This is a genomic window from Sphingobacterium sp. T2, from assembly GCF_000814685.1.
GTDB classification, from domain to species: domain Bacteria; phylum Bacteroidota; class Bacteroidia; order Sphingobacteriales; family Sphingobacteriaceae; genus Sphingobacterium; species Sphingobacterium thermophilum.
Map to the genome: position 1 here is coordinate 1 of NZ_JXAC01000033.1, position 43,109 is coordinate 43,109.

37 protein-coding genes, 2 tRNA genes, 4 pseudogenes and 1 riboswitch are annotated in these 43,109 nt (G+C 40.7%); of the genes and pseudogenes, 22 read left to right on the top strand and 21 right to left on the bottom strand.

The features are described from left to right. The first annotated feature begins 132 nt into the window (after window positions 1-132). Window positions 133-726, top strand: a complete 594-nt coding sequence (locus SD31_RS03050) for an RNA polymerase sigma factor (RefSeq protein ID WP_039053061.1) — start codon at window positions 133-135, stop codon at window positions 724-726. 212 nt (window positions 727-938) lie between these two features. On the opposite strand, the gene SD31_RS03055 is transcribed toward SD31_RS03050, so the two are convergent. Further along, window positions 939-1,023 (bottom strand) — tRNA-Ser (locus SD31_RS03055). Window positions 1,024-1,182: 159 nt separating this feature from the next. On the opposite strand from SD31_RS03055, the gene ispE reads away from it, so the two are divergent. Continuing rightward, a complete protein-coding gene (ispE, locus tag SD31_RS03060) occupies window positions 1,183-1,992 on the top strand; it encodes a 4-(cytidine 5'-diphospho)-2-C-methyl-D-erythritol kinase (RefSeq protein ID WP_039053062.1) in 810 nt (269 codons plus the stop codon). 33 nt (window positions 1,993-2,025) lie between these two features. On the opposite strand, the gene SD31_RS20570 is transcribed toward ispE, so the two are convergent. The 6 genes from SD31_RS20570 to SD31_RS03085 form a co-directional block, all read right to left on the bottom strand. Next, a complete protein-coding gene (locus SD31_RS20570) occupies window positions 2,026-2,235 on the bottom strand; it encodes a riboflavin kinase (RefSeq protein ID WP_316929736.1) in 210 nt (69 codons plus the stop codon). A gap of 14 nt (window positions 2,236-2,249) precedes the next feature. Then, on the bottom strand, window positions 2,250-2,999 hold the full coding sequence (gene ribF / locus SD31_RS03065; RefSeq protein ID WP_316929737.1) for a bifunctional riboflavin kinase/FMN adenylyltransferase: 750 nt from the start codon (window positions 2,997-2,999) through the stop codon (window positions 2,250-2,252). A 9-nt stretch (window positions 3,000-3,008) separates the two neighbouring features. After that, window positions 3,009-3,710: a tRNA pseudouridine(55) synthase TruB gene (truB, locus tag SD31_RS03070; protein ID WP_039053063.1), complete on the bottom strand. Its 702-nt coding sequence runs from the start codon at window positions 3,708-3,710 to the stop codon at window positions 3,009-3,011. Window positions 3,711-3,848: 138 nt separating this feature from the next. Next, window positions 3,849-4,664 (bottom strand): undecaprenyl-diphosphate phosphatase, encoded by an 816-nt coding sequence (locus tag SD31_RS03075; RefSeq protein ID WP_039053064.1) that lies wholly within the window; start codon window positions 4,662-4,664, stop codon window positions 3,849-3,851. A gap of 8 nt (window positions 4,665-4,672) precedes the next feature. After that, window positions 4,673-4,909, bottom strand: coding sequence for a DUF3098 domain-containing protein (locus SD31_RS03080; RefSeq protein ID WP_039053065.1), 237 nt, complete (start codon window positions 4,907-4,909; stop codon window positions 4,673-4,675). Window positions 4,910-4,942: 33 nt separating this feature from the next. Continuing rightward, window positions 4,943-5,812: a permease-like cell division protein FtsX gene (locus SD31_RS03085; RefSeq protein WP_039053066.1), complete on the bottom strand. Its 870-nt coding sequence runs from the start codon at window positions 5,810-5,812 to the stop codon at window positions 4,943-4,945. Between the two features lie 231 nt (window positions 5,813-6,043). Between SD31_RS03085 and leuS the strand changes: the two genes are divergently transcribed. The 4 genes from leuS (at window position 6,044) to SD31_RS03105 (ending at window position 11,276) form a co-directional block, all read left to right on the top strand. After that, window positions 6,044-8,827, top strand: a complete 2,784-nt coding sequence (gene leuS / locus SD31_RS03090; protein ID WP_039053067.1) for a leucine--tRNA ligase — start codon at window positions 6,044-6,046, stop codon at window positions 8,825-8,827. Window positions 8,828-9,343: 516 nt separating this feature from the next. After that, window positions 9,344-9,808 (top strand): hypothetical protein, encoded by a 465-nt coding sequence (locus SD31_RS03095; protein WP_039053068.1) that lies wholly within the window; start codon window positions 9,344-9,346, stop codon window positions 9,806-9,808. 96 nt (window positions 9,809-9,904) lie between these two features. After that, window positions 9,905-11,092 carry an NAD(P)/FAD-dependent oxidoreductase gene (locus SD31_RS03100; protein WP_039053069.1) on the top strand — a complete coding sequence of 396 codons (1,188 nt, stop codon included), beginning with the start codon at window positions 9,905-9,907 and terminating at the stop codon, window positions 11,090-11,092. Beyond that, entirely contained in the window at window positions 11,076-11,276 is a 201-nt protein-coding gene (locus tag SD31_RS03105) for a hypothetical protein (protein WP_039053070.1), read from the top strand. The genes SD31_RS03100 and SD31_RS03105 overlap by 17 nt, the downstream gene beginning before the upstream one ends. A 28-nt stretch (window positions 11,277-11,304) precedes the next feature. On the opposite strand, the gene SD31_RS03110 is transcribed toward SD31_RS03105, so the two are convergent. Beyond that, window positions 11,305-11,880: a DUF937 domain-containing protein gene (locus SD31_RS03110; RefSeq protein WP_039053071.1), complete on the bottom strand. Its 576-nt coding sequence runs from the start codon at window positions 11,878-11,880 to the stop codon at window positions 11,305-11,307. Between the two features lie 132 nt (window positions 11,881-12,012). Between SD31_RS03110 and SD31_RS03115 the strand changes: the two genes are divergently transcribed. Beyond that, window positions 12,013-13,119 (top strand): DUF2891 domain-containing protein, encoded by a 1,107-nt coding sequence (locus tag SD31_RS03115; protein WP_039053072.1) that lies wholly within the window; start codon window positions 12,013-12,015, stop codon window positions 13,117-13,119. 69 nt (window positions 13,120-13,188) lie between these two features. Here SD31_RS03115 and SD31_RS03120 read toward each other — a convergent pair whose 3' ends face one another. After that, window positions 13,189-13,455, bottom strand: coding sequence for a hypothetical protein (locus SD31_RS03120; protein ID WP_039053073.1), 267 nt, complete (start codon window positions 13,453-13,455; stop codon window positions 13,189-13,191). Window positions 13,456-13,519: 64 nt separating this feature from the next. After that, a riboswitch (SAM-I-IV-variant riboswitch) is annotated at window positions 13,520-13,614 on the bottom strand. 131 nt (window positions 13,615-13,745) lie between these two features. Between SD31_RS03120 and htpG the strand changes: the two are divergent. After that, window positions 13,746-15,634: pseudogene (gene htpG, locus SD31_RS03125) on the top strand (molecular chaperone HtpG). Between the two features lie 55 nt (window positions 15,635-15,689). On the opposite strand, the gene SD31_RS14810 reads toward htpG, so the two are convergent. Then, on the bottom strand, window positions 15,690-16,220 hold the full coding sequence (locus SD31_RS14810) for a DNA-binding response regulator (protein ID WP_156138164.1): 531 nt from the start codon (window positions 16,218-16,220) through the stop codon (window positions 15,690-15,692). Between the two features lie 39 nt (window positions 16,221-16,259). Beyond that, entirely contained in the window at window positions 16,260-18,524 is a 2,265-nt protein-coding gene (locus tag SD31_RS03130; RefSeq protein WP_082021790.1) for a substrate-binding domain-containing protein, read from the bottom strand. Window positions 18,525-18,773: 249 nt separating this feature from the next. Between SD31_RS03130 and SD31_RS03135 the strand changes: the two genes are divergently transcribed. The 9 genes from SD31_RS03135 to SD31_RS03165 all read left to right on the top strand — a co-directional run bounded on the left by SD31_RS03135 (window position 18,774) and on the right by SD31_RS03165 (window position 30,348). After that, complete coding sequence (locus SD31_RS03135; protein ID WP_039053074.1) at window positions 18,774-20,102, top strand: sugar porter family MFS transporter; 1,329 nt, start codon at window positions 18,774-18,776, stop codon at window positions 20,100-20,102. 60 nt (window positions 20,103-20,162) lie between these two features. Continuing rightward, entirely contained in the window at window positions 20,163-21,104 is a 942-nt protein-coding gene (locus tag SD31_RS03140) for a carbohydrate kinase family protein (protein ID WP_039053075.1), read from the top strand. A gap of 38 nt (window positions 21,105-21,142) precedes the next feature. Then, entirely contained in the window at window positions 21,143-24,271 is a 3,129-nt protein-coding gene (locus SD31_RS03145; protein WP_197053503.1) for a SusC/RagA family TonB-linked outer membrane protein, read from the top strand. A gap of 35 nt (window positions 24,272-24,306) precedes the next feature. Beyond that, a complete protein-coding gene (locus SD31_RS03150) occupies window positions 24,307-25,989 on the top strand; it encodes a RagB/SusD family nutrient uptake outer membrane protein (RefSeq protein WP_039053076.1) in 1,683 nt (560 codons plus the stop codon). 122 nt (window positions 25,990-26,111) lie between these two features. Continuing rightward, complete coding sequence (locus SD31_RS03155) at window positions 26,112-26,831, top strand: hypothetical protein (protein WP_156138165.1); 720 nt, start codon at window positions 26,112-26,114, stop codon at window positions 26,829-26,831. Window positions 26,832-26,866: 35 nt separating this feature from the next. Next, window positions 26,867-26,995, top strand: a complete 129-nt coding sequence (locus SD31_RS19810) for a hypothetical protein (protein ID WP_262506515.1) — start codon at window positions 26,867-26,869, stop codon at window positions 26,993-26,995. Beyond that, window positions 26,952-27,128: a hypothetical protein gene (locus SD31_RS16390; RefSeq protein ID WP_156138166.1), complete on the top strand. Its 177-nt coding sequence runs from the start codon at window positions 26,952-26,954 to the stop codon at window positions 27,126-27,128. The genes SD31_RS19810 and SD31_RS16390 overlap by 44 nt, the downstream gene beginning before the upstream one ends. Before the next feature lie 65 nt (window positions 27,129-27,193). Beyond that, window positions 27,194-28,786 (top strand): glycoside hydrolase family 32 protein, encoded by a 1,593-nt coding sequence (locus tag SD31_RS03160; protein WP_082021791.1) that lies wholly within the window; start codon window positions 27,194-27,196, stop codon window positions 28,784-28,786. 47 nt (window positions 28,787-28,833) lie between these two features. Next, window positions 28,834-30,348 carry a glycoside hydrolase family 32 protein gene (locus SD31_RS03165; protein ID WP_231561109.1) on the top strand — a complete coding sequence of 505 codons (1,515 nt, stop codon included), beginning with the start codon at window positions 28,834-28,836 and terminating at the stop codon, window positions 30,346-30,348. Window positions 30,349-30,455: 107 nt separating this feature from the next. Here the strand turns inward: SD31_RS03165 and SD31_RS03170 are convergent. Further along, a pseudogene (locus SD31_RS03170) lies at window positions 30,456-30,752 on the bottom strand (IS66 family transposase); the annotation flags it as partial. A 437-nt stretch (window positions 30,753-31,189) separates the two neighbouring features. Here SD31_RS03170 and SD31_RS03175 point away from each other — a divergent pair. Further along, window positions 31,190-31,263: transfer RNA gene (locus SD31_RS03175), tRNA-His, on the top strand. 34 nt (window positions 31,264-31,297) lie between these two features. Here SD31_RS03175 and mazG read toward each other — a convergent pair. Further along, window positions 31,298-32,107, bottom strand: a complete 810-nt coding sequence (gene mazG / locus SD31_RS03180) for a nucleoside triphosphate pyrophosphohydrolase (RefSeq protein WP_039053079.1) — start codon at window positions 32,105-32,107, stop codon at window positions 31,298-31,300. A gap of 95 nt (window positions 32,108-32,202) precedes the next feature. Here mazG and SD31_RS03185 point away from each other — a divergent pair, with 95 nt between their 5' ends. After that, window positions 32,203-32,508, top strand: coding sequence for a hypothetical protein (locus tag SD31_RS03185; RefSeq protein ID WP_039053080.1), 306 nt, complete (start codon window positions 32,203-32,205; stop codon window positions 32,506-32,508). A 316-nt stretch (window positions 32,509-32,824) separates the two neighbouring features. Next, a complete protein-coding gene (locus SD31_RS03190; RefSeq protein WP_231561110.1) occupies window positions 32,825-33,337 on the top strand; it encodes an MgtC/SapB family protein in 513 nt (170 codons plus the stop codon). A gap of 46 nt (window positions 33,338-33,383) precedes the next feature. Here SD31_RS03190 and SD31_RS03195 read toward each other — a convergent pair. From SD31_RS03195 to SD31_RS03210, 5 genes and pseudogenes are all read right to left on the bottom strand, one after another. Continuing rightward, window positions 33,384-35,061 (bottom strand): annotated as a pseudogene (locus SD31_RS03195) (sodium:solute symporter family transporter). After that, window positions 35,058-35,498, bottom strand: coding sequence for a hypothetical protein (locus SD31_RS18190; protein ID WP_231561111.1), 441 nt, complete (start codon window positions 35,496-35,498; stop codon window positions 35,058-35,060). The pseudogene SD31_RS03195 and the gene SD31_RS18190 overlap by 4 nt, the downstream one beginning before the upstream one ends. A 59-nt stretch (window positions 35,499-35,557) precedes the next feature. Further along, on the bottom strand, window positions 35,558-36,250 hold the full coding sequence (locus tag SD31_RS18195) for a galactokinase (RefSeq protein WP_231561112.1): 693 nt from the start codon (window positions 36,248-36,250) through the stop codon (window positions 35,558-35,560). 1 nt (window position 36,251) lies between these two features. Then, window positions 36,252-37,288, bottom strand: a pseudogene (locus SD31_RS03205) (UDP-glucose--hexose-1-phosphate uridylyltransferase). 248 nt (window positions 37,289-37,536) lie between these two features. Beyond that, window positions 37,537-37,884 carry a Rieske (2Fe-2S) protein gene (locus tag SD31_RS03210; protein WP_052258598.1) on the bottom strand — a complete coding sequence of 116 codons (348 nt, stop codon included), beginning with the start codon at window positions 37,882-37,884 and terminating at the stop codon, window positions 37,537-37,539. A gap of 265 nt (window positions 37,885-38,149) precedes the next feature. Here SD31_RS03210 and SD31_RS03215 point away from each other — a divergent pair, with 265 nt between their 5' ends. Continuing rightward, window positions 38,150-38,317, top strand: a complete 168-nt coding sequence (locus SD31_RS03215; RefSeq protein WP_156138167.1) for a hypothetical protein — start codon at window positions 38,150-38,152, stop codon at window positions 38,315-38,317. Window positions 38,318-38,543: 226 nt separating this feature from the next. On the opposite strand, the gene SD31_RS03220 is transcribed toward SD31_RS03215, so the two are convergent. The 3 genes from SD31_RS03220 to SD31_RS16395 form a co-directional block, all read right to left on the bottom strand. Further along, complete coding sequence (locus tag SD31_RS03220) at window positions 38,544-39,059, bottom strand: hypothetical protein (RefSeq protein ID WP_039053082.1); 516 nt, start codon at window positions 39,057-39,059, stop codon at window positions 38,544-38,546. Between the two features lie 147 nt (window positions 39,060-39,206). Next, entirely contained in the window at window positions 39,207-40,136 is a 930-nt protein-coding gene (locus tag SD31_RS03225) for a serine hydrolase domain-containing protein (protein ID WP_231561114.1), read from the bottom strand. Then, a complete protein-coding gene (locus SD31_RS16395; RefSeq protein WP_156138168.1) occupies window positions 40,114-40,293 on the bottom strand; it encodes a hypothetical protein in 180 nt (59 codons plus the stop codon). Before SD31_RS16395 ends, SD31_RS03225 begins: the two co-directional genes overlap by 23 nt. Before the next feature lie 750 nt (window positions 40,294-41,043). On the opposite strand from SD31_RS16395, the gene SD31_RS03230 reads away from it, so the two are divergent. Further along, window positions 41,044-43,107 carry a DEAD/DEAH box helicase gene (locus tag SD31_RS03230; RefSeq protein ID WP_052258600.1) on the top strand — a complete coding sequence of 688 codons (2,064 nt, stop codon included), beginning with the start codon at window positions 41,044-41,046 and terminating at the stop codon, window positions 43,105-43,107. Window positions 43,108-43,109 lie beyond the last annotated feature (2 nt).

Sequence of the window (43,109 nt, forward strand, 5' to 3'; positions counted from 1 at the left end):
GTGTTTAGATAGATAGAGCGTGTTGAGGTGTCATAATCCTAGTAKCCTTGGCAGTCTCAGAAACTATGGAATACGGTTTTAGTTATTTAAATATTCTTAGTATCTTGAATAATAAAGCCTTACGGCTTTGCAATGCATAAGGATCAAGACATAGAGTATTTAATAAGGCTTAAATCTGGTGATCAAGAAGGACTTCGGTTTTTTATGAGATTATGGGGAGAGCAGCTACGCTTTTATTCCTTTAAGATTACACGAAACAAAGAAGTCTCTGAAGAAATAGTTTCTGAGGCTTTTTGCATTGCCTGGCAGAATAAGGAGAAAACCGTATCTGTTGCGGCACTCAAATCTTATTTATTTCTTGTTGTGCGAAACGCTAGTTACGATCATACTAGTGGATATTACCGTAAAAATGTGGACTTGGGGGACGAATTTTTATTGGAGACCCCGGAAGGAAGACCAGATATTCTCTCACAGATTATTTATGTAGAAATATTGGAACAAATTATAAAAGAACTGGAACGTTTACCGAAACAGCAAGCCGAAATTTTTCGGATGACCTATCTGGAAGGAAAAAGTAATAAAGAGATCTGTCAAACCCTAGGAACTACACTGAATACTATTTATTTTGCTCGCTCCAAAGCCTTATCTACACTCAGACAAATTTTTAAAGAAAAGGACATCAGTTTATATTCAGCATTTATGATGTTTATAGAAATGATGGACTGAAGAAGGTAAAGATTTTCTTTACTAAGCAAGATCTTTGCTTATTTAATTAAAAGTCCTTTTTCCTCCCAATGATCATCCTAAGTTTCTGTGAATCGAACTCTCCGGCTAACCCTTCGGTTCGAATCCAATGCGGATGAAATGTATATATCTGTTGATTGTGGGGAAATCCGTTTAAAATAAAAAAGCTTCATCTGATGATGAAGCTTCCTTTGCGGAGAGTGAGGGATTCGAACCCCCGAACCTGTTACAGTTAACGGTTTTCAAGACCGCCGCATTCGACCACTCTGCCAACTCTCCGCCACAAAAGTAGAAATTCTATGTATATCTACAAAACTAAATTTTGCTCTTTTTCTTTATCACTTGAAAATGAGGTCGATGATTTTTTCATAAGCCTTGTTTTGTGCATTTATGCTATCTTTAAACTGCTTTTCAGACGGATTTTTGTTAATTTGTAGTATGATTTCATTCGCAAATGCTAAGATTAATATAGGGTTGTTTGTTTCCCGAAGGAGAGAGGATGGCTATCACGATATTGAAACCATATTCTATCCGGTGAAAATGTATGATGTGGTGGAAATGCATGCGGCAGATAGTTATTCTTTTGAGACCTATGGCATCCATATTCCGGAAAGAGGAGACAACCTATGCACCAAAGCCTACCATCTATTGAAGAGTGATTTTCCCCAGATTGAGCCTGTAGCTATCAAGTTGCTGAAAAACATTCCCGTAGGGGCAGGATTGGGAGGAGGATCTTCTGATGCAGCCTTTGTGCTAAAGGCGTTGAGCGAATGGAATAAGCTAAACCTTAAAGCCGAGGAACTGCAGAAATATGCCGCCAAGTTGGGAGCTGACTGTGCTTTCTTTGTGGAAAATAAACCTGTCTTTGCGACTGGAATAGGAGATGAGTTTTCCGAGATATCACTAGACCTGTCGACTTATTGGATTGTTATTGTAAAGCCGGATATACATATTTCAACGGCAGAGGCATATAGTCAGGTGATTCCTGCTGCACCTGAGGTGGACTTGTGTAGAGCGATTAAGTTGCCTATACAGGAATGGAAATATTACATTAAAAATGACTTTGAGTTTGGAATTTTTGATAAATATCCTGTCATACAAGAGATAAAGCACAAGCTATACGAAAAGGGAGCACTTTATGCATCTATGTCCGGATCTGGTTCTGCCGTCTATGGCATCTTTGAAGAAGAGGTTAACTTAGATGAGCTAGAGGCTTTGGGTAAGGTTTTTCATCCGGTAGAACTATAGAAGATTTGTAGGAACAAAAAGTAGGAGCCTATTTTACTTAAAATAGGCTCTTATAGTTTTTTCATCTTCCTTGATTTGCTGTTGCAGTGCCTCCAAGTTGTCGAAACGTTTGTCTTCACGGATAAACTTGTGGAACTTAATACGTACCGTACGGTCGTAAATATCTTCGTTGAAGTCAAGGACATTCACTTCTATTTTTCTGGTGAAGCCGTCGATCGTAGGACGATTACCTATATAACACATGCCTTGTGCGGTTTTTAACACTTTAGCTCCTCGTATTCGCCTGATATAATACTTGACACTTCGGTATAGATATCTACCTCTACGGCATAGATACCATAGGCAGGGATAAGCTTGTGCGCTTCATGCACATGTAGGTTGGCAGTAGGAAATCCTATTTGTCTTCCTATTTGGTCGCCTTTTTCTACAGTGCCTGTAAGCTCAAAAGGATAGCCTAGATATTTGTTGGCTGTATCAATATCCCCTTTGATAAGGGCTTCTCGCACTCTTGTTGACGATACGGCTACATCCTCGATATCTTGTTTGGCAATTTCTTCAACTTTAAAATCGAAAATCTGAGCAAAATGCTCCAAGTCTTTTATTGTACCCTTGCGGTTTTTACCGAAATGGTGATCATAGCCGATGATAATAGTTTTTGTTCCTAGCTTATCTACTAAGACATTGCGTATGTAGTCTTCTGGGCTGAGGTTGGCAAACTCCTGAGTAAAAGGAGTGATGATAAGATGGTCTAAGCCCGATAGACTTAGCTGATGGGTTTTCTCCTCAATATCGTTGATAAGGCGTAAGCTGTCGTCATTTGGGTTGATGACAAGGCGAGGGTGGGGAAAAAATGTAAGTAATACAGTTTCTCCTCCCGTTTCTTTGGCACAATCCACCAATTTCTTAAGAATTTTCTGATGCCCGATATGCACACCATCGAAAGTTCCTATAGTCACAATGGCATTATCTAATGGTACGAACTCCTCCAGATTTCTGTATATCTTCATTGGATAATACTATAAAGTTTGTTGTAGTGTAGATTCTTTTTGTTCACGTATAGCCTTAATCAGCTCATCCAGCTTCCAGGCGTCATCGACATGGAAGTCGCCACTCATGGTACGGCGCAAACTAGACAGATGGGCGCCGTTGTTCAATGCTTTTCCAAAATCATGTGCTATGGAACGTATATAAGTACCCTTCGAACATTTTATCCTAAAATGTACGTTAGGCATTTCTATCTTTTCGATGACAAAAGAAGAGATGATAATCTTTCTAGGTTTGAGCTCTACGTCTTCACCGCGTCTAGCCTTCTCGTAGACCCTTTCTCCCTTGATTTTTACGGCGGAATGGGCAGGAGGCAGCTGTTCCTGTTCTCCTTCAAAACTTTTGGCAACAGCTAATATCTCTTCTTCCGTGATTGCACTTATGTCGAACGTTTGATCTATCTCTGTTTCCAAGTCGTAAGAAGGAGTGGTAGCCCCTAAAGTGATGACGCCTGTGTATTCCTTATCTTCGGCTTGGAAGGTGTCGATTTTTTTTGTGAGCTTGCCGGTACAGATGATGAGCAATCCTGTTGCCAGAGGGTCCAAGGTTCCTGCGTGGCCCACTTTAAGCTTCAATGGCTTCATCGTATTGCGAAGTTTACCTACCACATCGAAGCTCGTCCACGTCAAAGGTTTGTCTACTAATAGTATTTCTCCTTCGGCAAAGGAGAATATTTTATGTTTTCTTTTCTGTTGTTTCCTTCATTTCTGAAAATCAAATGATATAGATAGATACTCTATATCATTTGAGTGCTGCAAAAATACGAATTATTGTCGAATGAATTATTATGCGAACCTGATGAAGGTGATGACCTATTGCTGCCAAAAGAATATTAACAATCCTATTCCGATGATGATGCGGTACCATCCCCAGAATCTAAATCCGTATTTTGTCAATACGGAGATGAATGTTTTCACGGCGATCATGGCTACGATGAAAGCTATTACATTTCCCAAGATAAAGGCTATAATGCTCTGTTCGCTAGCCATGATCATTTCATATCCTTTCTGAGCATGATTCGTCCCTTCTCCCCATGTTTTGACGAAGATGGAGTATACTGTCACCGCCAACATGGTAGGAACAGCCAAGAAAAAGGAAAATTCGGCAGCTGCTTTGCGGTTAAGACCTTGGGTCAATCCTCCAATGATGGAAGCCGCTGAACGCGATGTTCCTGGCATCATGGCCAGACATTGCCAAAAGCCTATGGTCAAGGCTTTCTTTATGGAAATGTCTTTTTCGTCCGTGATTTTAGGGTTTTTAAACCACTTATCGACAAATAGTAATACCACACCTCCCAAAACCAAAACGGTAGAGATGGCTATCTGGTTGCCTAATACGGCTTCTATCTTTTCGTCGAATAACTTGCCAAGAATCAGCGCAGGAATGACAGCAATGGCAAGCTTGTAATAAAGCTGTATGTTGTTGATGTCAAAAAACTTTTTCCAGTACAAAACCACTACAGCCAGTATAGCACCGAATTGGATGGACACCTGAAACATTTTAAGGTATTCTGTTTCTTCCATTCCCATCAATGCAGCTGTAAAACCCATATGGGCTGTTGACGATATAGGTAAATATTCGGTGAGTCCTTCAACAATAGCTATGATAATAGCTTGAATGTAATCCATTATAAAATTTATTTGTTTTTCGGCTTATATAAAATCGCAATAAATCCCAAGGCAAATCCCGCTACTACCACGATAGGAGCTAGGGTTATTTTAGTGAAGCTGTAAATGTCTTCCGTTCCCATCATCAGGAAAAATCCTACGGCCACAACAAGTATGCTTGCTATGAACAACTGGTAGTTTGCTTTCTGGAACACAAAAACACTCGCTTTCTTGTCTTTGTCCAATACGGTTCTTTTTTCAGTCATACTTTTTTATAATGTGTTAGTATAAACAATGTGTTATCGATACAGGCTGTGTGATTTAGCTTTTAAATATTTTGTTACGGCAAAATAGGTGCTAATACCGGAAATAAGGATTCCCAAGATTACCACTACTAAGAATATTAACACAAACTCACTCCAGCTTTGCAAAAATACAATCTCCGGAATCTGCTTTTGCGCGAAGTTTAACGTGAAAATCAAAAGCAGGATAGCTACCAAAGCACCAATCAAACCGTGAATGATACCATAAATGATGTACGGCCGGCGGATAAAGTTTTTTGTGGCACCGATAAGCTGCATACTCTTGATTAAGAAACGTTGGGAATAAATAGCTAGACGGATAGTATTATTGATGAGGGCTACAGCGATAATCAGTAATATGGCCGCAAAGGCTAATACCACAATAGAAATAACGCGTATGTTTTTGTTTACCATGTCGATAAGCGATTCTTGGTAAACGACTTCTTTCACTTTACTGCTTTTGGTGATTTTATCTATAAATGGCTGAATGCTATCCGCGTTGGCATACTGTTCTTTCAGATATACATCTATAGAAGGAAGAAGAGGGTTAGTTCCCAGATACTCGATAAAGTCTTCCCCGAGGTCTTCTTTTAGGTTTTTGGCTGCCAGCTCTTTGGAAACATATTCCGTACGTAATACGTAAGGATCTTTTTCTAAGTCTTTCTGTAGGGATAAGACGTCACCCTCGTTCACATTGTCATTCACAATGATATTAAGTACTATATTTTCCTTCACATATTTGGAAAGGTTTTTGGCATGTACCAATATCAATCCCAAAAGACCGGTCATCAACAGTACCAAAGCAATACTGATAACCGTAGAAATATATACGGATTTCGTTTTTTTTTCTTGGTGATCCCTGATCAATTATAGACATAAAGCTTCTTAATTTTATAATGCGAAAGTAAGGATTTATGATGATTTTAGGGAATAAATATCAATATATCTGTCGGGGAAATCAAGATTTTAACATTTCTTTACGAATGAAATAGTAAGCCGTGAGTGCTGCTATCCAAAAAATTACTTGATTTAAAAACAATTATTCCCATATATGCCTTAAAATCGCTATTTTCGCATCTCTTTAGAACGTATTAAGAAATGGATTATTCGCACAAATCAATTGAGAAAAAGTGGCAAAAATTTTGGGCTGAGCGAGGAACTTTCAAGACCTCAGAGTCTACGGACAAGCCTAAATATTATGTGTTGGACATGTTCCCTTATCCATCGGGAGCAGGATTGCATGTGGGACATCCGCTAGGATATATCGCTTCTGATATTTTTTCAAGATATAAAAGGTTGAAAGGATTTAACGTATTGCATCCGATGGGATACGATTCTTTTGGTTTGCCTGCGGAGCAATATGCCATCCAAACTGGACAACATCCTGCGATCACGACAGAAACAAACATCAACCGCTATCGTGAACAGCTGGACAATATCGGATTTTCGTACGACTGGTCTAGGGAGGTGCGCACGTCGGATCCTTCGTTCTATAAATGGACGCAATGGATTTTTATGCAGCTTTTCAATTCTTGGTATAACAAGGATGCTGACAAAGCTGAGTCTATAGATACTTTAATTCAAAGGTTTGAAATATCAGGTACACAGGGAGTTAATGCTTCTTGTGATGAAGATATTCTGTCCTTCACCGCGGAGGAATGGAAAGCTTTTACCGAAGAGGAACAACAACGTGAACTGTTGAAATATCGTTTGGCTTACCTGCGTGAAAGTACGGTAAACTGGTGTCCTGCTCTAGGGACCGTGTTGGCCAATGACGAAGTCATTAACGGCGTCTCGGAGCGTGGCGGTTACCCGGTAGAACAGAAAAAGATGATGCAATGGTCTTTGCGTATCACCGCTTACGCGGACCGACTGCTTAGAGGGTTAGAGACCGTGGACTGGCCGGAACCTGTCATTGAGATGCAACGCAACTGGATAGGCAAGTCGGAAGGTGCTTCGGTTAAGTTTCCTGTGCCGCAACTGAATACTGAAATTGAAGTATTTACGACTCGTGTAGATACTATTTTCGGTGTGACGTTCATCGTACTGGCACCTGAACATGAGTTGGTTTCTGCTTTAACTACGGAAGGTCAACGGACTGAAGTTGAAGCTTATATAGAAAAGACTGCGAAGAAGTCCGAGCTTGACCGTATGGCAGATACAAAGACTGTTTCGGGAGCATTTACCGGTTCTTATGCAAAACATCCATTGACGGGTGAAGATGTACAGATATGGATTGCAGACTACGTGTTGGTAGGTTATGGTACGGGAGCGGTGATGGCTGTGCCGTCAGGTGACCAACGTGATTACCTGTTTGCAAAACACTTTAATTTGCCTATCATTCCTATTTCGGATACACAGAATATTGAAGAGGCTGCCGACCCGAACAAAGATGGACGCTATATCAATTCGGGATTTATCAACGGCATGACTTATGCTGAAGCCGTTCCAGCCTTGATTGCTAAGCTAGAAGAACTAAAACTCGGAAAAGCTAAGGTAAACTATCGCATGCGCGACGCCATCTTCGGACGTCAGCGTTATTGGGGAGAGCCTGTGCCGGTATATTTCAAAAATGGATTGCCTTATCTGATTAAAGAAGAAGAACTTCCTCTCTTGTTGCCGGAAGTAGATAAATATCTTCCTACAGAGACAGGAGAGCCTCCTCTTGGTCGTGCCGAAAACTGGAAATACCAAGGCCAATACGAGTATGAGTTGAGCACCATGCCGGGATGGGCCGGTTCTTCATGGTACTGGTTCCGCTATATGGATCCTAAAAACGATAAGAGCTTTGCTTCAAAAGAAGCAATCGACTATTGGAAAGCCGTAGACTTGTATATCGGAGGCTCGGAACACGCCACAGGTCACTTGCTTTATTCCCGCTTCTGGAATAAGTTCCTTAAAGATTTGGGATACCACAACGAGGAAGAACCGTTTAAGAAACTAATCAACCAAGGTATGATCCAAGGTCGTTCTAACTTTGTGTACCGTATCTTGGATGAGGAAGGTAAAGGAACGAATAAGTTTGTTTCGTATGGATTGAAAGATCAATACAATACGATTCCATTGCATGTGGATGTAAACATCGTTAGCAATGATATTTTGGATACGGAGAAGTTCAAAGCCTTCAGACCGGATTTTGCCAATGCGGAATTTATCCTTGAAAATGGCAAATATATCTGCGGCACTGAGGTGGAGAAAATGTCCAAGTCCAAATTCAATGTAGTAAATCCGGACGACATTATAGAGCAGTTTGGTGCAGATACATTGCGTCTCTATGAAATGTTCTTAGGACCTTTGGAGCAATCCAAACCTTGGAATACCAACGGTATCGAAGGGGTATATAAATTCTTGCGTAAAGTATGGCGCTTGTTCCATGATGCGGAAGGCAACTTCAATGTGTCGGACGATGAACCAACAAAAGCAGAATACAAATCGCTGCACAAAATCATCAAGAAAGTAGAAGACGATATCGAGCGTTTTTCGTTCAATACATCGGTATCTGCTTTCATGATTTGTGTGAACGAGCTTACTGACTTGAAATGCAACAAACGTAAGATCCTTCAGGATTTGATCGTTGTACTTTCTCCTTATGCTCCACATATTACCGAAGAGCTATGGGCTTTGTTAGGTAATGAGCCAGGAACAATTTCTTATGCCCCATATCCAAAGTTTAATCCGGATTATTTGGTGGAGTCAGAATTTGCTTACCCAATTTCCGTAAATGGTAAAATGAAAATGAACCTCTCTCTGGCCTTGGATCTGGATGCTAAGGCAGTAGAAGAAATCGTTCTTGCAAATGCGGATGTACAACGCTATCTGGATGGAAAGCAGGTGAAGAAGGTTGTTTATGTGAAAGGTAAGATTATTAATATCGTAGTGTAAGATATTCTTTACAACCTACAGAAAAGCCTCGAGTTTGCTTCGGGGCTTTTTCTTTTCAAGATGAGCTGACAGGATGTCAAAAATTGATGTTTTAATTAATTCAAATGTAAAAAATTTCTTATTAATACTTAATTAAAAAATTTGGCAAGCTTCTTGTAGTGTAATTAGGAAATTAAAAGAAAGGAGAATGTATGATTAAGAAGCAGAAGGAAAAACAAACAACTTTACAAAGAAACCCTTACATGTTTTATGTTACCAATTGGGGATTTGTAGAACCAACCAAACCAGAAACCAAACAAAATCAGAAACGTTAACAGTCGTGTTAACTTTCTGATGAAAGTTAAAAATTGTTGATGTGCTTTTCATAGAAAAAGCATTTTTTGTTTCTAACCATCTCTCTTTTACTCCTTACATCTTAACAAAATTTAACAAAGGTAAATTAAACATTTCGAGGTTTTTATACTCTATTGTTTTAGAAAAGGTTATTAAATATTAAAACAAAGAAAGGAGTAAAAAATGAAAAAAATCTTATCTATAGCCATATTACTTTCAGGCATAGGCTTCGGCGCTTTTGCTCAGGAAAAGGTGAACAAGGAAAAACGTCAGCATAGACCTGTGCGTGAAAAGAAAGAGTGGGTGAAACGTACGCCAGAGGAAATAGCGACCAAGCGCACAGAAATGCTGGATAAAGAACTTAACTTTACCGACCAACAACGTCAGGAGGTCTATAAGTTAAACCTTGAGCGAGCCCAAAAGGCTAAAGCCATGCAAGAAAAGCGCAGACAAGATCATCAGGTGGCGCGCAAGGAGTTTATGGCCCACAGAGAGAAATTTGAGAAAATCTTGACCGAAGAACAAAAACAGAAATTAAAAAATAAATATTCTAAAGAGTCAGGTGCAAAGTTCAGAAAAGGAAGAGACATGGAGCACCGTCGAATGCGGATAGATTCATTGAAGAAAAAGGAAAATAGTGTAGGATAGGTTTCGTGGGAGTTTAAGGTAGCCGCAAACGTAAGTTTGCGGCTATTTTTATGAATGGATAGCGAGAATCGTCGAAAGAGAAGTATCTTTGCATCCATGAGTGCATTACCCGTCGTCGTTGTAGGGGCAGGTCCAGCAGGATTGATGGCTGCGTATAAGCTGGCACAATCCGGTGTACAGGTACTTGTGTATGACCATAACAAAGCTCCCGCCAGAAAATTTTTAGTAGCTGGCCACGGCGGCTTTAACCTTACTCATAGCGAGCCTGTAGAAGAGTTTGTACACAAATATACTCATCCTCATATTCAACAAGTTGTTAAAGAGTTTGATAATGTGTCTGTTATTAAGTGGCTGGATTCCATTGGAATAAAGACTTTTGTGGGTAGTTCGGGTAAGGTGTTTCCCGAAAGAGGGATAAAACCTATTGAGGTACTGAACGCTTGGATGGAGGCATTGAAAGGGTTGCAGGTCTGCTTCTTTTCGGGATATAAGTTGGTGGACTTTGATGAGGAGTTTGCGTACTTCAGCCGTGGGGATTCCATTGAGAGCGTAAGATACGGCAGGATGATATTGGCAGTAGGGGGAGGATCCTGGTCCAAGACGGGCTCGGATGGACGTTGGACGGAAATCTTAAGCCGTAAAAATGTAAATATCTTGCCGTTTCAGGCTGCCAATTCGGGGTACAACACGAAAAAGGACTTCTCCATCTTAGAAGGACAAATACTCAAAAATGTACAAATACGTTTCGGGGACATAATAAAAAAAGGAGAGGTATTGTTTACACGCTATGGTATTGAGGGAAGTCCGGTATATTATATGAACCGATATACACGAAAAGAAAACTTTCCCCTCACCTTGACTTTAGATTTAAAGCCTTCCCTTACCGTGGAAGATATAGCACATATACTCCGGCATTCCCGCAAGATTTCTGAGACATTGAAAAGTAAACTTAACCTTAAGGGGGCAGCCTTGACATTGCTCAAGCTGCTGGATAAGGAAACGTTTACCACTGCAGGCTTATTGGCAAAGAGTATCAAGAATTATCCTATTGAGGTTACAGGTCTGCGTCCTATAGAGGAAGTCATATCTACCTGTGGAGGAGTGGATATGGATGAGGTTCGGCAAGATTTTTCGTTGGTAAAATATCCAAAAGTGCACTGTATAGGTGAGATGCTGGATTGGGATGCCCCTACGGGAGGTTATCTCTTGCAGGCATGCTTCAGTATGGGGCACTTTTGTGCACAACAGATAATTTCACAACAAGATAATGTATCCGTATCATAATAAAATCAAGCAGCGTATCCATAACGGAGAACTGATAAAGTATGAATTTGTGTCTGTCTATAAGCAGATTGCTCCGGCTTTGGTGTTGTATTTCAACACCTATCCTTATGTACGACCTGTACGTCAGCATCGCTTTGAAGAGTACAGAAAGCTATTTGAGGAGCTGGGACTTAGGGAAGGATAAAATACAGACTTTGCAGTCCGTATTTTATCTATTTACCGAATATGGCGGCTAAGGTCTCTAATACTGACCCCTTTTTATCGGCATTATTGTTTTGGTTAAAAAACTCACCGGCCAAATTGGAGAGTGTTCCCTGATTTGTCGGGGAGGATACGCCAAAGCTGTCCATGATATTACTTACCAGAGATCCTAAGATACCACCGCCGGAAGACGACTGTCCTCCTAAGATATTTCCAATAAGGTCACCTACTCCGCCGTTGTTTAATTTCTTCTGCTTGCCGAAGAATCCCATCACAAGAGGGGTGAGTAGAGCTAAGGCACCTTCAATCTTTTCTGTAGACAATCCTGTTCTTGAAGCAAGATTAGTCTTAACCACATCGGTGTTGCTGCCAAAGATGTGCTGCACTATTCTCTTGCCATCCGTACTTACGGTGCTGTCTGTCAGCTTATCCAATTGACTGAAGATACTGCCGTCGTGCTGTTCTAATGCTTTATTTATATTGTCTGCTTTTTCGGAACTTTTCTTAGCATTATAGTTGAGTGCTGCAACCATCAGCGGTACGGCCGCGGCAACCAGCCCTTTGGTTTTGTCCTCGTCAATATTCAATTCAGTGTCTTGGAGATAGCAGAAGTTACGTTTGAACCTATTCCTCCTGTAATTAAATCTGTGATGTTCATGTCGTTTGATTGATAATTTTTTATACATTTAAGCTATAATCTAAATTATGAATACTTTACAATGAAGAAAGTAACATTGGTCTCTTTTGTGCTGATCACAACCTTGTTTTTTTCAGCTTGTAGAAATATTTCGTCAAAAGCGGATAGAGCAGAGGACAGCAGGGTAGTCCGCTTGGACGAGGAGTTGGCTTGTAGGATTATAGCGTTGCCCACACATTGTTTGGAAGTGGAATATCCGAATAAGTTGGGGCAGGTGTTGGGATCTGAAGAAGATTTGAAGTCGCCGAAGGCTTTACGTCCTATATTCTACGGATGTTTTGACTGGCATTCTTCTGTTCATGGCTACTGGTCTATTGTGGAGCTACTGCGTCAATACCCTTCGTTGGATACGGCAGGTATAGTGCGGGACTTGCTGAACAGACATATTACCCCGGAGAATGTGGCGGTGGAAATGGCCTTTTTTAACGATAAGAATAATACCAGCTTCGAACGTACTTACGGATGGGCTTGGCTGTTTAAGTTGCAGGAAAGCCTTACCCTATGGCAGGATCCAGATGCGCAGCGATGGAAAGCAGCCTTGCAGCCCCTCGCCGATTTATTGGTGGAACGTTATAAAGAATATCTTCCTAAGTTGGTATATCCAATACGTGCGGGGCAACATGACAACAGTGCTTTCGGACTCTCCTTGTCGTTGGATTATGCTAGGACCGTAGGGGATAAGTCCTTTGAGGCTGCTATCGTAGAGCATGGACAGCGACTGTTTGCAAAAGATGAGCATTGTGATCTGGCGTACGAGCCAAGTGGCTATGACTTCCTGTCACCATGTCTGGAAGAGGCATATCTGATGTCCAAGATATTGACCAAAGCAGATTTTAGAGAGTGGCTGCTTCAGTTTATGCCACAGCTTTTCGACGACAAGTTTATCCTTGAGCCTGCGGTGGTGAAAGACCGTACGGACGGCAAGCTCGTACATCTTGACGGCCTCAACTATAGCAGGGCCGCCTGTCTGTATGGGATTAGTGCCAAACTTCCCGAACTGAAACATTTGAAGAGCATAGCTGATCACCATATAGCATTTGCCTTACCCAACCTTTCTACCCAAGATGATTATATGGGGTCACATTGGCTTGGAACCTTTGCTCTATATGCGTTATCGCATGTACATTAAAAGAACTAAAGGGCAACATAGGTTGCCCTTTTGATTATGAAACTGGTGAACGTTGAATATGAGAGCAAGTTATTGACGAAGAGGGATTAGGGAGTTGTCCTGCAACTTTACAGGAACAGATTTTATGTGTGTGAAACCGTCTTGTTTTTCAATAATCCTTGACATGTCTATCCCTTTTCGTGAAAGAGCAGAGATAATAGCGGTGCGGAACGTAGCTCTGGAAGAGCCCCATGCATTGCTGTCTACCGTCTCATTGTTGAGACGTATAAGCTCTTCGGTAGTGTACTGGCTGAATTTTTCCACTAAATGCTGGAAAAGTTTGCTGTTGTTTGACATTACAATTTAGATTTTACGTTAAACCAATAAATTGTATTCAGAAAACTTAGGGATAAATAAAGCGTGGAAACGTTTATTTTGGTCCTGATACCCGTATTATTTTACCACCGTGGTGACTACACTCGGTTGGTATTGCTTACGCAATTCTGAATACTCTACAAATATAGTAGATTATTTTGAAATGTCAATGTCTTTAATTTTATTTTGTCATTTTCTCCTGCCAAAATGTCCTAAAAAATCTTTTGGAACGTAGCTTGATAACTCATGCTCGTAATAAAAACGCTAAATATATGAGCACAGAGAAAGGTACTATCTCCATAAACACGGAAAACATATTTCCGGTCATCAAGAAATTCCTATATTCAGATACAGAAATCTTTTTACGTGAGTTGGTTTCCAACGCTGTTGATGCTTCCCAAAAGATAAAACGTCTTGCAGCCTTAGGACAGTTCAATGGTGAGCTGGGCGACTTGGTTGTGGATGTCAAGTTTGACAAGGACGCCAAGACCATTACGATTTCCGACAATGGTATTGGTATGACGGCCGAGGAAATCAAAAAATATATCAACCAAATAGCGTTTTCCGGAGCCACAGAGTTCATGGAGAAATTCAAGGAAGCCAAAGATGCCAATGAAATTATTGGTCGTTTCGGCTTGGGCTTCTATTCGGCTTTTATGGTGGCCGATAAGGTAGAAATAGAATCCTTGTCTTATCAAGAAGGAGCCGAGCCTGCACATTGGGTATGTGATGGCAGCACTTCTTATGAAATCTCCAAAGGATCGCGTACCAGTCGCGGTACAGATGTTATCTTGCATATCAACGAGGAGTCGGAAGAGTTTCTTGATAAATTCAGATTGCAGGAAATTTTAGACAAATATGCCAAATTCCTTCCTGTAAAGATTCGCTTCGGCACCAAATCCACAACCGAGAAGGATGGTGAAGACGAAAACGGTAAACCTAAATATAAAACTGTAGAGGTTGATAATATTATCAACAACACCAATCCGGCGTGGACCAAAGCTCCGGCAGACCTTAAAGATGAGGATTACCTGTCTTTCTATAGGGAGCTTTATCCATATTCCACAGAAGAGCCTTTGTTTTGGATTCATCTTAATGTAGACTATCCGTTTAACCTGACAGGTATTCTTTATTTTCCTAAGCTTAAAAATGAATTTGAAGTTCAACGCAATAAAATTAAGTTGTACTCCCGTCAGGTATTTATCACCGATGAGGTAAAGGATATTGTGCCAGAATATCTGATGTTGCTGCATGGGGTTATCGACTCACCAGATATTCCTCTTAACGTGTCGCGTTCATTCCTGCAGGCCGACAGCAATGTGAAGAAAATCAGCAATTATATCACTAAGAAGGTAGCGGATAAGCTGCAGGAAATCTTTAAGACGGACCGCAAAGGTTTTGAAGAGAAATGGAATGATATAGGCCTCTTTATTAAATATGGCATGCTGACAGAAGAGAAGTTTGCCGAGAAAGCCAACGACTTCTGTTTGTTGAAAAATATAGCCAACGAAAACTATACGATCAAAGAATACTATGAGAAGGTAAAAGATATCCAAGCTGATAAAGATGGCAACATCGTTTATCTATACACATCTGATGCCAATCAGCAAGATAGCTTCATCGCTAATGCGAAGGCCAAAGGTTACGATGTCTTAGTATTGGATGGTCCTATAGATTCGCATTTTGCCTCTTATCTGGAGCAAAAAGGAGGAGAGAAGGTACAGCTGAAACGTGTAGATGCCGATGTTATCGATAAACTAATACAAAAAGAAGAAAAAATAGAGCTAAAGCTGTCTGAGGAAGAAAGTAAGAAGGTAACCGAAATCTTCAATAAGGCTATCAGTCGTAAAGATATGGAAGTCCATGTGGAAGCCATGTCGGAAGAGGAGCTTCCGGTATCGGTAACAATAGACGAATTTATGCGTCGTATGAAAGATATGGCCAAGACCGGTAAAGGTATGGGCTTCTATGATTCGCTGCCGGATCATTATAAGGTGAGTGTAAATGGCAATCACCCGCTGGTAAAACGTATCATCGAAAGTCAGAAGAAGATGCCGAAAAGCTAGCGAAACAAGCCTTCGATTTAGCCTTACTGTCACGTGGACTGTTGACAGGATCAGATCTTACGACTTTTGTAAAACGTAGCGTGGAGATGATTTAGAAGATCTCGGGATTATATTTACCTGATAATGGGTTGGCCGATGGCTAACCCATTTTTATTTTAACTTGTCTTTTCTAAAAGCCGTCGGTGTAATACCAAATTGTTTTTTGAAAGCTGCCGCGAAATAGGCCGCTGAGGAAAAACCTACTTTTTCGGCCACTTCATTGATATTTAGCCCTTCTAGTAAAAGGTGTTTAGATTTGGTTAAACGACGTTGAAGAAGGTATTCGTTTACACTACTGTTCAATAGGTTCTTGGTTTTGCGGTACAGCTGTACGCGGGAGATATTCAGAGCATATGCAATATCTTCTACACTGAGTGATTTTTTTCCGATGTGTTCCTCGATAACCATATCTAAACTTTGCATAAACCGCTTATCCCGTGCAGTATGCTGTTTTATATCTGTTGCCGTTTCTCCCGGCTCTAAAATGCTGGTGTAATGATCTTTCAGTTGTCGACGGGAAGTAAGGAGGTTGGTTATCACGGCTTTTAGATGGTCGACACTAAAAGGTTTGGTAAGGTATGCATCTGCCATCAGGCGCATTCCCTCAATTTTATCCTCTTCCGTATCCAACGCGCTCAGCAATAGTACCGGGGTTTTATTAAACTGTGGGCTGTTTTTGTATCATTTTAAGAGATCTAAACCACTTCCATCGGGCAACATAATGTCACTCACAACGAGATCCGGGTAACTTTGTTCCATTTTTGCAATAGCGTCCAAATAGCTTTTGGCAAATAGCAGGTTATATTCCTTTTTGAGAATATCTTTCAAGAACAGACGGATATCCGGATGGTCGTCAACAACCAGAATATTAGCTGCCTTACTGGAATAAAAAGAAACGGTTTCCTCGGTAAGCTCCTCTACATTTAAGATATGCTCCTCACGCTCCGTTTGCCGTGTGGAAGTATGGTCTAACAAACCTTTCTTTTCGTCTTCTGATAAATGTAAATGTCCCGTAGGCAAACGCAACGTAAACGACGAACCGACCCCTTTTTTACTACTAACGGTCACTTGTCCGTGATGCAATTCAACAATCTCTTTTACATACGCTAAACCAATACCCGAACCAGAAAGATGCTGTTCACCTTGATAAAACATGTCAAAGATATAGTCAATGTCCGTAACGGATATTCCACTTCCGTTATCGACTACCCGGATGTATAAATGATCCCCAAAGGTATCTTCTTCTACAACGACATTAATCTTTCCCCCTTTTGCCGTGAATTTAAAGGCGTTTGATAATAGGTTGGAAAGTGCCTGTTCCATTAGATACTCGTCAATCCAGATTTCTTTGAGTGGTGTTTTGCTGATATAGCTTAACGATATACGCTTTTTTTGCGATAAAGATTTAAAACTTGCCAATACCTGCTGGACAAACGCATCAATCTGTACAGGAGCAGCCTGCAACTTTCTCTTGGCCTTGTCAATGCGGTGAATGTCAATCAAATCGGTAACGAGGTTTTGGAGTTTCTTTGCATTCCGTTTTATACGTGCCAGTTGGTCTGCACCCTCAGAAGACAAATTTTTCTCTTTCTCCAACTCCTCTATAGGGGCAAGAATGAGGGTAAGCGGTGTTTTAAATTCGTGGGATACATTCGTGAAGAACTTGCTTTGTGCTTCGGAAGCGGTCCTTATCTGTTCATTCATCTTCACAATTTGCTGTTGTTGGGAAAGTATCTCCTCGTTTTGTTTTTCAAGATGCTTATTTTTCTCCCAGTTGCTTTTGATAACGATAATCGAAATCCCCCCGAATACCACTGCTAGTACCAAGCTTGTTATCAAGACATTCAATGTCGTCTGTTGGTTTCGGTATATTTTGTTTTGTTCGACGATAAGCTCTTGCCGTTTGTCTATATCCTCTTGTTGTTCCTGTATTTTGTTAGACTGCAGCATCATGAGTCCTGCGTTATCTTGATTGATGACAACCGTTCCCAGAATATTATCCCGTTTATAGGGTTTGCGTTGCAAAATAGCCATTGCAGTGCGAATAGCCTCCGTGCCACCAGTAGGATAGAGCATGGAAGCGAACAACGTTCCGTTGACAATTTCCGATAATCCATTGCCTTCGCCAGGAAGAGCATCAATACCGACAACCCTCTTATGGTTTTCACCCGCTTCCCGGAGTGCTTGGATGACACCAAAAGCCATCTGGTCATTAAAAGCTAAAATAATATCTTGCTCAAGAAGCTGTTTAATATGCTGTTTAGCTTGTGTATAGGCGGTATGCCTTTCCCAGTCACTTTGTATTTCAATACCCAGACGAACAGCGCCTGCACTATCTAACGCATCAAGGAATCCTTTCTTTCGTTCGATAGATGCTGAGCTACCTTTCAATCCAGTGACGATACCTACTTGTCCTCGTCCATTGAGTGTATGCACAATAAACTGTCCAGCTAGTTTACCTATCGCAAGATTATCTGCCCCAACATACGCGTTGTATAAACCGGAGGATGTTTTGCGGTCGGTGACAATTACTGGAATATTTTTTTGAAAAACGGAATCGACAATCGGCGTCAATGGTTCAGCTTCATTGGGCGACACAATGAGTAGATCGATATCTTGTTCGAGTATCTCTTTTATTTGCTGTATTTGCTTTTGGTTATCTCCACCGGCGTCACGGTAGATAAATTCGATATCCGGATAGAAAGAGAGCTCCCTTTTCATCTCATCCAACATGGTTTCTCGCCACGCGTCATCACCGATACACTGTGAAAAAGCAATGGTAAACTGCGTATTATTTCCACTCGGCTGACAAGCATGACAGCATAGAAGGATCACGAAAGCAAAAAAAATGTAAAACCTTGACATCCCCTGTTTTGAATTTTCTCGACAAGATACAATTTTTTTTTTCCTAACAGAACAACAAAGCTTAGTGTTTAAAATACACATTTTATCGACTGTTTAGATAGGTAACATAATCTAAAGAAATGGTACAAAATTCATGTCATGAAATATTTATTAAAATTTTAATTCGTTGATACACAATATTTTGATTAATTATTGTCGTTGATACAAATTTGATATAATTAAGTTAGCCATTATTTAAGCAGAGATGAAGTTCATGTTAATTTTGGATTAATCAGTTGTAAATCAATTGTAAATGTTAATTTTTGATTAATCAGTTGTAAATAAAGTAACATGAACAAAAACACAGTTTTGGCCTGGTCATTCGTAGTGGCGTTAGGCGGATTTTTATTTGGCTTTGATACGGCCGTTATATCTGGTGCGGAAAAAGCCGTCCAGCTATTCTGGTCACTAAGTGAATTTCAACACGGTTTAACGATGGCCATAGCCTTAATCGGAACAGTTGTTGGAGCTGCAATGGGTGCTTATCCATCGGATAAATTAGGTCGTAAAACGACCTTATTTCTCGTAGCGGCACTCTACTTCTTTTCAGCTATTGGCACAGCACTCGCACAAGATTGGAATACCTTTATCCTTTTCCGCTTTTTAGGCGGTATTGGAGTAGGCGTATCGTCCGTAACCGCACCCATATACATATCAGAGATTTCTCCAGCCAAATCGCGAGGGAAATTGGTGGGATTATTTCAGTTCAACGTAGTGTTAGGAATATTGGTTGCATACCTGTCCAATTATTTTATAGGACAAGGAGGAGAAGAGTCGTGGCGTTGGATGCTTGGCGTACAAGCGTTTCCATCCCTCATTTTCTTTATTTTGATCTTTTTTGTACCAGAAAGCCCACGTTGGCTTCTACTACACCGTGGAAAAAAAGAAGAAGCTACGGCTATTATGCAGAAGATAAGCGGAGAGCAGGTAGATAACGATATCGAATTAATATTGAAAAACCAGCAAGAGAGTCAAGGTAAAGGAGAAAGCCGTTTGTTTTCGAAAGCTAATCGTTTTCCGGTAATATTAGCGATTCTATTCGCCGTATTCAATCAAGTATCAGGCATTAATGCGATTATTTATTATGCACCGCGTGTATTCGAGATGGCAGGTTTGGGTGCGCAAAGCTCGTTGTTATCTACGGTAGGCATAGGTTTGGTTAACTTTATCTTTACGTTAATAGCCATCAACTTTATTGATAAGGTTGGCCGACGTAAGCTGATGTTCATAGGCTCTATCGGATTAATCGTGTCACTGTCGTTGGTATCTTATGCCTTTTTTTCCGGTAATACAGAAGGTATTGCTGTCACCCTTTATCTCATGGTTTTTATTGCCTTTTTTGCCTTCTCACAAGGAGCCGTTATCTGGGTATTTATCTCCGAGATTTTTCCGAACGATGTTCGGGCAAAAGGGCAAACCCTAGGCAGTTTAACCCACTGGGTAATGGCGGCTATTATCACATTCAGCTTTCCTGCACTTACTGAATTATTGGGAGGGGCATATACGTTTATGATTTTTGCTGGATGTATGGTTTTACAGCTCGTATATGTTTGGAAATTGATGCCCGAAACCAAAGGGAAATCGCTTGAGGATATGGGAGATGCGATGCCATTACATTAATTGGATGCAATTATTCTGTTATGCTAAGCATGACAGCGAAGAATTGATTACGTTAAAACAATGAAGAACGAAATATTAAATATCAGCGGTGTTTGTTTCGGAGAAGTGCTTTGGGACAATCTACCTTCTGGACGAAAATTAGGAGGTGCACCACTCAATGTCGCGTATCACCTTAATAAGCTAGGTATTCATACGGAGATGCTGACACGTATAGGCGAGGATAAAGACGGAGAGGATATTATGACGCTATGTGCTGAATTGGCTATACCCTTGACGCTTTTCCAGAAAGATAATAAATATCCAACATCTACAGTAGAAGTTGATATCGACGAAAACAAAGATGTACGTTACGAAATCGTGTTCCCTGTTGCGTGGGATTATATTGCGTTAGGAGAAAAAGAAATAGAAACTGTGAATAAAGCCGATTTTTTTGTATTCGGTAGTTTGTCCACGCGTCATCATGCCAGTTATCAAACGCTTAAAACCTTAATACAATTAGCAAATTACAAAGTGTTGGATGTCAACTTGCGTGCCCCGCATTATACAAAGGAACGCATCTTTGAATTATTGGGATATGCTGATCTGGTAAAGATGAACGAGGAAGAATTAGGCTTTATAGCGACTTGGTTGGGATTACCAGATACCGATACTGACGCCACAAAAGCGGAAGCCGTTATGACCACCTTTGACATTAATGAGCTTATTGTAACCTATGGGGCGAAAGGTGCTGTTTATCATTCTTGGTTAGGAAAATTCTCTTACCATTTCCCCGCCTTGAAGGTGGAGGTGAAAGATACTATTGGCAGCGGAGATTCTTTTCTGGCCGCTTTTCTATCGCAGCGCTGCCGTCAGGATAAACAGGTAACACCGGAAGAAATGTTGGAGTTCGCCACAACGCTAAGCGCCTTTGTTACGCAAAGCACGGGGGCATGTCCGAGTTACGACGAGGTTACGATCAATAGGTTTGTATGGTTAAATTCTTTAGACAATACCAAATATTAATAAACTTAAATTTTTTATTCACTAACAAGCAACCGATTATGATGTTTACAAGAAAGAAAGTAATCCTGCTTTTGTACATGGTTATTTTTTCTGTTGCCAGCTTTGCACAGCAGGTAACCCTTCAAGGAAGGGTGATAGATAGCAGTACAGAAGTGCCCATAGTGGGTGCATCTTTAGTGGTTAGAGGAACAGCACAGGCTACACAAACAAATGAAAATGGGGAGTTTACGTTGCAACTAACCGGCACTAACGTATCCGTAGAGGTGTCCTATGTGGGATATGAAACGCAAACCGTTGCTACAGGGACTGCAAGATTTATGGAGATTCGCTTGGTCAGTGTAGAACAAGAGCTGGAAGAAGTCGTAGTGACGGGTTACCAAACCGAGCGCAAAAAAGATATGACTGGAGCAGTTTCCGTCGTGAACGTAGCAGAAATGATGAAAGCGCCCGAAAATAATCCTATCAAAGCACTACAAGGGCGTGTTGCCGGGATGACTGTAACTGCAGATGGTAATCCCAGTGGCGCAGCGACGGTACGTATGCGCGGGATTAGTTCCTTAAATAGCAGCCAAGACCCACTATACGTTATTGATGGTGTGCCGACTCAGGGCGGAATGCATGAGTTGAATTCGAACGATATCGAGAGTATACAGGTATTGAAGGATGCCTCTTCTGCAAGCATTTATGGTTCACGGGCAGCAAACGGTGTTATTGTTATCACGACCAAAAGAGGAAAATCCGGCGATCCAAAGATCACCTTTGATGCCTACGCGACAAGTACCTTTTTCAACAACCGTATGGAAGTACTCAATGCGAAGGAATATGGACAAGCTATGTGGCAGGCGATGATGAACAGTGGAGCCAATCCGAATAGTAATAATATTGGTTATCAATTTGATTGGAGTATCGACGCCGACGGTCATCCGCAGTTGGATCATATTTATGTACCTCAATTTTTGGACAATAAACAGACCATGCGTGCTTCGGATACCGATTGGTTCGACGAGGTGTCTAAACCGGGGTTGATTCAATCGTATAATGGTTCATTTAGCTCTGCAACCGATAAGAGTAGTTCATTTTTCTCATTGGGGTATTTTCATAATAACGGAACGCTGAAGTATACGAATTTTAAACGTATATCAGCTCGCCTAAATACCGACTACAAATTTTTTGATGGAAAGCTGGTCGTAGGGGAAAACTTCACGGTGAATAATACAGGAGAAGTGCAAGTACCGGGAGATGTACTCGATCTTTCATTAAAAGCTCTACCGGTTATTCCGGTGCATACAGTGGATGGTATAGGTTGGGGAGGCCCTTCGCAAGGGATGAATGACCGGCATAATCCTTTACGATTGCTTTACGACAATCGGAATAATGCCTACAATTATTGGCGGCTTTTCGGAAATGCTTATGCAAATTTAGAGATTATCAAGGATTTGCATTTGAGAACCAGTTACGGTGTTGACTATAGTAATTTCTATAAGCGTCATATGGAAGTTTCCTATCAATCCGGTTTTTTGAATAACAATAGAACTGGCGTCAATATGGAACAAAGCCATGGGATGAAATGGACTTGGTCAAATACCGCCAATTACAGAAAAACGATTGATAGACATGTTTTCGACATATTGGGTGGTATGGAGATGAATAGAGAACGGAACATTTCTTTTAATGCTTATACAGCGGGAGAAGGCGCGTTCGTTATTGAAACGCCCGAATATATGTGGCCAGGTGTCAGTACTGGAACAGCTGCAGTCGGTGGCGGTTCGACAGGCTTCTCGTTGCTTTCTTATTTCGGGAAAATAAATTATGTGTTTGATGATCGTTATCTGGCTTCTTTTACCGTTAGACATGATGGTTCTTCACGCTTTGGAAGAAACAACCGTTTTGCAACCTTCCCTGCGGTAACAGCAGGTTGGCGTATTTCAGAAGAACGTTTTATGGAAAGCACCAAAAACTTTATTTCTGACTTAAAACTACGGGTAGGCTGGGGCCAGACCGGAAATCAAGGTATTGATAACTTAGCGACCTATGCACTCTTTGTACCGGAATATGGTGTCGCCGACCCGACTTGGGATATCGTAAATGGAACAGCTTATGACTTGGCGGGAAACGGTTCGGGTATTTTACCGTCGGGTTATCGCAAAATCCAAACCCAAAATGACGATTTGAAATGGGAGACAACCACACAAACCAATATCGGTCTCGACTTCTCACTTTTCGGACAAAACTTGTTCGGCTCTATTGATTGGTATGTAAAAGCTACCAAGGATATGTTAATTAATCCAGCCTACATTGGCGTCGTGGGTGAGGGAGGATATCGTTGGGCAAATGGTGCTTCCATGGAGAACAAGGGTATTGACGTGACGACAGGTTATCGTAATAAGACGGCTTTTGGCCTAGACTATGAATTAACGGGGGTTATTTCTGCTTATAAAAATAAGATAACGCATTTGCCGGAAGCCGTGGAAAACTCATATGGTGGTCGTCAAGGTGACAATATTATCGGTCGGCCATTGGGCTCATTCTACGGATTCGTGACAGACGGTATCTTTCAAAACCAAGATGAAGTAAATGCACATGTAAACCAGACCGGTAAAGGTATCGGACGTTTACGTTATGTGAATGTGTATGACACGGACAACGAAATTACCGACTTGGACCGTACCTGGATAGGCAATCCACATCCTGATTTTTCGTATAGTTTGAACGTGGCTCTTAAATACAAGCGGTTTGACTTATCCGCTTATTTTCAAGGCGTGCAAGGTATTGATGTTGAAAACTGGTTAAAAAAGCAGACCGACTTCTGGAGTGTTGACGATGTAAATTCTAATAAGGGAAGGCGCTTGTTAAATGCCTGGACACCGCAAAACAGCAGTTCCGATATTCCGGCCTTACAAACAACCAATAACAATGACGAAGGCCGTCTTTCTACATACTATATAGAAAATGGTTCGTATTTAAAATTACGCAATTTGTCTTTTGGGTATACGCTTCCTACTGACATGGTTTCGCGATTGCGCATGAGTCGTCTACGCTTCTATGTGACTGGACAAAATCTGTTCACGGTAAAATCAAAAGCATTTACAGGGGTAGATCCTGAAAATGTGGGATGGGGTTACCCTATTCCAACCACCTGGACGGCTGGACTGAATGTTATTTTTTAATCATTTAAAAGACAAACGTTAATCATTATTACACCATGAAAAGAGTATTTAATAAAATAGTTACGATGATGTTGGCCACCGGTTTGTTAACGGGTTGTGCTGATTTCCTGGACGAAACACCCAATGGGGTGCTTAGTTCAGATCAGGTAAAGGATGTAGATAGGCTACTTACGGCGACCTACTCGGCTTTGGGAAACGATCACTACGATGTACCTTTTAGCTTATGGCCCTATGGTACTGTCCGCTCAGATGATGCCTATAAAGGCGGCTCTGGTCCGCAGGATATACAGGCTTTTCATTTCTTGGAAGTATCCAACAATATCATGACCAATTTTGGCGAGGTGGATCGTCTATGGTTTCAATGCTATTTAGCTATCTCCCGTGCGAATACGACGATCCGTACGATACACGAAGCTGGTGACTTTGAGGGTAAAGAGGTGAAACTAGCAGAAGCCCGTTTTTTGCGGGGGCATTTTTACTTTATGCTTAAAATCCTGTTCAAATATATACCCTATATAGACGAAAATACACCGATCGATAGCTATGAAACAGTGTCCAATCGGGAACTGTCGAACGATGAACTTTGGCAGAAAATCGTTGATGATTTCCAGTATGCTGTAGATAACTTACCTCCGGTACAAACAGAGATCGGGCGGGCTAATCAGACGGCTGCTGCTGCATACCTAGCAAAAGCTTATTTATATAAAGCATATAGGCAAGATGATCCGGAACGAAATACGGTCACAGGAATTGATGCGGCAGACTTGGAAAAAGTGCTGCAAAACACACAGATCGTGTTATCTTCGGACTACGGCCTGGAAGCTGATTTCGCCTTCAACTTTTTGCCCGGTAGTTATGAAAATGGTAAAGAAGCTATATTTTCCGTACAATATTCGAAGGACGATGGAACGAAATTCGGACGGGTAAACCTGTCGGATGTACTTTCGGTGCCGATGGGGTTAGGTTGTTGTGATTTTAAAAAACCAAGCCAGAGTTTGGTCAACGCTTTCCGTACAACGGGCAATGGGTTACCAATAGAAAATTACAACACATTGGATAACTACAGTAACACCGAAAAATACGATCCAAGACTTTTCCATACGGTAGCCATACCGGGTTTACCTTATAAATACAATACAAACCGTTTGTATGAAGAAAGCTGGAACCGTAACCCGGCAGATTATTCGGTATACGCTTCGTTAAAAGAAAATGTAGATCCCGATTGCGATTGTTTTGTACCGATGGTTCCTTTTTATGCCAATACCAAAAATCGGATTCTGATTCGTTACGCCGATGTACTACTCATGCGGGCTGAGGCACTTATTGAACTACATCGTCCTCAAGAAGCTTTGCCTTTAATCAACGAGATACGCACACGTGCAAAAAACAGCATGCAGTTCATAGGTTACACCAGCGACAAGACACTTATTGAAACTTATAGAGACGGTGTGAATATTAACTGGAGTGAATCAGTTGCCCGGGAAGCGCTCCGATGGGAGAGACGGCTGGAATTGGCTATGGAAAACGAACGTTTTTTTGATTTGGTGCGTTGGGGCGTAGCAGAGCAGACTATGAACGCTTATTATCATGCGGAAAGGTCGCGTCGATCGTATTATGCTACTGCACAGTTTGTAGCGAATAAGCACGAGTACCTGCCTATTCCAGAAGCACAGATTAGGTTAAGTAAGTATCTGTACCAACAGAATCCTGGATATTAAAAAGAGGGTTTGAAAAATAAAATCGTATGAAGACTTTAAAAATAATCATCAATATAGGACTGGTTCTACTACTCGGCGGGCTTTTTAATGCCTGTAAGCAAGAAGTAGCCGATTCGCTGAATTTGAATGCCGATGTCCATGTGCTGGCGTTTAAAGTAGCCAATGTTAATGGCGTAATAGATAACGAAACCGGAACAATCACGGTTCTAGTTCCAGCGGGCACCGATTTATCCGCTGTCGCACCTGTTATCGATTTGCCTGCCAATGCCGTAATAAAGCCAGCTTCCGGAGTTGCGCAGAATTTCCAGTATTCTACTAGTTCGCCGGTAGTATACCGTGTGTATAATGGAAATGTATTCCAGACGTATCGCGTAACAGTTAAGGAAATCAAAGCCGAAATAACAGCTTTTCGTATCGGGAACCGTACCGGTATTATCAACCAAAATGATAACAGTATTGTCATTTATTTACCCGAGGGTACAGATCTAACCCAGCTTAGCCCGATGGTAGAATACACCGACGGGGCAGAAATATCTCCAGCACAAGGAAACTATGTTGATTTCAGTTCGCCGGTAACCTATACGTTGTCTTATATGGGGGAAACTTTCAGCTATACAGCCACGGCAATAATCGGAGAGGAGCCGAAGCAACCGTTGATCATCTTCAACGGCGAAAACATTGCTCCCCAATGGGCGGATTTGGGGACAGCGGTAGAAAACCAAAGTAATAATCCTAAAACTGATGGAATCAATGCTTCTCCTTTATGTGTCTCTATTGTAAGAAATGCTGTCAACGGAGAAGGTTGGCATGGAGGAGCAACTTTAGGAACGAAAATAAAGTAAACATAGATCCTACGGAGTATAGTCGTTTTTCCATTATGGTACTGAAAGAGGTAGCTGGAGATGTACAACTTGAAATACAATCCGATGGCGAAAGCAATAAGGATTGGTTAAGAGCTTGGTATGCCGAAGATCATCTTGGCGAGTGGCAGGATGTTGATTTTTGAGATTCCTAAGAATCGTACAGCAATCATTAACAATATCTTGGTGATGCCGCATGAACACGCCAACGGCCAGCCCGTTCCTTTCCAAACACAACGTATGTATTGGGACGAATTGAAGGCGCTTCCAAAAGAATAACAGGTTGAACAGTGTATGTGGCTGCGCAATATTTTACACAGCCACATACCGTTTTATAGGAAATCATGAATACACATACATATATACTCTTGATTCTATTTGTTTTGAACACACTGACCGGGTGTAAGGGGGACGATAGCATACCACCAACTGAACCACCGATAGAGAGTGTAGACAGATCAACGACGTGCACCAATGTGCAGGACAATGGTATATATCGAACATTTTATCAACCTCCACAGGGCTACGTTGGCGATCCCATGCCTTATTATAATGCAGGCGACAATAAGTTTTACCTGTTTTATCTTTATGAAAATGCCAATCGTCACCCTATTTTCTTGACAAGAACCAATGGCTATGGTACCTTCGAAGGTTTTACACAAATACTGTCTGCCGGACCGATAGGCAGCCAAGATGAATGGATAGGTACCGGAAGTTTTATTAAGAAGGATAATACCTATTATTGCTTTTATACCGGGCATAATGGCAATTTAAACCCTGCGGAAAAGATCATGATGGCGACATCTCCAGATCTGTTGAATTGGACGAAACAGCCGACAGCCACCTTTCAGGCTTCCGCTGAATATGAGCAGAACAACTTCCGAGATCCCCATGTTTATTGGGATGAAACCCATAACAATTACGTAATGCTTGTTACAACCCGCAAAGACAGTAAGGGTGCACTGGCACGTTACAAATCTTCTGATTTAAATAACTGGTCCATTATGGAACCTTTGGTTGCGACAACATCAAATAATCCGGGAAAACACGAGATCGAAACAGATGCGGAAATCCTCGAATGTCCGGATATTTTCAAAATGGGCGATAAATGGTATCTGACGTTTTCGAGAATCAACCGTGATGAACATCGCAAAACCTTCTACCGAGTTTCTGATTCACCGGATGGACCATGGAAGATTTGTCGCGATGCAGCTGGACATCATGAAACCTTTGACGGACTGTATTTGTATGCCGGGAAAACCGCCAGTGACGGCACAACACGTTATCTCTCTGGTTGGACTTCTACCGGACAGACCGTAAACGATAATAATGAACTGCATTGGTCGGGAAGCCTTGTTACGCATAAATTGGTAAAGCAGGCAAGCGGCAAACTGTATCCGGCTATTCCGGACGCGGTAGATCAGAAATTCAACGTGAATGTACCTTTTGCACAGATTGCTGCAGAAGGAACGGTTTCGGGAGACGGCAATGCCTACACGATTGCCGCACAAACTTCTGGGAGAAGCTACGCTTTGTTTAACCGAAATATCACACCTGTAAAAATTTCGATGAAAATAGATGCGTCGCAATCTAATCGTTTTGGTTTTTCTTTTGGCGCATGCGGAGATATGTCGGAAGTCTATAGTGTTTCTTTTGATCTGACATCTACAAATCGTTGGGGAATGCCTTCTTTATTTATGTATCAGGAAAATAAGCAGGGTAGCACAAAGAAAGAACTCAACTTTACGCCGCTTATCGTTCCGACCAATAAGGTGTTTGATGTCAAGATGGTCGTGGAAAACTCCATTTGTGTGGTATACGTAAATAATCAAGTTGCATTTACCAATCGTATATACAAAATGGATCAAAACCCTTGGGCTATTTTTTCAGACAACGGGACAATAAAAATATCGGGAATGGCCATAACAAAATCCTGATAGGGATGTTTAATGAAATACTTTTATAAACAAATTAAGGAATAACAATGATGAATAAATTAACACTGGGCTTATTCGCCCTTGCTTTAGTTGGGTGCGGACCACAACAACCCTCCACGGAGCAAAACCAGCAAATCGATAGTTTGGAAGACTATCGCCCGGCTTATCACTTTTCCCCCAAAAAAGGTTGGATGAATGACCCCAACGGTTTGGTATACCTCGATGGGACCTACCATCTGTTTTTTCAACATAATCCGGATGATGTAAAATGGGGACCGATGCACTGGGGACATGCCACGAGTACGGATTTAGTTCACTGGGAGGAACAGGAGATAGCATTATTCCCCGATAGCTTAGGAACAATCTTCTCCGGAAGTGCCGTTATCGACAAAGATAATACAGCAGGCTTTGGTGCAAACGCGTTAGTAGCTATATATACGAATCATAGCCATGAAATCGAAGATCAGAAAACCGGATTGCACCAAACCCAGAGTATCGCCTATAGTCTGGATCAAGGTAAAACATGGACGAAGTATGACGGTAATCCGGTATTGCCTAATCCGGGTATTTGGGATTTCCGCGATCCTAAAGTGATGTGGCATACTGAAACAGAACAATGGATCATGACGCTTGCTACAAAACAGTCTATTACCTTTTACGGTTCCAAAAATCTGAAAGAGTGGGAAAGATTAAGCGAGTTTGGCGAGGGGATAGGCGCACACGGGGGCGTATGGGAATGCCCGGATTTATTGCCGTTCTCTACACCCGAGGGTGAGAAATGGGTGTTGTTGGTCAGCATCAATCCCGGCGGACCAAATACCGGTTCGGCTACGCAATATTTTGTCGGAGATTTTGATGGCAAAACATTCACAAGCGAACACAACGATATCCGTTGGATGGATTACGGCCCCGACAATTACGCAGGCGTTACTTTTTCGAATACCGGGGATCGCAAATTATTGATCGGCTGGATGAGCAACTGGGAATATGCGAACGATGTTCCGGCATCTACTTGGCGGAGCGGGAATACGATTGTGCGGGAACTAGGCTTAACGAAAGAAGGCAATAAATGGCTGTTAACCTCTACGCCTGTTTCGGAGATTGATAAGGTAAGCGAGGTAACAACTAAATCTAAGTTGGTCGAATTAGCGAATGAAGCAGATTTAAGTGATGCTATCGCTTCTCTCCAGAATACCTTTGACGCATCGTTTACGTTGAAGAAAGCTACCGGCTTCCACGTAACGCTATCGAATGAAGAGGGGGATGTCTTAATATTTGGATATGAATCGGACAAGCAGCAGTATTTCATCGATCGCTCGAAGGCAGGTGATGCAAATTTCAGTGAGAGATTTATCCATCGCACGGTGGCACCAAGATTAACACAAAACCAAGCGTTAGATATTCGTTTCTTAATAGACCGCAATTCTATCGAGCTGTTTGCCGATGGAGGAAAAAGCAATATGAGCGCTTTATTTTTTACGAAGAAACCATTTACAAAATTGCAAATAGCAGCAGATGAAGCCAATACGCTTGATGCTTTTCAAGTAAAGGCTATTCGTTAGATCGGTAGAAGTCTATAACACAAAAGTCGAGGTGTCTCTTAGAAACGCCTCGACTTTTGTGTTTTTTGTGGGTTGGACAATTCGTTATTATGTATCCGCCCGACGAACTACGTGTTTGATTCCTGCAGATTATTCTTAAAGTTCTGCGGGTAGAGATCTTTTAAGTTTTTGTGGTTGATTGACATGATATTCTCCAAGGTGTATTTCAGCCATTGGTGCGGGTTCACCTCATGCTTTTTGCAAATGGCAAAGAACGAATAGATCATTGCCGATCTTTGTGCTGCCTCATGACTTCCCGCGAAGAGATAGTTTTTTCGTCCCAGCGCAATTGGACGGATGGCATTCTCGACAAGGTTATTATCGATCTGTAGGTTTCCATCGTATAGATAAGCTGACAGCATCCTCTCTCTTTTTTCTTCTGTGCTCATGACACAAAGATCGGCCTCGTATTCAGAATAAGCAATATGCACTTGGTCGGGCGGATACACATTAATGAAGATAATCCTAACTTCATGCGTGGACGGATGGAAGTGACCAAAAAAATACTAAAGGAAATTAATTCGTATTGAGAATAATCGAATATAAATATTCCGTGCGGACAGCGATTTGGCAATCTTCCTCCAAAGTATTATGCTTCAGAAAAAAGTAATAATCTATCCCACGAAAGAAGTATAAAAAAGTGCATTGCTGTATGCCTAGAACAGGGTTTTTTGCAGGTTCCAGTATCTTGCTAAAGTTTAGTACATTCATAATGAGCTCGTTCGCAAATTGAGGGCTGATTTGTGTAAAAATATTTGGAGTGTATCGATAAATGTCCTACTTTTGTGCTACAAAAATCACGGTAGGTATAGCTCAGTTGGTTAGAGCACTAGATTGTGGTTCTAGGGGTCGTCGGTTCGAGCCCGACTACTTACCCAGAAAAAAAGCGAAACAATATGTTTCGCTTTTTTTATAGTCCTAAGCTTTTGGCTTCATTCCAATAGACATCCATCTCTTCAAGATTCATATCTTTCAGATCTTTCTGCATTTGTTGAGCTCTTTTTTCCAAGTGACTGAATCTGCGGATAAATTTTTTATTGGTCTTTTCGAGAGCATTTTCCGGATTTATGCCGATATGTCTTGCGTAGTTGGTTAAGGCGAAAAGCAGGTCCCCAAACTCTTCTTCTGCCTTTTCTATGTCTATTTCGTCTTTATGATGGATGTTGTACGCTTCTTTGAATTCTTTTAACTCTTCTTCCACCTTTTTCCATACTTCGGTCTTATCATCCCAGTCGAATCCTACACCTCGTACTTTATCTTGTATTCGGTAAGCTTTGACTAAGGCAGGAAGACTTTTAGGAACACCGGATAGTACAGACTTATTGCCCTCTTGGAGTTTTATCTGTTCCCAATTAGCTTTGACATCTTCGTCATCTTTGACTTGCGTGCTACCATAGATATGGGGATGGCGGGAGATAAGTTTGTCGCACACGGCATTGAGCACATCCGTAATGTCGAAGGCTTGCTGCTCCTCCGCTATTTTGGCATAGAAGACCAGATGCATGATCAGGTCTCCAAGCTCTTTTTTGATTTCGTCCATATCCTTGTCGAGGATGGCGTCGGCCAGTTCGTACATCTCTTCTATGGTCAGATGTCGCAGTGATTCCATGGTTTGTTTTCTGTCCCAAGGACATTCCAGACGAAGGGTGTTCATCACCTCCAACAGCCGTTGAAAAGCTAAGGTAGGCGTGGGTTGATATGCAGGAGCTTGATGTGCCATGATGTATGATTTTAAAAGGCAAATTTAAGGATAATATACAGTTCTTGTAAACAGATTACCTCATTTACTTGTTATAGCTATAAAATAGAAGAACTATGGAAACAAAATACGATTATCTGTCGGTCACTGCCGCCTTGGAAGAATTGAAAGAAAAAGGGTACGAGAAGGATTACAATATAGATTTTGACGAACTTTTCTACAATGCTGATGATTATATTATAGATTATTTGTTTAGATACGAAGGACAAACGAATCCCAGCGATGAGTCTACTGTGTATGGATTGCGTAATCAGCGTACCGGAGAAAAAGGAGTCTTTGTGGTGGGAGATTTATCCCTGATCGAAGGCAAGAAACGGGAAATTATCATTAATCTAGAATTTAGATCGAAGTCTTCTTCTTAGCGTTTTGGCGGGAGATGTAGTATCTACAATTAAGTTAAGTTGCCTTGTCATTAATATAAACTCTATTCATATCTTGGTCTATAGTTTCTGCGAAGAAGAAAGTTATCCGGATGATTCATCATAATATTTTGGGATGTTTTATTTGTCTGAATAATTCTGTTTATTTGAAATCAATAAGACTAAGGCATGGTAGAGAATTTTGATACAGAATATATATATGCAATTTTAACCTCTATAGCCTGCGGGGCCATAGTAGGTGTAGAACGATGAATATAAAAATAAGTCTGCAGGTTTTCGTACGGTAATATTGATCACGTTGGGAGCGACGTTGTTTACGTTGGCTTCCAAAATGGGTAAGATTTCGGACGACCGTATTGCAGCGAATATCGTGACGGGAATAGGTTTTCTAGGAGCAGGAGTAATCTATCAAGGCAAATTTTCAATCCAAGGTCTTACCACTGCCGCCGTAATCTGGACCATGGCAGCAATAGGTATGTGGGTAGGCTTTGGGCAGTACCTTGGTGGCATCCTTCTTTCCTGTGGCATGGTGGTCATCCTTTCCTTATTCCAAAAGTTGGAAACCTATCTTGCTACACTTTATTTTTCGCGAACCTTGTACATTACGTTTAAAGACAATTCCGTAGAACATTTAAGAACTTTCGAACAGTTTTTAGAAACACACGAGGTAGAGCACGTAAGGAAAGGTATTGCCAAAGACGACAATAAGCTTTTAGTGGTCTTTGAAGTGTCTGGGAAAAGAAAGAAGCTGAGAGTGCTCAACGAATCTATTCTTCAACTGGAATATGTATATTCCTTTAGGAATATATAAAAAACATTGAGCCGTAAGTTAAAATCTTACGGCTCTATATTTTTTATTACCAGAATGCTAAATATAAGGCCGCGGTCAATCCAATAATCAATAAGGATAATATCAAAAATGTAGGAGACATTCGGAACATTTTGACGTCTATTTCTAGGCCTTTCGGTACAATACCTTTCTTGTTTTCATAGAGACTGATTATTATCATCCCTATCACACATAGTAAGAATACAATGGACATGCGGTCCATAAATGGAATTTCGTAAACTCCTTGCGCATTAGGTACGGCAAAATTTATTGTGGAAAGGAATTCCAGGTCCATCAGCTGTCCCGAGAATTTGAGAATCACCGAGAAGACAAAGCCGCCAATGGTAGCGAAGAGTGCTGCATTGGAGGTGGTCTTTTTCCAGAAAAATCCTAGCAGGAACATAGCAAAGATGCCGGGAGACACAAAACCTGTGTACTCTTGAATGTATTGGAATCCTTGTTTGCCTTCTCCCATTAGTGCATCACCCACTATTAAGGCTAGCAATGTTCCTAAGAGCAGGGATACCACCACAGAGATTTTGCCTATGCTTACCAGCTTGCTTTCCGTAGTCTTCTTTGTTTATAGCCTTTTTGTAGATGTCCAAAGTGAAGATGGTAGCTATGCTGTTGGCTTTACCGGCTAAGGAAGCTACTATTGCTGCTGTCAATGCAGCGAAGGAAAGCCCCTTAAGTCCGGAAGGAAGAAGGGTGAGTAGGGCAGGATAAGCCTTGTTAGGATCCTGCACCCCACTGTTGGTCAATAGCAGGTCCGGCGATATGGCGTCAATATTGTTCTTTATGATATAGTACACCGCAATACCAGGAATTACCACAATCACAGGCATCAACATCTTGAGGAAAGCAGCGAACAAAATACCGTTGCGTGCAGTAGGCAATGACGCTCCCAAGGCTCGCTGAGTGATGTATTGATTACATCCCCAATAGCTGAGGTTGGCTATCCACAGGCCTCCTAGTAGCACACTTAATCCCGGCAAGTCCATATAATTTTCATTGTCCGGCGTGAAGATCATATCGAAATGTTCGGAAGCGCCCTTACGCAGGTTAGTAAGCCCGGTGAAAAATCCCTGTCCGTCGGAGATGATGTCTAATGCGATGTAGGTAGCGACAAGACCACCTAGTACTAATACAAGCACTTGTATTACGTCGGTGTATCCTATGACTTTCATTCCTCCCAAGGTGATAAAGATGGCAAATAAGGAAAGTAAAATGATACAAGTGCCTATATCAATTCCTGAAATGCCGCTGATAGCCACTGCCCCTAAGTAGAGGATGGACATGAGGTTTACTACAATATACAGCATAAGCCAAAATATAGCCATGATCATAGCTACGGTGCCGTTGTAGCGCTCATGCAAAAATTGCGGCATCGTAAAAATCTTGTTCTTCAGATAAACAGGCATGAAGAATATGGCTACTACGATAAGCGTCACGGCAGCCATCCATTCATAGGCCGCTATGGCAAGTCCCATCTTGAATCCTGAGCCACTCATGCCGATAAACTGCTCGGCAGAAATGTTGGAGGCAATCAAAGAAGCACCGATAGCCCACCAGGTCAAAGAACCTTCGGCAAGAAAATAGTCTTTAGAATCCTGTACGGCAGATTTCTTTCGGTAATAAATATAAAGACCATATCCTGCCACGATGATAAAGTAGATGATAAAAACAATGTAGTCTTGGAGTTTCATAGCTTATAATTGGTTATAATGATTAGGTTGTAAAATCTTTCACAATATGAGTCCCTTCGGATATAGCTGACCGAAATGGGGGTCAGCTCAAGGTTAAATTTTTTGAAATAATCGTCTTTCAGCTGTTCGAACACTTCATGACTTTTATCTTTTTTGACGATATTTATAGTACAGCCTCCGAAGCCGCCACCCATCATACGGGCGCCTAATACCGCCGGTATGCGGCTAACTTCGGCCACCAGATAATCCAGTTCCTCACAGCTCACTTCGTATTCTTTACTTAATGCCCAATGCGTTTGATATAGCAGTTCGCCAAGAGATGGAAGGTTGTTGTGCTGTAACGCCTCGACAGCCGCAAATAGACGTTGGTTTTCCTGTATGACAAATTTTGCCTTTTGGTAGGCTTCCGGATCTACATGCTTTACAAGTTCGTCCAACTGCACCAAGGAAATGTCACGAAGGGAATGTACTTCTTCATACTTTTCCTTTACTAATGCTACAGCTCTTTCGCAAGATTCCCTTCTTTTGTTGTAGCCGATGATGCCAAAGAATGCTTTACATTGGTGTTAAGAAGGAGAATTTCATAGTCTGACAGGTCCGCTCCTACATATTCGAAAGAAAGGTCTCTACAGTCGAGACGGATAAAGCTGTTTTCTTTTCCGAAGACGGAAGCAAATTGATCCATGATACCACAACGAACGCCTACAGCCTCATGCTCTGTCCTTTGTCCTATTCTGGCAATATCGATCTGTGTCAATGCAAGTTCAAAAAGCGTATTTAAGGCAAAAGTAGTGGCACAGGTAAGTGCCGCCGAAGAGGATAGACCGGCGCCTAGAGGTAGGTCTCCTGCTACTGCCAGATTGAATCCTCCTAAGGATTCTCTTTCCTTAACGATGCGTGTAGCCCCCAAAATATATTTGGTCCACAAGCTATCCCCAAAGGTCAGCAAATCCACTGTGGTGCTGTAGTGCTCATCATAGTCTAAAGCGTGCAGGTGTATCTGATTGTCTTTCCTTTTTGAAATAGCAATATAAACGCCTTTGTCTATGGCTGCAGGCATGACAAAACCTTCGTTGTAGTCGGTGTGTTCACCGATAAGGTTTATCCTGCCAGGTGATTTTATGATAAGATGCGGTGTCTCTTGAAAGGTAGATGTAAAAGTATGCTGTAATTCAATCGCTAAGCTCATATTACTTATTTTTATAATGGACAGTCGGTTGATTTTTAATAATGTTGGCAGCAGCTTCAGGTGTGATATCACGTTGAGGCGATGCTAGCATTTCATAGCCTACCATAAATTTCTTTACCGTCGCCGAACGCAACAATGGAGGGTAAAAGTGCATATGCCAATGCCAGTGCGGTTGCTCTCCGCTATTTACTGGCGCCTGATGCATGCCTGCAGAATACGGGAAAGAAGTCTGGAAAATATTGTCATATCGAATGGTCAGCTCCCGCAGGTTGCTGCTAGGCTTAGCTTTTCATTTTCTGTAAACTGGCCTATATGCTGACGATGTTTTTTGCTGACAATCATAGTTTCGTAGGGCCATGTTGCCCAGAAGGGAACCAAAGCCACGAAATGATTGTTGTCAATAATGATACGCTGGTCTAGCTTTCGTTCTATATCCACATAAGCTTCCAGGAGGGAAACGCCATGTGTATCGAAATATTCTTTTTGTCTATACGATTCAATGAGAATTTCGTTGGGTAGAGAACTTTGCGACCATATCTGTCCATGGGGATGCGGGTTACTGCATCCCATGATCTCGCCCTTATTTTCAAAAATCTGGATATATTTAATCCAATCTTTTTGGGAAAGCTCGTTGAATTCCTTTTGCCAGAGGTTTACCACCTTCACTATATCTTCAACTTCCATTTCGGGAAGCGTAAGATCATGACGAGGAGAGAAGGTAATGACTTTACATATCCCTCTTTCTGTTGTGGCCTGTAAAAGGTTGGCATGGTTATATTGTTCAACAGGTGTGTTTTCTAGGATGGCCGAAAAATCGTTGACAAAGACATAGGTGTCTTTGTAGTCCGGATTTATGGTTCCGTCAGCTCTAGCATTGGAGGGGCAGAGGTAGCATTTCGGATCGTATTGCGGTCTATCGGTTGAAGGAAGCTGTTCCACCTTTCCTTGCCACGGTCTTTTGCTGCGATGCGGTGATACCAAGACTTTTTCGCCTGTCAGTAAATTTATGCGATGATGCGGTTGATCAAGATCTATCATATTTGTTGTCAGACACTAAAATATAATTGGTTATGTTATTCTTTCTTTTCTGGCTTAAATATATGTAGGCTAAAATAAAGTAATTTGTCAAATAAATAAAGATTTTATTTCGATTTAGTTAAAGTTAGTGCAAGAAAAATGAAAAAATAAAAAGGCATGAGAATTTCTCATGCCTTTTTATGAGAAAAAAATATATAGAATTAAAAAGCCCTTAAGTGTAATACATCTCCTTTAGTGAAGTCGTTGTCTTATAGTAATTTAAAAAAATCTAGGATTTTCCGGAATAAACTTTGAGGAAGCGCAATATATATTCCGTCCTCTCTTTGTTGAAGTCTGTAAGTACGGATATAGTTGTTTTGTCCTTCAGCTCCCTTTCCATTTATGAGATTGAAGCGGTGCCTGTGGTAAGGGCATATGATTTCACCTTTTTCGCACCAGCCGTAGGCTAAGTTGGCACCGGCATGGGGACATCTAGTGGCTGTGGCATACCAGTGTCCCTGATGGTGAATAAGACAGAATTTCGTACCGCTAAGTTTAAGTTGCTGAACTTCTTTTTCAGAGGAAAATGTCTGTTCGGGAATCCTGAGCCATTTCATACCTAAATATAAGCATTATAGGCGGATAGCTTTTAAACTTAAATTTTGATTTTTTTAGAAATTTTACGGTTTCCCGTTTTTTTAAAATTTTTCAATAAAATAAGTTTGTTAGAGAAAAGAGTTCAAACCTGATAATCGCCTTGGATATCCATAAAGGCAGCTATCTATGAGAAGGACCATTCACAAATTCATCTAATTTTTGCTGTAGCGTTTATATATTTCTGTGGATTAAGTGTTCAACTATTTACTATTGATTGAAAGAATAATGTTAATATTTATTTCACTATATCATAATGCGGAGTTCGATGAAGGTAAAGTTTTCGTAAAGCTCAAGCTCATGGATATCGAAGAGCAGGATGATCGACGAGGAGGAGCTGCAAGGTATTATCAGGACAGCAAAACAGATAAAAGAGATGTTCCGAGAGGAAAATAGGAAAGAAAATTACTAAGCTATAAGATAACTTTCACGGACGGAAGTGTCATAAGTTTGAGATATATAGTTCATTCGTCATAAGGTTTAGGTAAATTGTAGTTGATGCAGTTGGTAAAGAGTCCGATGATTCATTGGACTCTTTTTTCTTTTTTAGGCATATGGTAGGAAATGCCCCAAGAGAGGCTCATTAGATCCGGATATCCGGGGATAAAAGATACAGCGAGGTTTATGGATTCTGAAAGACGGAGTCTATATTCCAACTCACCTCCATACCAAAGAAACATATATTGCCATTTATCTTCCTGCTTTCCTTTGAAGCGATTATACGGTCCACATAAGCATCTAGGGAGTGCCAATTTTTTCTGTAAACCAGAGTAGGGCCTATTCCTCCATATAAGCTCCCTTTGCGGTGTCCATAGATTTTTGCCCGCAAGCCTATATGAGAGAATCCGGCAAATTGTTCGGCACAGTCCGCATAAAGCGCTTGAACGGCTTTCAAGGAAAGTGCATCTTTAATGATAAATTTTTCATAACCGAGAGCTGCACCGTAGTTGATCACACCATAGGCGTTTTTATCCAACTTGTTGGGCATGAGATGCGCATTGTCTCTTTCGCCGTGCGGATGTATACTCAAACCGAAATATTTGAAACTCAGATTGTCCTGTGCGTGTATGGCTTCAGAAAAGAAGATAAGGAAGAAAAGGCTAATAAGAAACCTGTCAGACACTTTATTGTTTTTCAATATATTTGTCCGGCGATAATAAAAAGTGAAATATCTACTTCCAAGAAATAGGAGACGGGTATCTACTGTAATAAATAGATGTTCATCTTCATAAATAGATGTTCATCTTCAAACATCAAAAACGAAAAAGTTCTTTTAGACTTTAAATCACAGATCGTTCATATATACCTTATTCAGCCAGAGGAAAAGAGGGATATTAATTAAATTGAATGTAAGCTGTTGGTGTTTCATGAGCTTGTCGTATACTTCTGCTATCTTCATATCGTCACGGTTAGAAAACAACGCGAGTACGTTATTGTCTGTCATATTCCAGACGACAATGTTGTGAAATCCCGTGCTTTCGCCCGAATGGAAAAGAAATAGGTCTCTGCCTTTACGTGTGAAAAACCAGCCTAGGCTATAGTATACGTCATCTTTGACATATACAGCATACTTTTCGAGGTGGGCTTTGTAGCTTTCATCCCAAAGTGGGTTTTGGTTATTAACCCATTTAAGATATTCTTCCATGGAGATATATACGCCGCCGTCCCCTTTGGTAGCGGAAGTAATGCTTTGGTCCGCCAATCTAAATCCTACGGATGTCGGGTGGTAACCGTAAGCTCTTTCTTTGTCGTGAGGAGTAGGGTATACGGTAGCACGCTTAATGTCTGAAGGTTTGAATATCAGCTCTTTCACCGCATCGGGATAGGATAGCCCGGCGACTTTTTCAACAATCAATGCCAAAAGGCAGTAACCCGTATTGCTATACTGAAACCTCGTTCCGGCAGGGAAGTATACAGAATCTATGTCAGCAATAATGTGCAGAACATCGCGGTCGGTGAGCTGTGCAGTCTGATGCGTAGGGATGTGGGACTCATAGTCCACAAGTCCCGAGGTGTGGTTCAACAAGTGACTTATAGTTATAGCTTGCGTACGCGGCGGTAAACCCTCCAGATATTTGGATATGGAATCTTCGAGGTTTAACTTACCTTGCCGGTGCAGGCGGTATATCGCCATCGCTGTAAATTGTTTGCTGACAGAGGCCATCCTGAAATGAGTAGTCATTGTGATAGGATTAAGCTTTTTCGAGGTTTGCAAGGCCACGCTGATGGTATGTTGTCTTGCCTTCTGTACGTATGGCAAGGGAGGTGCCGGGAGCTTTGTCGTTGTAAGCCTGACGAAGAATATTGTAAGGTTCCTGCGCGTAAACTATATGCATGGATATAAGGAGTATAGACAATAAGATTTTCTTCATAATGTAATTAAAACTCACTTGTTGATGGCGTTTAGGTGATAATTGAAAGAAACCGATTTTAAAGCTTCCGTTTAAAAATACTAAATCTTTTTTGTGGCTATGTATGATTTAGCTACAAAAAAATAGTTTTTATCGTTGAAGGCGCGTGTGCTTAAGTTTCGGTTTATAGCTTTGCTTTGGTGTTTCAATTTGTAACTTTATGAGAATCAAAATATCCATTATTCATATTCTTGCTATTATTACCATTCTTCTTTCCCTGTCAGCTCTGGTTTTATTCTATCTGTATATGTCCGTTGCTAGGCCCGACGTATTGGGATTCTAAAAATTTTTTTTAGGAAAAGGGTTTGTTTGGTGCGCTTAGGCTTTACAAGAGCTGATGCTGTTATACATGTTTCTATGATGATATTTCTCATTTATAGTCTTTAGGTATTAAAACTAAAGACTATTTTTTTTTAATCGGATATATTTCCTTTATTGAAAAACATAAGATATTTTAGTAATTAGAATTTAAGAAGTAATGTAGGCTGGACGGTACTGGATTTAGCGCTTACCAAAAATTCTTTTCTCACTGAAACACTAGCGAACGCTATATGACATCATTGGAATAAATACCCCATCTTCTTGGATGACTCTTTATTCTTTTTTGATTATAATCTATTAAGTTAAGGTTTACGGATTACGGTTTCCCGTAAGTTTTTTAGGTTTTTCTAAGTATATTTAGAGTCAATTATTAATGTGAATTACTAGGTTATGGACGCTTTTAAATTGCATCAACAAGTTATTTCGAATTATAAATCATATTTACAGTCTTTTATTAATATCAGAGATCAGAGAATTAAAGAATATATTAATAGTGAAGCTTTGGTTAACAATATAATTCCAGAGCCTTTAATTCAGTTTAATCCTTCATTTCAAAAAGGGGAATCATTTCAAGATTTAATAGCGGAGAAAATTATTCATCCTGAATTGCCTAGGGCTTTAGGTTCATATAATTTATACAGACATCAAGTTGAGGCGATTCGTTTGGGGGTTCAGGACAAAGGATTCGTTGTAACTTCTGGTACAGGTTCTGGAAAATCCTTAACATTCTTAGCTACCATTTTTAATGATTTATTTAAACAAGGTGAAGTTAAGAAAAAGGGTGTAAAGGCTATTCTTGTTTATCCGATGAATGCTTTAATCAATTCTCAATATGAAGAAATTAAAAAGTATGCGGATAATTATGGGGCAGAATTTCCAATAACATTTGGTCAATATACAGGGCAAGAAGGTGGTGATGTAAGGAATCGAATAAAAGAAGAACAACCAGACATAATTCTAACTAACTACATGATGTTGGAATTGATAATGACGCGTCAATCCGAAAAGTGGATGCGTGAATCGATGCAACAAAATTTGAAATATGTAGTATATGATGAATTGCATACATATCGTGGCAGACAAGGAGCTGATGTGAGTCTTTTGAATCGTCGTATTCAGACGCTTTGTGAAAATGATTTGATTTTTATTGGAACATCGGCTACAATGGCTTCTCATGGAACACCTTTAGAAAAGAAAGAAAAAGTAGCTGAGGTTGCTTCTCAAATATTTGGTAAAGAAATTAATGCATCAGATGTAATTAATGAGTATTTAGAACCGTGTACTTTAGGCAAAGTTGTAAATGCTTTTTCATTAGCCCAAGCGATAAAAAATGGCATTGATATAAATTGGGATGAAGAACAATTTATTAACAATGAATTAGCCAATTGGATTGAGCTAAATGTTGCGCTAAAAGATAATTATGGAACCTTAGAAAGAGGGAAACCATTAAATATTAACCAGATTGTTGAACTGATTTATAAAGAAACATCTCTTGATAAAGAACAGATTAAGAGTGTTTTGATTGATTTGTTGAAATGGGCTGAGAGAATTAATGAAAAGAATAGATTAGCCAAAACCCGTAAATCATTTTTACCTTTTAGATTTCATCAGTTTATTTCTCAGACTGGTTCTATTTCTGTTACTCTTGAACCTAGAGCAACGAGACATATAGAATCTACTGATGAAATTTTTGTGAAGAAAGATGGAATCGAGAAAAAATTATTTCCCGTTTTGTTTTCGCGATATTCTGGATATGATTTTATATGTGTTGAGCTAAATATTGAAAAAGGACTATTGGAACCTTTGTCGCCAAGCAACAAGGAAGCTAAAAACAAGAAGCAGGAAGAAATTGACAAAAAGAATCCTAGCTGGGAGGATTTTAAATATGGATACATTGTACTAGACGAGGGAGAAGAGTTTTGGAATGTAGATTTTACAGATTTGGTACCATCAGAATGGCTTAATAAGTCGGGTACAGACTTTCTTCCTTATTATAAAATGGTTATGCCAACTCCTATCTATTTTAATTCAGAAGGACGATTCTCATTTGATGCAATTTACCCTATTAAAGGGTATTTTATGCCTAAAAAGCTACGTATAGACCCAACCGCATCGATTGTTTATGAAGATAGCAGAACGGATGACTTTACAAAGTTGTCGCGATTGGGTTCGGAAGGGAGAAGCACGGCGACATCCATATTGTCTTATGTCATTATAGAATCCTTAATGCAGCAAGGTGGAAAAGTACAAGATCAAAAACTTTTAAGTTTTACCGACAACAGACAAGATGCTTCTCTTCAAGCTGGGCATTTTAATGATTTTTATACCACAATTAGATTGCTGTTCGACCTTAATTTCATGACAATAAAAAATCAGGAAGAAACCATAATTGAAATTCAATTGAAATTCCATGAATACTTTATACAAAACACATTGATACTTAAGAGAATCTGATT

Coding starts and splice junctions, on each gene's coding strand:
- SD31_RS03050 (WP_039053061.1), top strand. CDS start 133: ATGCATAAGGATCAAGACATAGAGTATTTAATAAGGCTTAAATCTGGT.
- ispE (WP_039053062.1), top strand. CDS start 1,183: ATGATTTCATTCGCAAATGCTAAGATTAATATAGGGTTGTTTGTTTCC.
- SD31_RS20570 (WP_316929736.1), bottom strand. CDS start 2,235: ATGTGTTATATAGGTAATCGTCCTACGATCGACGGCTTCACCAGAAAA.
- ribF (WP_316929737.1), bottom strand. CDS start 2,999: ATGAAGATATACAGAAATCTGGAGGAGTTCGTACCATTAGATAATGCC.
- SD31_RS03075 (WP_039053064.1), bottom strand. CDS start 4,664: ATGGATTACATTCAAGCTATTATCATAGCTATTGTTGAAGGACTCACC.
- SD31_RS03080 (WP_039053065.1), bottom strand. CDS start 4,909: ATGACTGAAAAAAGAACCGTATTGGACAAAGACAAGAAAGCGAGTGTT.
- leuS (WP_039053067.1), top strand. CDS start 6,044: ATGGATTATTCGCACAAATCAATTGAGAAAAAGTGGCAAAAATTTTGG.
- SD31_RS03095 (WP_039053068.1), top strand. CDS start 9,344: ATGAAAAAAATCTTATCTATAGCCATATTACTTTCAGGCATAGGCTTC.
- SD31_RS03100 (WP_039053069.1), top strand. CDS start 9,905: ATGAGTGCATTACCCGTCGTCGTTGTAGGGGCAGGTCCAGCAGGATTG.
- SD31_RS03105 (WP_039053070.1), top strand. CDS start 11,076: ATGTATCCGTATCATAATAAAATCAAGCAGCGTATCCATAACGGAGAA.
- SD31_RS03115 (WP_039053072.1), top strand. CDS start 12,013: ATGAAGAAAGTAACATTGGTCTCTTTTGTGCTGATCACAACCTTGTTT.
- SD31_RS03120 (WP_039053073.1), bottom strand. CDS start 13,455: ATGTCAAACAACAGCAAACTTTTCCAGCATTTAGTGGAAAAATTCAGC.
- SD31_RS03130 (WP_082021790.1), bottom strand. CDS start 18,524: ATGTGTATTTTAAACACTAAGCTTTGTTGTTCTGTTAGGAAAAAAAAA.
- SD31_RS03135 (WP_039053074.1), top strand. CDS start 18,774: ATGAACAAAAACACAGTTTTGGCCTGGTCATTCGTAGTGGCGTTAGGC.
- SD31_RS03140 (WP_039053075.1), top strand. CDS start 20,163: ATGAAGAACGAAATATTAAATATCAGCGGTGTTTGTTTCGGAGAAGTG.
- SD31_RS03145 (WP_197053503.1), top strand. CDS start 21,143: ATGATGTTTACAAGAAAGAAAGTAATCCTGCTTTTGTACATGGTTATT.
- SD31_RS03150 (WP_039053076.1), top strand. CDS start 24,307: ATGAAAAGAGTATTTAATAAAATAGTTACGATGATGTTGGCCACCGGT.
- SD31_RS19810 (WP_262506515.1), top strand. CDS start 26,867: ATGGTACTGAAAGAGGTAGCTGGAGATGTACAACTTGAAATACAATCC.
- SD31_RS16390 (WP_156138166.1), top strand. CDS start 26,952: ATGCCGAAGATCATCTTGGCGAGTGGCAGGATGTTGATTTTTGAGATT.
- SD31_RS03160 (WP_082021791.1), top strand. CDS start 27,194: ATGAATACACATACATATATACTCTTGATTCTATTTGTTTTGAACACA.
- SD31_RS03165 (WP_231561109.1), top strand. CDS start 28,834: ATGATGAATAAATTAACACTGGGCTTATTCGCCCTTGCTTTAGTTGGG.
- mazG (WP_039053079.1), bottom strand. CDS start 32,107: ATGGCACATCAAGCTCCTGCATATCAACCCACGCCTACCTTAGCTTTT.
- SD31_RS03185 (WP_039053080.1), top strand. CDS start 32,203: ATGGAAACAAAATACGATTATCTGTCGGTCACTGCCGCCTTGGAAGAA.
- SD31_RS18195 (WP_231561112.1), bottom strand. CDS start 36,250: ATGAGCTTAGCGATTGAATTACAGCATACTTTTACATCTACCTTTCAA.
- SD31_RS03210 (WP_052258598.1), bottom strand. CDS start 37,884: ATGAAATGGCTCAGGATTCCCGAACAGACATTTTCCTCTGAAAAAGAA.
- SD31_RS03215 (WP_156138167.1), top strand. CDS start 38,150: ATGTTAATATTTATTTCACTATATCATAATGCGGAGTTCGATGAAGGT.
- SD31_RS16395 (WP_156138168.1), bottom strand. CDS start 40,293: ATGAAGAAAATCTTATTGTCTATACTCCTTATATCCATGCATATAGTT.
- SD31_RS03230 (WP_052258600.1), top strand. CDS start 41,044: ATGGACGCTTTTAAATTGCATCAACAAGTTATTTCGAATTATAAATCA.